Here is a 57,671-nt window from a genome sequence, read left to right as displayed (position 1 = left end):
TGACATTTGCATCAACTTGCGAGCCAATTCATGCGGGCTCAGATTGTCGATCTGCTCTCGCTCGGACGCCGGATTTGCACCGCCTTGAATATCCGACAGGGTTGTGGGTTTCCGTACTGGAGCGCTCTCAAGCCTTGCTTTCGCGTCGGCTTTCGTTTGCTCGTGGCCGGCATGCTTTGTTGGTAAGGAAGCTTCCGGCATGATTGCCCTGACGCGGCGGACGACTTCCTCGAACCGTTCGGAATAAGGCTTTCCCGACCATCTGGTACTGGTTCTCAGAATCTCATCCTGCTTCAGGGCTTCATCCCAGGCTTGCGGATCGTTGCTTTCCCAATGGACGAGGTCAGGCGTATTTTCCTTGGCTTCGGCGATCTGTTCCTGGATACTCAACTGGACTGCACGGTCAGACTCCTCCTTTTCGCGCTTCAGTTCTTCGAGCGTTTTTTCCAGTTTCTCGCCTTGCTTCCGGCTTCCTTCAAGAACCGCGCTGATTACCTTGTGCAGCTCGGGCATATCGCTCCTGATAAGCTCCAGGTGTTTTTCGATGGCATCATCCGCCACCGCAGCACTTGTACCTGTCGCGTTATCTTTTTTCTTCAAAAGCGCCCCGAGCTTCTCGGCGACCTTGCTGTTTTCCATCTGCGCGGATTTCAGTTGCTCGCGCAGCGCCGAGTTTTCCACACGCAATTCCTTGTGCTTTTCGTAAGGAATGGTTCCCTTGCCGCTCTTGTTCAGAACGACAGGCTCATCTTCACCCATGATGCTGCTTCTACCACCGGGCGCACCTGTTCCCTCCTCCTGCCTGGGCTCATCTGCTACCGCTTGTTCGCCCAGAATTTCAGCAAGACGGCCCGGTTCGTTCTCCAGCATCTCGATCTGTTCGGGCGTAAGGTTTGCAATTTGCTCATCCGTAAGCTGATCCATTTCCATTACCGTTCCTCCAACTGCTTAACCCAGTGAGCGGGCTGCCCGTACTGGGCAGGATTGATAAAACTACGGTATCGCCGTTAGCGCGTGTTCCAGTTGATTGGAACTCTCGGATAGCTGAATGTGAAAATCCGAAAATAAAAAAAGCCGCTTGAAAGCGGCTTGTCATTCAGGTGAGAAATTACGGATTCACCACCAGGTAGCGCGGCGTTACCGTTACGTCATCCACCCCACCGATATTGGGCGGGTTATAGAAACGCTTGCCGTAGAAATCCATCCCCCCCAGGTATATCCCCTTACGTACGATTGCAGCCGACCAGGGCCGATTGTTTCCGTCCAGTTGAGGATCGGCAGTGTTACTTTTGGCGTGCAGCGTATGGTTGACGAGAAGCCCGAAGCCATTAAAGCAATTTCCTGACTCGCCAGTCCATTTTCCCGGATCAGTGTTTAGTACTGCCGGTGCGGAAGCCCGCGCTGCGGTGAAAATGTTGTTACGTACCAGGTTGCCGAGCGCTGCCCCCCATACAACGTACACGCCGGACCAGGCGCAATTGCGGAAAGTGTTATTAAATACGTTGGAGGATTGACCCGGCCCTTTATTACCGAAAGCAAGGCCGGACGTAGCCCCGTCTATGATATTGCCATAGACCTTGATATTGGTTGCGTCCAGGATCAGTATGCCGAAGCCAGCGCTGAACTCGTTCGCCACCCCTCTACCAATCAGTCGCTTGAACTCGTTGCTGTACGCCACGCAGTTGTCGCAGCCGTGATCGAACAGGATCCCATTGCCGTCTATCGTGTCCGTACTTATGTCCTCGGCGTAGTTGTCGTAATAGGTATACGAGCCGTAGAACGGATTGGAGAATCCTGTTGGGCCAGCCAGCCGGTATGCTTTGTTTCTGGCAATTATGTTTTGCCCGAAGCCGGGTGATGTTGATTGGCCGAAACCGGCGAGCATAAATCCACCGCCCATTGCGGTTGGCTTATTGAGTTGGTTGTATATCAGATTGTCTGTAATTCTGATGCCTGTGTTGCGACCAAAGTCCTCGACATAGGCTTCCGCCGCCACGCCGGTGCAGTCACGAAACGTATTACCGCTGATTATCAGATCGCTAATCTTGCAAGTTGCGGGCTCGGTGCTTGCTACTCGGAATGCAATGGTCGACCGATTGGACGAGCAGCCCGTAAAAGTGTTGTTAGTGATCGTCACTCGGGTCACGTACCTGGCTGACGTGAGCGAACCTGTTGCCAGCCAGTTGATTGCTGCGCCCACGTTTGGGCCATTACCACCGATGAATTTATTGCTGTCGAATGTCAGGTCAACGTAGGCAAGGGTGTCGGCGCCGTGGATGTTGATAATCTGCAGGTTTGTGCCGCCATTTAGTGTGCACCCGCGAATAGTCGTGCCGATGAGCGGCGCTCCATACAGGTAGATACAATAACCGGTGCCAGCCGTGATTGTGATATTCTGGATCGTCGTATAGTCACGCCCGATAAATAACCATGCGGAACCGGTAAATATAAGTGATCCGGGATCAGGGGCATAGTCGCCGCGTATAATCGCCCTGCTGCTCGCAGTCGAGGTATGGTTGCCAACAATCAATTGCGACGATGAGCGATGTGTTCCGCATATATACAGCGTGTCCCCGGCAACGACGCCAGTGCCGCTCCAAACAATGGCAGACCAACCACCCCAGGCAGTCGCATAGGATTTGCCATCACGTGTAGCTGAATGGGTTGTGTCAGGTCTTACATACCAGGTAGTCATCTTAATCGCCTATAAAATGCAGGATTCGGTAATATTCAAGAGTCAAAGTGTCTGCGCTATCTGCCCGCTGCCCTGATATTTCAACATCCTGATTCTTTGAAAAATCAATGGCATAACTTGCTGGCGCGATGAGGCCAGCCGTAGCGTAACCGTTATCATAAGGTTGGATTTGCGAGGCAAGAGAATTCCGGTTTGCGAGCACGAACAATGGCGCCTCCTTGACCGACGTGGTGCGCGTGGCGCTGTAAACCGTCGTTCCACCAATCCTGATCTTGAGGACCTTGTTGTTCACGCTGCTGGTGAATGTCCATAGCGGTTCTATTTGCAAGACGCTGTTGACTCCAAGTATTCCGGGAGCAATGGTGAACGAGGCCAGCACTTCGTCGATGGCGGTCATTGTGCAAGATGCCGCGACGGCCGATCCGGAGAGTATTTCAATTGGCCGCGAAATCAGTGGATAATTTTCCGCATCCGCGGCAGCAATAAGCTGCGCCTCCGTTGCTGAGTCGAACCGCGCGATCGCGCCTTTCCCGAACCGGTGTCCTGCAACGGTTTCATCATTTAAAAACCTGATCATGTTTTCTCCTTCACTAAAATGCGGTATCGGTATGCTTTAACTGTAATTCTTCGATCTTCAGCTGAGCGTCCACCTCAAACTTCTCTTCTTCAATATCCAGGTTCCGCTCTTTAAGGTCCAGTTCACGCGACTTGTCAGCCAGCGCCTGCTGCGCCTTGACCAATTGCTCCCGCAATCCGGTCATAGCCAGTTGCTGTTGCTGCATTGCAGCCTCAAACTGTTCCCGCATGAGTTGAGTCCGCTGGTCTGCTGCGTCCCCGCCACTGACCTTTCGCAACTGATCCGCCAGTTCATGCCGGTTGGGTACATCGGACAGTTCCAGCATGGCTGGATATAACACGGCTTGGTAAGCCGGCGGAGCCGCCTGTACGATCTGGCTGAATGATCGCAATTGCTGCGCCCGAAAACTGGGCGTGGCAGGTATATCTTCCAGCACGACCTTGACCTGGGCGGTTGCGATATCGTTTTCCACTACCGGACCGGCATCGGTAACTATCTGGCGGTTGAAATACACGATCTTCTGGCCCGCGCCACGCTTGACGGCCACGGCGGTTGCGTTGCCCAGCATGTCCTGCTTGATGAGTGCCAGAAGCTGCTGCCCGACTATTCGTCGAGCGTAGCGAAAATTATCGTTGGGCTCCGCCAGAACGGTCGAGCCCTGCTCTACCAAACTGTTGATGGCGACGCCGCTGGTGGCCGTGGTGTCCGCCCCCAGCATGGCCCGGTATATGCCGCCGACTTCCTCGATTCTCCGCTTGCGTTCCTGCATCAACTGGAACACCTGCGCCGCAAGTTGGTGCTCGCGCGTTACCTTGAATCCCGCGGCGTTCCGGCGCTGGGCGTTCAGAACAGTCATCGATCGCAAGCTGCTGATATTCTGCGCAACCTCGTGGTATGAATTCTGACTGAGGTCGAGCGCATCATTGTCCACTTCGACTTTTACCGAATTCAGAACCTCATAGAGCAGAATATCCAGGTCGATAATCTGATCCTGCGGCCCGCGCATGTCGCGAATCAACCCGTAGGGCGCTCTGCTCCGGTCTTTGCGAAAACACCAGAACGGAACATAAGGGAAATCCGTATTCGGCAACGGGCTTGGCACATCCATCAATTTATGCGGCCCCAGCCAGATCGAGACGCGCGTCCTTGCGAGCAGCGATTTCTGTACCTGTACCCGTCCTTGTACTACCGCCATCTGATGATACGGATTCTCCTCGCGGTATTCGATGGCTTTACCGTCCGGCAACGCCAGCACATACCCCTCCTCGAAATGCCGGTACCACAACTCGGAAAGCCTGACCATGCCCGAATTCCGGTTCAGGTAATCCTGCTGGCCCTGACCCCAGGCTTGCTCGATCTCATAGGCTCTGGCCATGCCGGTGTCGGTTCCTTCATAGACGTCCAGGTTGTTCCATCCACACCAGCTGTTCTGGATGAGCTCGGCCTGATCCGGCAGCATCAATGACGCTTGCAGGCGGTCTACCCATTTATCACGCCTCAGGTAGCGCGCGTCGGACAAATCCGGTTCCTTCGCTGTCCAGTCCCAGTAGATCTCGTTACGGTGCACTTCCCGCACGCGATACGGATATTTCAGCGGATCGAATTCGCGGGACACTTCAACCCAGCCAATACCGGCACGAATCATGCTGGAATAGGCGTCGGACATTGCGCGGTCGGCGCGTGACTCGGTTTCCGCCTCCTTGATCCGTGCGGAAAGGCCTTCTGCGATCTCAGCCTGGCTCTCGTCGTCCGAGGTGACTTTATAGTCGGTGCGACTACGCGCTTCCAGGCCCAGCACGGCATTGATCGTCGGCTTGATCAGATTCGAGTCCTGGGGCGGAATACCTGCTTCCTTCAGTCGCTGGACTACCTCCGCGGTTGTCTGGGCGCCGTCGTAGTAATCGCAATCGGTGTCTGAGTCGAGCCGCCATTTCGGCTGCTGACGAATATCGCGGCAGATCTTGTCGTAAGCCTCGACTGCTATATCCGAGGTGATTTTCTGTTCGATCATGCGCGCCACCCCTTCATGCTGACACCGCGCGCGCTGGCACCCGGTTTCTCATCCTCCACCGATACAGCAAAATACCTGAACGCATCCGCGGCGTGGCTGTGGTAATCGTGTAATGGCCTGCCACTGAATTGTCTGGATTCAGGATCTACATCGAATCGATAACGCCTCAAGCTCTGTAATCCTTCAGCGCATTTCTGTTCGTCAAAATAGCAACGATTGAATATCGTTCTCCCGGCATTGATTCCGTCGGCAACTGACAGATTCGGCACTATCCTCACCTTTCGCCCGGCCGCGAGCATGATTTCCTCGACGCTCCGGCCGGTTGCCAGCGTTTTGGCTTTCGCATCATGGGGCAACCAATCAGTACCATATAGATATCCCTTGTTTTGCAGCACACTGATGTAATGTTGTATCGGCATCTGGTTGCTGCTGTAATAATCGATCAACCTGAGTTCGTTCCCAACCGCCTGGGCAAACCATATGCTGGTGTTATCGGCCCACCCCAGGTCAAAGAAGGTATGCACCTGCTTTGCCGCGTCGTAGGGCACGCTCCGGATGCGCCCTTCTTCCTGGGCAAGCCTGAGTTCTTTCGCATAGATCGCGCCGTCCAGCGTCAGCCTGCAATTTCCTTCCCAGACGTTCTGGTAAGCATCGGGATCACGCACTTTCAACGCGTCTTTTTCCCGAAGCAAGGTTTCGGGAAACCATGGGTTGTCATTCCAGTTGATTTTCACCACGATGGCGCCAGGCGGAGGAGTGACGACAAATCGCCGGTGTGTCTCATCCGTTTCCAGCTCCGGGTTGTAAGTAACCCATATTTCCGATCCGTCCTTACGAATAGTCGGAATAAGCGTATCCCAACTTGATTTTCCGACCGTCTGCGCCTCTTCAACCCAAACCCGATCAACGCCCTCAAACGATTTGATTTTGGTGACATTATTGCGCAGCCCGGCAAATATGAATTCGGAGCCATTGGCCCCCCGAATCATGCTGTTTTGCACCTCATAAAAAGGTCCCAGTCCGGTCGCCTCGATCTGCGCCTGCAACAGGTGATGCACAGATTCAACGATAGAGTTCTGGAACTCTCTCGCGCACAGGACGCGCAATGGAGTAGCAGCCGCCTGTATCAGTAATGCCCTGGCGACACCCCAGCTTTTTGCGCCGCCGCGGCCGCCATACAGAACCTTGTATCGCGCCGGCTCGAACAGGAAACGGAGCTTGGCCGGAAATTCGGCCCTATGCGCGGCCATGGCATGATGTCCTTGATGGCCTGTATCTCGGTCCCATATGTATTTAACCTAAATCGGTAGTTGACCGCTCATTTGATAGGAGCAGTGTTATGATTAATAACAATATTTCATATTATTTGACGCTCATCTTCCGGGTGAGGGCGCTACGAGGTGAATTGCACAGTTTTTGCGGCACATGGCTGCGTTGCAACTCCTTGGAATGGAACGACCATTCCGCGTCGTTGCGCCTTGCCATGCACCCCAAAAACCGTACACTTCACCCCGTCCAACTACCGGATTTAGGTTATATAACCTGTTTGCCGGCATCGGTTATAGAGACAAAAGCCACCTCGACGCTTTGCATCGCCTGTCTTTTTGTATCCCCCGCCTCGTGCGTTACCGGTGGTTTGTCGCCGTATTTTTTTGGCGCAAGCCTTGCGGCATACCATTTGCGCGCGTCGATGCGCAATTGGGCACGTGCGATGACCTCTCGATCTATCACTTGCTTGCCCTTTTCATCGATATAAGTATCCTTTGATCCATCGTCGGAAATTTCGATGATTTCTTCAGCATAAGCATCCACACAAAGTTCTTTCGCGCGCAGATATTGCCGCATGAGATCTTCATCGCACGCCAACCAGTTCCATAAAACCCTTTGGCTTATGCCGACTTCCACACACATGGCGCGGGCCGATTTTCCCAGTGAAATACCGGCAAAAATGGTATCCAGCAATTCCGGTGTTTTTATTGTCGGAGCTCCCTTTTTCCTTCCTGATAATGCCGCGTCTGCTTGATTCTTCGCTGCTTTCATTGAAAGCACTTCACGTTCAAATTCACTCATGATCCGGCTTTTTCAGCGCTCATCGCACCCTCTTTTTTCGTCTCTTTGTTGCAGCCTTTCATGGCTGCGAGTAATTTGACCTCACATGCCCATCTCTCCTCGATTTCAGCACGCAGCGCCCTGTTGATGGTGACTGCATCGTCTTTTACCGAAGTACGATCAATCGCATAGGTTGATTTGCATTCGGATGGGGTTTCCACCAGACACGGCACAGCAATTTGTTTTTCGATTACCTGCGTCTGAATTACCGGCTTGCCAGCGCAACCAGCCAGCAGCGTGACAAATACCGATACCAATGCAAGGTGGGCATAACGCGTCGTAAATTCCATATGGGCATACCTGAACGAACAAGGTTAAAAACCATCTGGTTTTGATGGCATGAGAAGGCGCATAGTCGACCTATGCAATGACGAGTAACGCAACCTGATGCCAATCTAGTTATTTTGGCGGCGGCTTTTTACGTACTCTATTTGCTCACGGGTTAACACCTCACATTGATATTCCAATGCTACCGGCGGAAGAGCCGTTATCTTTTTTGCACGGTTTGTGTGTTTCGCTGCAACCGACGCTGCACGTCGCATTGCAACCGCCGCGTTTTTATCTCGTATGGCTGAGGCTGCTGCCAGCGCATCCATTGCGCTGCGCACGGATTGAATATCCGTAGCGCATTTATCGTTTGCTGCCGACAGCACGGCATTACTGGAGTTGAGCCGCTGTATCTCCGATGCAGACCGCCAGTTGCTGACCGCGAATCCGCCACTAAAGGCAAGAGCGACAAAAACTGCCAGGATGATTGCTATAATCGCTGGACTGCTGATCATTTACGTTTGCCTATAAAAGCTGTTGAGAGCGGGCAATAAAAAACCCGCACGAGGCGGGTTTGCTGGAGAATACTGCGTAAGCGCAGGTCCTGTTTCATAGGGCGTTGGCGTCCATTAAGCAATGGCACGTTACACCGCACAAGAATTTCTTTAATATTATTGCCCTTGTGAGCAGGCAAAAAAAAGCCGCTTAAAAGCGGTCGATAAAAAACCCGCGCAAGGCGGGTGGATGTGAGCCTCGCTGTAGCGGGCTTTTAGTTTTAGTGATCGTGCACGGAAATCCACAATATGGAAGCGAATTATACAGCGTTACCAGCCGTTGTCAAGAGGTTTCTATATTAAGAGGTAGAGAATGGAAAACCGCTCTATTACGGTACTCGGTTTGCCATAAGAAGCGCCTGTGGAACTGTTTTCAACCGGAGTAAAATCGACTCAGCTACAATGAAAATTGATTTTTGGCGCGCGGCTGCTATAAACAAAGCTGCTGGGGCGGTCCGGTTATAATGATTCAATCGGATCCCGGCTTCGATACACACACTTTTTTGAGATATCCGTGATCAAACTTCCTGTAGTGCTCTTCATATTCGGTCTGGCATATTCCAGCCAGGCGCCAGCACAGGAATGGGAGGCTGTAACCCCGAACGCTGCAGCCAGCGCCCCTGCGGAGATGACGCAGGATAGCCCCTTTATTTATCCCCCGGTGATGAATAACCCCCTTGTGCCTTTGGGGGCGTCGCATAAACAGGATCAGCGCCTTGATCGATCTTCGCTTGGCGGGCCGGTCGTGGTGTTGCCCATGCCATCGATGGGCGGTAGTTCGGGCTACAACAACATGCATGGGTTCCAGTATCCCGGCAGCTATATGCCGCGGGACACGCCTCTTCATAAATTTAATGGTTATGTCGCTTGCGATCCGCCTGATCTGACTGGGGAAACCACGGCAGCGGGAACCACGACAGGCGCACCAGCACGGCGTTTGGTCAAGATCACGTCAACACGATCCCTGGCGGCACCCGCCTATCAGCAGCCGTGCCCGGTCTATACGGTAAACGGCGAGATACCAAAGCAACAAAACTACACCACCACAACCAGGCCTTCGGGCCGGAATGCGCCGCAAACTATGCGATAAGGAGAGCGGTGATGCGAACCGCAAGCATGAGAAAACCCAACACATGGAAGGAATTTCGCGCCTGGTGCACCACTACCTGCATGAGTCTTCTTTTCCTGTCCAGTTGCGCCAGTTTTCAGGTCAGCGTGCCGGATTCCGACCCTATAAAGCCTGAAGGTCAGACTGCGGCTTACCAAAAAAAGACCATGCACGCGTATTTTTGGGGATTGATGCTCGATCCGCAGGTTTTTGCCGCCGAATGCCACGGTCAGGGTATCAATGATGTCGTAATCTACCGTACCCTGGCGCATGATCTTGCCGGTGTTGTCACCCTGGGTCTCTGGATGCCGACGGAGGTGCGATTCCGCTGCAAAGCGCCACCCACAAGGCCGGGCACGCTCCCTGTGCCGCGAAAAAGATCACGAACACGGAACGTTTCTTGATAAGTATCAGCCAGCAGTGTCGGACTTGAAGAATCGCAGCGAAAAAGTGACCGGGTGAGGACGGATTTTGAGGATTTTGAAGGCCAATAGTTATTCTATTTGCCGAAAAAGCGACGAAATATGCACCAGCCAGATGCTTTTGCAGCCGATTTCCTTTAAGGCCGACAGGCTGCCAGACCATAAGGAAACAAGAACATGCCCAACGGACGACACGAAAACAACTCGAATGGACGAATCTTCTTCCGGCCCACCATCCTGGAAACCGGACGGCATGACTCTTTCAGGCAGACGCTCGAGGGAGAATACGTCTTCCGCATCGACCGGGGCGACAAACCGCCCTTCGATACTTACAACGAAGCGACAAAGGAATTGCAGGGCATCATCCAGGCTTGCATTCGGGATGGCAAGTCTCTGCGCGCGCACGGCAGCTTGTGGTCGCTGAGCACCGTCGCCGTGACGAATGGCCGCCTGATCGACAACACAGCGTTGCGGCTGGCGTTCGAGGTCCCGCATGCGTTGACCGATTCGGGGTATGCGGGCGATGCCGCGAAACTGCGCTTCGTCGAATGCGGCAACTCGGTTGCCGCGCTGAACGAATATCTCTTTGCCAGCGGCTTGTCGATCAAAGGTTGCGGCTCAAACAACGGCCAGACTGTCGCCGGCGCGGTCTCGACGGGAACCCATGGTGGCGCCTACAACTTTGGCGCGATGCAGGAGATGGTCGTTGGGTTGCACCTTATCACCGGACCGAACAAACATGTCTATCTGGAGCGGAAGTCATATCCTGTGATGCAACCTGACTTTGCGCAGAGCATAGGCGCCGATTTCATACAGGACGATACGCTTTTCAACGCTGCGCTGGTGAGCTTGGGCTCTTTCGGCATTATTCACGGCATCATGATCGAGACGCGTGCGCTTTTCATTCTGAATGCCGTCCGGTTCCGGCATCCGTACGACGCCACGCTCAAAGCCGCGATCGCCGCCTGCGACCCGACTCTGATTCCCCTGCCGGCGGTAGCCAACGCTGTGCCTAGAGACAAACCCTACCATTTTGAAATATTCTTCAACCCCAACGAGGGCACGCCCCCTGCCGAAGCCATCGTTCTCGTAATGTACGAATCGGCGTATGATCCGGATAATTACACACCGCCGGAATGGAATGCCGGCGAGCCCGGCCTGGGCGCCTCCGGGCTTGACATTATGGGCGCGCTGGTAGGGAAAATTCCCAGCCCGCTAAACAAGCTGGCCCTGCCATTGCTCAACAGCCAGGTAGAAGCGGAGTTTTCGCCTTATTTCAAAAAGGCGATCATCCGCGATCTCTTCCGAGGCGAGAAGACTTTGGGCAAGACCCTCGGCTGCGGTGTCGGAATGCCCGTCTCCCGGGCGATCGAGGCAATGGAAATCGCTTTCAGGATATACAAAGACGCAAACGTCGTCCTGCCGCTGATACTCTCGCACCGTTTTGTCAAAGGCACACGGGCCCTGCTCGGATTCACCCGCTTCGACACCACGGCAGTCCTGGAGATGGATGCGGTGAGCACCCCGGAAACTCGTGCATTCTACAACAAGGTCTGGGAAGCCCTTGATGCGGCAGGTATTCCCTTCACCCTGCACTGGGGGAAATATAATACATTCCTTACGCCTGATCGCGTGCGTAATTGGTATGGGGACACCGCCGTCGACCATTGGCTCGCCAGCCGCGAGACGTTGCTCGAAAGCGCAGCGGTGCGGAAGATATTCAACAACGACTTCACTGTCAACGCAGGGCTGACGAACTGAAACCGGCTGTCCCGCCGGAAACCGCGTGTATCTTCGAAAATACAGATTTTTACCTTGCGCTATTGCACAGGGGTGATGCGTATCACTCTTGGATCGTCGGCAAACTCAAGCAGCAACCGCCGCACACGATCTTGCCAGGCATTGGCAAAGGCGGCCCGCTGCGCATCGTCTGCGTTGCCATACAGAATGGCAGCCATGCGCGCGCCCTGGGCAGGATCGCCCGGCACAGGAGAAACGTCCAGGCTTACCGTAACGGCAGCTCCGGTGTCAAGCCGTTTGAAGTTGATGGCTTCACCCTCTCTACGTTCAGCAAAGCTGAGTAATCCCTTGCGTCTGAAGCGCCCCTGGATACCGTGAAAACCATTGTCCGAGGCGGCCCCGGTAAGCAAAGTCAGCACTTGTGCGGTCACGCCGGTGGTGCCTTCGCTTTCTGGCGCTGGCATATGTATGGCAATGGCGCCGCGCTCGGCAGGCTCATCCGGAAAGAGCGTAGCCAGCGCCGCTCGTCCCATCAGAAACGCGCCCGCGACGGTAGGGCAGGAATGCCCAGCCAGACGCACCGCGTCGGCGTAATGATATTCAAGCATACCGTCTTGCGCCGCACCCAACATCTCGGCGAATGGATCGCGGGTACGAACAACCGGAGCCTGTTCATAAAAATCAGGATAACTCATGCGAATCTCCTCCTTATGGGGTAAGTTGAATAGACCGGAGCCACCTAAGCATCAGCATTGGCAATGCAAGGGTGCGACTGCAATTGGGGGAAAAACACGCGCTCCTCGAAGCGTACGTGGGTTACGATAAGGTCGGCAAACCTGCGCAACCGCATGGCTGGCTCAAGTGGGCAAGGTTCGTTGGCAAGCGCCCTCAGTTCGGCGTGCTCGGCAAGAATACGTGCAACCGCTTGCGCCTCAAGCGTATCCTCCGCAATTCGAATCAATCGCTCCTCCTCATCAAAGTGCGCAGCCATCACGGTCTTCCAGTGAGCTTCAATACGGGCAATTGCCCCGACCAGTGCAACTGCGTCTTTCTCATTCGCTGCCCGCCGCGCATCACGCGCAACTACCAGCGATGTATGATGCTCGCGTGACAACACGAGCAAAGCACCAATTCGTGGCATTTAGCTAATGAAGTTGATCATAATATCTTTCGAGGAAAAAGTTCATTGCCTCATCGTTTTCAGCGCCTCCGCCCACTTATGCAGTTCATTCAGCAATGATACGCCCGAAGTTTTATGACTATCGCTCGGCAGAAAATTATCGTTGTCATCAAAATGACCGGAAGCATTCTGAACAACGACGGCTTCCAGTATCGGCATCATTTTTAATGTGGTGAAGGTAAGTTTTTCCATCTGCACCGCCCGCATGCCACCTGAGATTCCACCATAGCTGACAGTCGCCGCAGGCTTGTAATTCCACTCCTTGTACACATAATCCAGTGCATTCAAAAGAGAGGGTGGCGGCCCAAAATTATATTCCGGCGTCACAAAAACGTAGGCATCGGCTGCATTCACACTCGCAGCCCATTTTTTTGTATGTTCGTGTTGGTAGTTCTGGCGGATGGGATGCTCGGGCTCATCGTAAACCGGTAAATTGAATTCGGCGAGATCGACCAACACGGCTTCGAACTTTCCGTGCTGCACGGCGAGTTCATGAAACCACTTGGCGATGGATGGCCCGATACGGCCCGGTCGGGTGCTGCAGATAATAGTGTGAAGTTTTAGTTTCATTGGTATCCCGAGAAATGTATACATAAGCGCGCGAAGGTCCTTCTGCTTCGTGCTGATTTTATCAGCTCAGTTGTATCATAAAAACATAAACTTGACGCTATTGCTGGCAAAGCGGAATACGCGCCGGCATGCGATATTTTCAATATGCCCCCGGTACGACCAATTTTGCCAATTTACTCGAAAAAAAATTACCTAATGCGCGGATTCAGCTATAGAATCCAATCACCAGCATCTTCTCCTGCTGGCGAAGTTTACGCCGCCCTTGCAACTGATATAGCCTGCCAACTCGAGCATCAAGCAGAATCGTTTTATCTCGCAAACTCTGATGGTCAATAATACTAACCGGAGCGATATAGATGAAGAAACTTGTTCTTACAGCAGCGCTGCTGCTGAGCATGCCTACTTATGCGGGAATAAATGGTACGGAGGTCAGCCTTCAAACGCTTGCCCAAGCCACGTCGTCAAGCACTCCCGTCGTCACATCCTTCGCGAACACCAAGGTGATCGGTTCGGGTGTCGAATACCCTGATGTGGCCGATCTCTTCAACCCGGCTACAGAGGTTCAATCCGGGTTTGCGCATAATCTCGTTGACGTGGCGATCGATATCGCCAGCGATCACATCACGATGGATTTTCATAACTCGGCCCCTTTCACGAGATTTGCATCGGCTTTTGAAAACACCTATGTATTCCGCTTCGATAGCGCTGCTGCCGCAGACATCATCGGTGCGAAGATCGATAACAACGTGACAACTCTCGGTTTGCAACCATCGGACGTTCGGTTCGTTGGAAATGAGCTGTTTATCAATGTCGAGGGTCTTGCATTCAACCCGTCCACCGTCGCTCGAGTGAATCTTCTTGCGCTTCCGGTTCCTGAGCCTGCCACTTACGCGATGATGCTTGCAGGGCTTATGTTGGTTGGTTGGGCATCAGCAAGAAGCCGAAGAATTTGAGTTTGACAAGCGCCCAAACCCCAGTTGAATCGGGGTTTGGGCGGGAGGCTGAACGGCTGCTGCCGTTTCATTTCCATGGTCGCGAACCGTTGATCTCATACCAACAGCGCCCGTTGACGCAACAGTTCAGGATTCCAGACGGATGATGGGTTTGATGGTTATGCCCTTCTCGCTGTCTTCGGCTGCCTGATTGATCTGGTCCAGCGTGTAGAATTTCACCAGTTTGTCGAAAGGGAAGCGCCCCTGCATGTATAACTCGACAAGCGCGGGAATAAAAAGATCGGGGATGCTGTCGCCCTCGATAATTCCGATGATGCGCTTGCCGGTCGTCATCACGCCATTCACATCGAAACTGGCTTCGGTGCCCAGCGCTGGCGCTCCCACAATACCACAGGTGCCTCGCGTAGCCAGCGCATCAATGGCTTGGCGCAGCACTGCCGGTCGACCGCTCGACTCGAGCGTAAAATCCGCCCCACCCCCGGTAATTTCGCGTACGGCCTCGACAGGATCTGTTTCGCGGCTATTTACGGCATGGGTCGCTCCAAGTTCCATGGCCAGCGCCAGGCGCGAAGGCACTACGTCAACGGCGATAATGGTGGTGGCTCCCGCCACGCGCGCCGCCATGATGGCGCTCAGCCCCACCGCACCACCGCCAAAAGCCGCGAAACTGCTGCCGGGGCTCAATTTCAGTGAGTTCATCACCGCCCCCGCGCCGGTTTGAATGCCGCAACCGAGCGGGCCGAGCAATTCCAGCGGCGCATTACCTGGCACCTTTACTACGTTACGCTCATGCGCAAGGGAAAAAGTGCCAAATGACGATTGCCCGAAGAAATGGTCGTGAACGGGCGCGCCGCGCTCATGCGTACCGTGAGCATGCACTTCATAGGTGGAGGTGGTGCCGTCTTCCCGCGCACCGCCAAAGTTCAGCGGGTAAAAATTTTGGCAATAGGTCAGGTCGCCGCGCAGGCAGGGCTTGCAGTGGCCGCACCACATGTAGGTCAGTACGACATGATCGCCCGGCGCCACCTTTTTGACGCTGGTACCGATTTTCTCCACTACGCCCGCGCCTTCATGCCCGAGCACGACGGGCATGGGTACGTCATACAACTGGTCGCGTGCCACCATATCAGTGTGGCACATCCCGGTTGCCACTATTCTGATAAGTACCTCGTCGGGACGAGGCTCATCCAGCATCAAGGTTTCCACCTTGAAGGGGCCGCCCTTCCGTCGAATTGTCGCCGCCTTGATCTCTCTCATCCGTAATCCTGAATCCGGCAGTTGGACGGGGTGGAGTGAGCGGTTTTTAGGGCGCAGAGGAAGGCGCAACGACGCGGAATGGTCATTCCATTCCAAGGAGTTGCAACGCCGCGCTGTGCCGCAAAAACTGTTTAATCCGCCCCGTAGTGAGTGAGCTCACCTAAAAGGTGAAGCTCACAGGGTACAAAATTCTCTTCGATTATAGCGCTAGTTGATAAATGAGCGGTCAACTGCCGGATTTGGGATAATGCTTCCTTATCCGTATTACATGACTGCCTGAAGTGTGAGGGGATTGATCAGGTCCACGCCCGCAGTTACATGGAGAACTACCTGATTCTCAAAGGCTCATGGCACTCATGCATTTACCGGATGCCGGATTTCCCCGGCGCGAGGATGCCATTAGGATCCAGGGCTTTTTTGAGAATCTTGTTGACGTTGCGCTGTACGGGACCGTAAGTATCAGCCACCTTGTCCATGAACGCGGTGTTAACGCGATAAATTCCATATCCCTGCGCTGAAAACGTCGTCACCAGCTCATCAAAGCACTGATATGCCGCCTTCACCTGCTCCGGATTTGTCTTATCGTACAAGACATCGACGACATGATGCATGTCTCGCATGCCGACAATGAATTCCCCAGAATAGTCCAATCCGTGCTTGCCAAGAATCTGCTTGGTCAAAGCCATCTGTTTGAGCGTCTCGCTTCCCCGAGCCTGGGAGACCGGCGCAAACCACATGGAGCCACCACCCCCGCGCCAGTTGTACAAGGAAAATTCCTGGAGTGTCATTTCTCCCCGCATGAGCTTGGCCCGATACACAAATGCAGGGTCGGCTGCAGCTTCCTCCTCCGTCAGGATTTTTGCCTTGCCGGATTTGCCAAAAGCCTGCGTCACGATCTTCCAGTTCACCTCGATCTGTTCCGGCGTACCGTAGAGGGCGGCATAAACGTTCCATATCCCCAGATTGTGATCCTTGGTGATCTGGCGCACTGCCTCATCCGGAATCGAACCCGGTCCTTTTACATAGTCGCTTCGACGGGCCTTCACCGGCGCTTCATACAATGCGTGGGCAATGACCACGGCGTTGGGTATCACACCATTGATGCGCAGCGGGCGGATCGTTTCTACGATCTCCACGATGTCGTCCTCATTCTGGTACTGAATGACAAACGGCTTGAAAGCCGGAGGTGCCGGCATCAACCAGAAGCCGAGCTTGGTGACAATGCCGTAATTGGACTGGGTAAAGATACCGTCCAGGTAGGGGCCGTAACCCCACTTGAATACCTGCCAGGTATTGGAATTCGGCATGGAGCCCATCCCCGTACGCAGCACCTCGCCATTGGCGAGAACCACCTCCATCCCGCATGCATACATGAAATGCTCGCCATAGGGCGTATACCCGACACCACGGTCCAGCGTATTGCCGACCGGTCCCGCAATCGCGGAAGGAGCCGGAAAGGATAGCCACAAACCCAGCTTGTGTTCGGCAATGTAGTCGTAGAGCTGCTTGTAAGTCACGCCTGGCTCGACCAGCGCATAAGCCAGATCCTTATCGACTTCGAGAATACGGTTCATGCGCTTGAGATCCAGCACGACCTGGCCGCGCTCGGCTGGCGCCGCCGAACCATAGCCGAGATTCTTCCCGGTTGAAATAGTCCATACGGGCACCTTATACCGGTTGCAGATGCCTACAATCTTCTGGATCTGCTCCACCGTCGTGGCCAGCAGCGCCGCAGAAGGCGCATGCTCCGCATCCGGCACCGGCATCATGGTCTTGATGTAGGGCGTGAGTTGCGCCGCACTGGTGAGTACGGAAGCTTCGCCCAGAACAGCGCGAAACTCATTTATGGCGGCATCAAAAGTATTTTCAGATACACCGTTGGGCAGTGCAATATATTTGCTGGCCATAGCCTGTTCTCCTCGGTGCTACGCTAAATATCGATTACGAATGACGTAAACTTCGCCACATCAATCCGTTCGCCTCTGTTTCCCGCAACTGACCGATGCACGAACGCGCGACTGGAGCAGGATTCCTGAAGCGCACCCATACCCAGCGCCGCAGCCATTACCGCATACCCTACCGATTCCACCCAGCCTGCGGATCGCGGCTGCCCGGTCCCCATGACGGTTCCACGCAGGGGGGCCTGCTGCGAAACAGGTGCCCATCTTCCTGCGCTACTCCAGCCAAGCGATTCGCAGCCATTCGAGAGCGAAAGACCGGAGCAATGAAGATGAATCTCATCCGGTCCATCAAGTCGATAGGTCAGGAAACCGGGGGCAAATCCGTCTGTCGTTGCACTATCGATCTGCGCCTGCGTAGCAGGATGCTCTGCGGAGAAAAAATTCTCTGTTATGGAAAAACTGCCCTGATTCCCAATGAGCTGGGAAGCAAGAATGCCCCCCGCGCTATGCGCAGGCGATGCCGCCGCCCATACATGGCGAAGCCTGGGAATATCAGGGAAAATGCCCTGCGTGGAGGCATGGTCAGAAGAAACATGCGAACCCAGCAAGAGCAGCCTGGCGCCGGCATTCCGCACCAGTTCCGTGAAAACCGCTGCGCTGCCATCATCCATGACGGCAACCCAACGTGTGCCGCGGGATTTTTCCAGCAACCGTGCCGCTATCTCATAGTCGCTGAGCAGTCCACCTTTTAGCTTTATCACTTGCGGTGAGCCGTGTCCGTCTCTCGCACCTGCCGCCACCGCTCCACTACCCTTCGCAGAGTATTGAGCGGCCGAGCGAAAACCAGCGGCAAACGCGGCATCCACGGGGGTGTTTCCCAGCAGCAGGCCGAATCTTTCTACCTTTCTCGTGGGGGTTGCAAACGCGCCTGCAGGAATGCCCAACGCCAACAGCGTCCCGCCCGTCAGCGCACCTTTCATAAGATTACGTCTGTTAACGTCCATTGTTCAGCCTCCTTGCGCTTATCGATTACCGCCGGTCGATTCAGTTTTTCGAGATATATTCAGCCAGTTTTGCCAGCGACTCGTCGTCGATCTCGGCAGCCCGAAAAGAAGGCATCGCCCGGAATCCGCTTCTCACCACCGTGCGGATATACGCTGCAGGAAGCTCACGACCGCGAATCTGTGGCCCCACAGGACCCCCTTCATGACAATAAGCGCAAACCTTGGTGTAAACTTCGGCACCATCTTTCCACGCAAACCCTGACACGGGAACTTTCTCAGGCGCAGCCCACGCGGCATCGGCGGTGAATCCAGCAGTAACTATCATTGCGAGCATAAAACCGATAGCTGAACCTTCTGGTCTTATTTTCTTCATACCGCGCCTCCTCATAGATCCTATCGCTTGTTGAGAACAGAATTCATGCGCTTCACCTGCGGATAGCGAAAGTTTTTTATATTCACCTTATTATATAGGAGTTTACAACAGAAAAAAAAGCAAGGTTGCCGCTAACTCTTAAACGCATACCATATCTCGAAGATTGTAGCCCATGCTTTTATAATATCGATGTTGAGAGGGTGCTGTCGAATGTCTCCTTTAAAAATTGCTCAGAATTTCCAGCTGAGATTCGCGCGGACGCCGTTATCCACGATATTGCGCAATACCTGCCCGTTGTAATAAATGCCGAAGGTGGCTGCCTTGACAATATTTACATCCATGCCCGCGACCATGACTACAGCATCGCCCGCGATCGGTACGCCTGCAGTGGTAAAGGAAGACCCGCCGGGAAGGGCAAAACTCGAGATCGGCGTCATTTCGCCAAAGGCATGGCGCCAGCCGAGCGAGCCGCGCAATGTGGTGCTCACCCTGTCAGAGCTTGAGAATACCTTAGCTGCGTTGAGACCGACAGTCGTATAAGCAGCGCCCTGGTTATCCTTCTTGCTGCGCAGGGCTGCGGGCCCGCCGCGTTCCTGAAAACTATTCGCGTCGAGGTTGACATAGGCAATTCTGCCGAATGGCTCAAGCGATATAGTGGTAAACGGCAGACTGTAACCTATTTCGCCAAATACCTGGGCGGTATGTGCAGTGTAGCTTGCCTTGGCATGATCGGAGAAGCCGGCAAAGGCGATGTTTCGGTTGGATTCAAGGTCATGCCATGCATATGCCGAGCCAAGGCGTAACCCAAGGGGACCCCACTGTGTACCGCCATACACCGAGATATGATAATTATCACTGGAGCTCGTCAATAGCTGGTTGACGTTATATGAAGCATTGCTGTAGCCGCCAGCGATGCCGATGAGGTATTTATCCGCAATCAGCATATCGCCTCCAATGAAGACCCCGCCGATATTGCGGCCGATACGGCTGGCATTGCCGTCCCCGTTGCGATGACCGAAAGAGCCGAAAGCACGGCTCCAAAAGGCACGCCCCGTGGTCGGATTCCGCTGCAGCGTCTGACCCGGCATTTCCTGGGCCAGCGCGGCATCCGTGCTGAGAGCCTGTCTCACCCGATCGGAGACGGCTTCGCGCACGAAGCGGCTGTCCTCGATTATTGCAGCTTTTTCACTCGCGTGACCTTCGCCGGAGAGATTGTTGAATGCCCGTCGCACGCTCTCCTGGTCGGGCAAGCCAACAATGGCGCTATAGATCGGATTGCCGGGCCCCAGGCTCTCCGCGCCATTCCCGGCAGCACACTGATTGCGCGTGCCAGCCATAGCGCAAAACCGGAGCACATCAAGATAAACATGGGTTGGATCATAGACCAGGCCGAGATTAATGAGCGGTAAATTCTGAGTGAGCGTATCGAACCGGCCCGTCAAACCACCGTCAGCTGTCAGGATAGTATAGCGGCTGCCAGGTGCGTAATGCCCGCTTGCGTGGATAACGGAAACCGTGCCCCCTCTAATGTCCGCCAATCCCTTAACGATAATCTGATCGCTGCGGCCGCCCGGCTCAACCTCCACCTCGTAAGTGGACCCGGGGAGCTGGGTGTAATCGCCGTTGACGGTCAGCGTGCCGATCGAGTTTCCTGGCGCAATTGTACCGGCTGTAATGGTTGTTCCAGTCGTGCCGGTGCTTTGCAGACGGCCGCCCGCCAGCACATCCAGCATTCCGCCCAGCGTCCCGCTTATCGCGAGTGTGCCGTCATTGACGAACATATGTCCACCAAAACCGCTTGAGTCACCGGTCAATGCCAGCACACCGACCCCCTCTTTATTCAGCGACCCCGTACCGGAGATTATGCCGCCATAGCTGATGTTGTCGGAACGATTGAAGGTCAGCACCGCGTTATTCATCACATCGCCCGAGATACTGCCGGTTGTGCCGCCGTTGCCGATCTGCAAGGTACCGGCGGTAATTGTCGTACCCCCCACATAGGTATTGGCACCGGTCAGGATGAGCGCGCCTGATCCGGTCTTATTCAGGCTGCCGCCGCCGCTGATTACCCCGCTGACAACCAGATTCGCATCGGTCTGGAAGGTATCATTGGCTGTGTTGATCGTTATGCTGCGCCCCGTCGAAAAAGCCGCAGTGTTTACCAGCGTGGCCCCATTGAAGGTAAGCGTACCCGATGCAGCACCGAGGTTTTCGTTCGAGCTCACCAATAGCGTGCTGGAGGTCAAAACCGTGCCGCCCGTGTAGGTGTTTGCAGCCGTCAATTCCAATAGGGACGCGCCGTTTCCGGCAATATTGAGTCCGCCGGCTCCAGACAAGACACCATTGATCCGAGCATGGCCACTGCTGGTGCCACCCTCGACCTGAATCGTGCGAAGCGCGCTGCCGAGATCTATTCCATTCTGGAAATCAAGCATGGCATTGCCGGAAGTACCCAGGATGAGCCGGTTGCCGGTGGGCACAAAACCGCCGCTCCCCCACGTCAGCGGGGTACCGGCGCCACCAATATTAACAACCCGATTCGATCCGGAGGATTGGAAACCACCATCTCCGACCCATCGTACCTGCCCGGCATCCGTGCCAAGATTCCGTGTAAAATCGCCCGACGCACCGGTAAGTTCAATTGAGCCACCCGTGCCAATCACGCCGTTGAATACCAGGTTGCTGCCGAACGAGAGCGCATTCGCACTACCCAGTTGCAGAATGCCCTGGGTTACCGTGGTCGCACCCGTATAAGTATTGTTCCCCGACAACGTCATGCGACCCGTGCCGTTTCTTGTCAGGGAAAGCACGCGGGCGCCGGTATCGCCCAGGTTGCCCGATAATGTGCCGTTTGCTCCATTCAAATTCATGATGGTCGATAGGGTCAGCGTCGGGGAACCGTTCCAAGTAGCGCTCTCCCCTCCTTGCACGCTCACGGTACCACCCGTCAAAGTGTAATCGTGCGTGAAGTCCGTATTGAAAAAAAAGGTTGAACCCTTATTCAGCACCAGGTCGGAAGCTGTCGTCGAGGCACCAAGCGCACCGGAATTGTCTAGGCGTAGCGTACCGGCGGTAACTGTTGTCACGCCGCTAAAGCCTGGGTTATCGGCAGTCAGGACTAACGTGCCTGTGCCACCCTTCCTCAAGCCGCTGCTTCCGCCGAGATTTGAGTTGATCGTTGCCATTTGACTGTTGACGATAATGCTGGGGCCATCGCCGCCAAGGGTCAGTATGCTGCCATTGATGACGTAGTCGCTCGCATTATAGGTAATATTGTGCACGTCTATGGGCGTACTCAGCGTTACGGTGCCTGATGTTCCGCCGAAAATCGCATTGTCGAAGGCTGAATTCTGCCACGGCTGAGAGCCAGTGCCGTTGAGCCAGTTTGAAGAGCTCGTGTCCCAGGTCCCGGAACCGCCTGTGCCTGCCGCCGCGTCATTGGCATCCCAGGTAAGATCCTGCTCGCCATAAGCCGTTTGAACTAAAGCCGGCATTGCCAATAGTGTCGCGGCCAATCGTATATGTAGAGAAAGCGGGATCGTTTTTTTTATCATCGTTCCAGTGCTATATGAAATGGCTTTTAATCTCCCGAAAATCTGGATCGACATGATGGGATCAAAACATGAATATTAATCCGCGCGCACTATGGCTTGCTGCCAGGAGCAGGATTCGCTGCTCGGGTCATTCAACCCGCCGTCTATCCCATCATATGAGAGCTGAAGTTATGCAATTGATAATTGGTGCTTGAGATGGTGTCGTATTTTGCGAAGACGAAACTTTGGCGAGAAGTAAAGCGAGTATCTGCGCGTTCTTTGCTTTTAAATAATAGGCAGATAGTGGCGATGAATTTAACCGTAAAAAAGCGCTTTGACTACCTGTAAAATATTACAGGGTATGATCAAAGCATCTTTCTACTCTTCACCAAGGAAAATCCGCATCCGCCAAAGCTCATGCTGGTGATCAAAAACGTGACTTCTCATAAGGCATGCTTCCGGCGACGATTGAGTAAGACACCCAAAACGCCGATGGCAACCAGTGCCAACGTTGCCGGTTCAGGAACGTTAGTTATGTCCTCTCCTACAATCGACAACGGCGGTGGCATAAGCTGAGATATGCTTTTCTGAATTTGATAGGAACCCTCTATACCCTTTTCCACGTAGTACCTCATATTTCCCTCATAATTATTGGGATAATGCGTTATCCCCAGAAAATAGTTGCCGGGATCGAGTTCCAGGGAAATTTGAGAATAGAACACGTCGTCGTCACCCATGTCGTCGTTGTATGTGATCAAGCGGCCTGCAACATTAAAAAGCGACAGCATGGTATCGAAATCGGAACCGAAGGTATCCGCAAAAAAGAACCCGCCTCCCCATTCAAAACCATAGACATCTGCACCATCGTCATCGTGAATCGCACCGAATATGGTTGTCGTATCCCAGGAAATGTATGCGGCTGTACCGGGTGTCGTCCCTGCATCGTCTACTTCGTGGTAAACGCTGGCGTAGACGGGATGCGCCGCCATTAACACGCCCGCCAACACAAGTGTCTTGCAAAACTTCCCGCATAATGATATCAATCTCATCATGTCCTCATTAAAATAATATGTCATATGGATGGAAACACTTTATTCCATTGGCTTCCTCGACCACGCACCTGCATCCATCGGTTCTCTATTCCGTAAACGCGGAAACCTCGTCTATTAGGCGTATTCATCGTTTCGCCATTCAAAACCACGCAGAATTTCACTGACTGATCATTTGGTTCGAACGATAGGGATGCATCATACTTATTCCAAGGCAAAGTCCAATTGGACTAAAGTACACCTATCGATAGTCGAGATGGCGTGAAAGTTACCAGGAGACCAAGCGATCCCGACTGCAGAAGACGCTCCTGTCGATGCCATACAGCAGCATGGGAGCACCGATGAGATCGATCCCGGACGGGTTCGAGCGACGTCAGGATGTTGTGTTCTTCCTTCAGCCCTTCAACCTGAATCTGACAATCGGGGGGGTGGAGTGAGCGGTTTTTAGAGTGCGGAGCAAGGCGCAACGATGCGGAATGCAACCGCGCAGAGCAGTGCCGATGGGCCGAGCGAAATCACGAGGGTGCTTTTGTGCCTTTAGGCAATTTTATGCCTTTAGGCAATTTTATGCCTTTAGGCAAACATCCAGCATTCAAAGTGAAGGCGTTACCACCAGCGCTGTGGTCTTTCGACCTTGGCTGAGCAATTGCCGCCCCTTTCCAACCATTCACGCAAGAAAAATCCCATAACTCAGCCGTGGTTGATCAATAGGTAACCGATTTTGCCTTCGATATTTCCGATCGGACCCAGATTGCCTACATGACAATCGCCCACTATCCAGACAGGCGGGCCCTGGGGCAGCGCGCGCCCTTCGGCACCACTCAACCATTCATAAAAATGAGCCGTATTGCCCCTGACAAAAGCCTGCACGGAACGAGCCATTTTATGCCTGCGATAAGCCGTGAGGGTCGCTTCTCTGGCATGGAGAGGGGGAGGCTTGCTTGGTGCCCGTTTCATTTGAACCGCCAGAATTCAGGGGCTATGGCTATCTTCCAGGAAGACTTGGCTAATACCGGTCGAGAGGAGCAGGTCCGGAATCCGGGTGTTCGTTTCTGGTATCGTGATGCGGTTCAGATCCGGTGATGGATTTCGCTTCCTCGTGCGTCTCTTGTTTTTTGTTGGTGCGATTCTCTATCTTCTCTTCGACTCTATTCCCATGGGTTTCTTCGCTGACGGGAATACCTTCATCCGATTCATCAGGCAGTTGATCCACGGGCTCATCTGCCTTTGATTCATCATCTTTATTTTTTTCGGATTTTTCCATGAATGTCTCCTGCATTAAAATTAATTTCGCCAAAGCTGCGATATCCATGATTTTCATGAAGCGCGAGGGCAAGTTCCGTGCGATAGCGCACAGCCCCGGCTATTCAGCATTACCGCCGCAATAAAAGCTCAAGAAACCATGTAGATACAGTGGGATTCCTATGTTTGCTATCGAACAGAGTTTTGCGCGGCGCATCCCCCATTATTGTCGAGCCAGCTTTTTATTGACGTGGCAGTCATTCCGTATAAATCGAACACTAAGGAGAAGAAACCAATGAAAAATTTACTCATGTTGACAATTGCTTTGATGCTTCCCGCGTTTGCAGCCCATGCGGAAACAAACAAGAAAGGCGACCTGAATGATGCTGAAATTGCGCATATCGTAGTTACCGCCAATCAGGTTGATATCGATGCCGGCAATCTTGCCAAGAAAAAAGCATCTGACGGAGATGTCCATGCGTATGCCCATCGTATGGTCGGCGAGCACACCGACGTCAACAAGGAAGCGAAGGAACTGGCTGCCAAGCTCAATGTGACGCCCCAGGATAACCCGATCAGCAAGAGCTTGAACGAAGATGGCAAGAAGAATCTTGAAAAGTTAGAGCGCCTGAGCGGCAAGGATTTCGACAAAGCCTACATTGACGGCGAAATCGACCTCCACAAAAAAGTAATCGATGTGGCTGACAATAAGCTGGTGCCCAACGTCAAGAACGAGGAGTTGAAGGCCTTGCTGGTAAAGGTACGCCCCGCGTTTGTCTCCCACCTTGAGCATGCCCAGAAAATCCAGGCGAAATTGAAATAAAAGTATTGAAGCTGAAGATGGAAGGAGGCCAAGTTGCATCATTTTGCCTGGTCTCCCCGCGTGCAACAACCCTGGAAGTTGTGCCGGTATCGATTGATGGGCCGACCGGACCTTTCAATCAAGCAAAAATCAAGACTGCATCCTTGGACCAAATCTGGCAAGCTCATGCAAAAGCCGTCGGTGCTATACCCTGATTCACCTATTGCCAGGACAGGTCAGGCTGTAGCCGGCGCCTCCAGCTAAACTGGAGACACCGGGAACCAGCGAAAGGTCCATATCTGTCCCGATCACTCTTCCATTATAAGAAATCAATAGCCCCCTCCTGATCCATCCGATTGCCCGGAAGACCCCGCTCCCTGGCCCGATGAGCCGGACGAGCCTGCTCCCTGTCCCATGGATGACCCCCCGGAGGAAGATCCCTCTCGACTCGATCCGCCTTGGCCCGAGTTAGAGCTGCGAGGTCTCTCGCTGCCTTGGCCTGAAGCAGCACCTTGCCCTCCGGACTGCCCTGCCGAGGAACCTTTCTTGTCCACCGGCCCGCCATGCCCGGACATATCGCCATACTGTCCTGTCTGGTCTCCCGCGCCTGCGGCATGAGCCGCGCCAGTAGCACCAAAGATGACAATACCCGCAAAAACTACAGATCGGGCCATTTTTTTCAGCATAAGAATATTTTCCATAATAACTACCTCCTTTGCCAGCGGAATTGCTGAATTGAAATACTACTCAGAATGCCTTGGTGTTCCGTACGTTGACGTACAAACCAAATGCGCAGTTGTGGCAGAAACTGGAGCACGTCTGTCGGACTCATCAGAAATTTCAACTCTCCATCCAGGGTATTCGCATCCTGTTATTCCGCAATCGGATGAAATTGCGAGCAAGCCGCGTGAGCCAAAGAATGGCTTTATGCTAACCAGCAAAATCGAGCTGGCTCTGTTCGCCAGCATAACTTTGCTCTCTTCCCGCCATAAGGTGGAGCCTGTCGCTTATCAGCCCAACCAGTCATGGCGGCCTATTCAACGAACCAGCAGCGCGAGCAGGCTGCAGGCATCATCGAAAATGTGGGCTAACGAACAGAACGACCGAAAGCCCCGCGTTATCTTCCTGCCACCAAGCAATACTGATTTGTTTGAATTTGAGTAGACATTTGCTTCCGACCACCAATTATATATTTGTCATATTGGAGATAACCATGCCCACCACGCACAGTACTGCAACAAGAAAAAGCCCGACACAACGCCCCACCATGCTCGGACCCAAGCACGACGCCATTAGGTTGCTGACCGACGATCATGCCAAAGTAAAAAAAATGTTCAAGGAATTCAAGAAACTGTGCAAGAAAAATGAGAAGGAAGGAAAGGAAGAGTTGGTGCAACAAATCTGCAAGGAACTTACGGTACATGCTCAGTTGGAGGAGGAAATATTCTATCCCGCTGCCCGCGAGGCGATCGACGACGACGACCTGATGAACGAGGCAATGGTTGAGCACGCATCAGCCAAGGATTTGATCGGCCAAATTCAATCGATGGAAGCTTCCAACCCCATGTACGAGGCAACGGTCAGTGTCCTCCGCGAATATGTCAACCATCATGTGAAAGAAGAGGAAAATGAAATGTTTCTCGAGGCAAGGAAGTCGAAAATGGACCTCGAAGAAATCGGCTCGGAAATAGCCGAACGGAAAGAGGTTTTGATGGAAGCATGGCGCAAACAGATGCTTAAGGCGCCTGCGAAGCGCACCGCGCTGCCGAACACGGGGGCAAGCAAGGAACCGATCGTCCGCAAAAGTAGAAAATGACATATCGGCGTTTGCCCGGTGCCTCAAGCATAGGCGGAAATAGCATTGCGGCAGGAACGGTACCGGGACCGAGCTTTATGCACGTAAATGCAAATCCTCCGACTGCGATTTCCTTGCTTTTAGCACCTCGCGGAGTAAATTAAAAAAGGTGAGCTGAAGCTCACCTTTTTTCCTCCGGTTCTATCTACCTGGCAGCCTGTCGGACTTAAAGGAAATCGGCTGCAAAAGCGTCTGGCTGGTTCATATTTCGCCACTTTTTTGGCCAATAGAATAACTATTGGCCTTCAAAATCTCCCCTTGCCCAGTCACTTTTTCGCTGCGATTCTTCAAGCCCGACAGGCTGCTGGTCATTTATGACTTTGGCTGCCAGCCTTGGCGTGCTGCATGGAGGATCCGCCACGGCCGGAAGATGAAGAGCGGCTGCCGGAACCGCTTTTTCCGCCATGCGAGGCTTCGCCCCCTTTTCGACCGGCTTCACGCGCTTCTGCGGAATCAAACTCATGGGCGGTTCCCTTTTCGTGAGCTGCTTTACCACCCTTACTCGCGATTTCGCGCTGCTTATTTTCGTCCATCGAGGCAAAACCGCGCTTGCTATCACCACCACTGCTTTTTGATGTAGGCATTTTTATCTCCTGATATCCAAAAAATAAAGAATTCCCGTTGATACCACTCCGGCACCCAATTCTGATGCTTGAAGCGACGGCAGTGCTCTTGGGAAGCTTATCTCCACTATTAAAATTAAAAACTGAGACGTGATCACATCTTAGTGAGCGTAGCTACTCTTTTATGTACGGCGGCGAACATAAAGCCTAAAAAATTAATTCATTTGTATTTATTACGTCTGAATGGAAACAGGAACGAACGATCTTCCTGTCATGAGGGCACATGACCACGGATAGATTCTGATTCTCGAGGTTCATGTAACATGCCTTGCGGTTGGAGCGGCGGGATAACTTCCTGTTGACTACACCCCGCCTGGCCTGAAATCAGGTTCACGCCCTACGCGCGACCGCGGCCATCAATGCGCTGAATTATCAGGCGGACATTGCCAAGGTGCAGAAATGGCTGGGGTATGCGAATATTGCGACAACGCGGATTATGATCACCGCAAGACACTGAAGGCAGTCCGACGTTTAAGGTGAGTTAATAACTCATGCTACGGTAAATTCTTCCAAACGCGCCATCATTGACGCGTTCATGATTCTATAGCCTTGGTTCCAGGATTCCGCAGACAATAAAAAACCCGCCGAAGCGGGTTGATCAGGGAAAGCCAGTACTGCACCTTCCTTTTGCCAGCCGGGACACGGCAGTAGGAACCGTGTACGCTGGTCATTCCAATCGTCAGGAAACCAGCCCCATCAATCCGGTTAACATCAAGATCAGGACCAGTTCAAAAATGTTATTATTTTCGGTGCTTTCATCCTTACTGTTTTCCGGTTTCATGTTTTCAGTTTTCATTTTACCGCTCCTCGTTTGATTAATTACGAAGCTTGCACCATTGCACTACTTGTGAATAATATGTGAAGAATGTGTGAAGAATATGTGAAGACCTTATTTTTGTCAAGGAGATAAAGATCTTCTAATGGTCAACTGAATTAGCTGACGGAGTGAAGGGCATTCTCCGAATTCTGCAGATGATCCGCTAGTCTTCAGATATTTAAATCAGTTTTCCACAGCAACTGGAATCATCCTGTTCAGATGCAAAAATACCCGCAGGAATTCACTGTAATAACCAATAGATTTATTTGGACCGTGAGCACCGATTTGAATCGCTGCCCTCCCGGTCGTGGCGTCTTCCATGGGGCTGCCGATGCGGGCGTACGGCATATCATGGTGACGGCAGAGCTGACCGGTGTACCGGCGCTGCGTCTGTTGTCCGGTCAGACGTTACCGATCGCCTCGCGCTACGCAATCTGAACATCATGGGCGTGGTGCAGTTGCTGGCGCGTGACCAGGTGCGAGGTGCCCAAGTCGAGATGCATGACGTTGACATCGTGGCCGCAGACGCGCGCGGCTATGACGAGTGGCCCAAGGGTTATGGCGTGAACGCGTTTCTTGGCCCGCTGCTGTCGGTTGCCGTCATTGTACTCATGCGGTCAAATGCTCGTGCAGGATGATTGCACCGACCAACATCAACACGATGCCTCCAAGTACTTCAGCGCGCCGGCCTACGAGGGTACCCAATACGCGGCCCAGCATAGCGCCAACGGTGACCATAATCATGGTAGCCAAGCCAATGGCCGCGGCCGCTACCAGAATGTTGACATTGATGAATGCCAAGCCGATGCCAACGGCAAGAGCATCGATGCTGGTGGCAATAGCAGTGACCACAAGCAGGAAGAAGCCATGCCGCCTGGTTTTTTCTTCCTTTTCTTCCGAGGTTTTCAAACCGTTGTAAATCATGTGCAGGCCCAGGATCAGCAATAAGCCAAATGCTATCCAATGATCCCAGTCTTTAACGAACTGCGAGGCCGCTTGGCCGATCAACCAGCCGATGATCGGGGTAATGCCCTCGACCACACCAAAAATCAGGCCCATGCGCAAAGCCTCGGCAAGCCGGGGTTTATATAGGCTCGATCCTTTGCCGATGGCTGCTGCGAAAGAATCCGTTGACATGGCGAGGGCGAGCATTATTAAAGAGAAGTGATTCACAATTTTCTATTTCCAGCCAGGCATTGAGTCAATGACAAATCTATGTGCCCGACTTTGTGGCAAAGATATGTCGATGGGCTTACTAACTGACATCAGATTTATAGCTCAAGCCGGCGGGCGATGACGATTCACTTCCACTGAGATGTGAACCAGTTCTTCATGAACCCTTAGTTGCCGCTTGAAATAATCGGGTTCGACATTATCCGCAGTCACGAGCGAAAGAATGCACGCGTATTTGCTCTTGCCGACGCGCCATCATACATGCAAGTCACAGATGTTGGCTTTGATCGGGTTGGCCCCTATAACCTCTCTGATCCCGGGCACTACCGGGGCATTCATCTCGGCATCGAGAAGAACGCGCCCCGAATCACGCAACAGTCCATAGGCCCACACTGCGACCAATCCGGCCCCGACAATACCCATTACCGGATCAAGCCGGTTTGCTTCCCAGAACTTGCCACCAATCAGTGCAAAGATGGCGACACCGAGGTGACGGCGTCGGCGGCGACATGGAGATATGCGAAGCGCAGGTTAAGGTCATGATGATGGCCATGAGTTTCCTGAGCGTGATGCGCGTGGTGATGATTACGTTCCTGCCCATCCCGGAGTAGCCAGGCACAGGCAAGATTTCCGTATTCTGAGACGACCTTTGCTCGATTCAGCCACTCCGAATGAGGAGCAGTTAAAGCCTTGACCGAGAACTTTATTCACACCGGCAAACGATATATCAACCAGGCGAATACGCAAAGCGTGCCTTCCTGGACCACGTTTGACTTTGGCGCACGCTACGGCACCAAGGTAGCCGGAAAATCCGCTACCGTACGGGCTAGTGTCCTCTAATGCATTCGATAGCAACTACTGGGCAGGCGTGGCCTCTTTCAGCACTTTATCGCCAGGCACGCCGCGCACCGTACTGGTATCGGGTATCGGTCACGGTCGACTTCTGAGTTGAGGCGGGAGCACGGCATGCAAGATAATTTCCTATTGGTGGAGAACGAAGCCGGGCACATACGTGCCTCGATCCCAATCGCACTGCCACCCGTTCTCAATCAAAGCATAGCGGATATGGTCTATTCGTCACCGCACACACTCCTGGGCCTGGTCAATCGGCATGGATCTCCGCTCCACGTCATTTGGCCGCATATTCTGCAGCAAAACGTTGACGCGTTTCGGGCCATCCTCACAGTGGGTGCCATCATCCAACCGCAGCGGCTCTGAGATCTCGTTCAAACTAAACCCCAGCCGCTGAGCCGATTGCCTTTGAGTCCAACAGGCTGCTAAATGGCGGTGATCAAATCCTTGAGCACCTTGAAATTCACGGGTTTGGTGAGGTGATAATCAAAGCCGCTCTCATGCGAGAGCCGGCGGTCTTTCTCCTGGCCCCAGCCAGTCAATGCTATCAGCTTGATATCGTCGAACTGCGGTTGCTGGCGAATGCAGCGTGCCACTTCGTTACCATCCATGCCCGGCATGCCGATATCCATGAGGATTACATTGGGCCGGTAATCAGGAATAATCGCAAGTGCTGCCGGACCGCTATTAACACCCTTGACATCGAGGCCCATCGATTCAAGCAACATGACAAGCACTTCGGCCGCATCATGATTATCGTCTACCACCAATACGCGCAACTTGCGCGCCGTGGCGTCCGTTTTCGGCGGTTCAGGCGTTTTTCCATGCATGGTCATTTCCGATAACGGCAAACGTACGATAAATTCGCTGCCTTTATCCTCCCCCTCGCTTGTGGCTTCGACCGTACCACCGTGCATTTTAACGAGACGATAGACCAGGTTGAGCCCAATACCAAGCCCACCCTGCACTCCGTCACCATTTCGTCGTTCCTGAGCGAACATGTCGAACAAACGGGGCAGCATCTCCGGCAAGATTCCGATACCGTTGTCCCGCACGGATATGAGGGCGCTATCGCCTTCCTGACGGACAGTCAGCCAGATCCGCCCGCCCTCTCTGGTATATCGTGCTGCATTGTTGAGCAGATTCGTGAATACCTGCTCAAGGCGTACGGGGTCGGCGTAAACGATTAAAGGCACCTCAGGCATGGATACATCCAATTTATGTTTCTTCTCGCTGATCTGCGCCCTGCCTGCCTCGACAGCATTGCACAGCACAACAGCCAGATCCGTGGGAGCTTGCCGCAGCTCCACCTTCCCACTGGTGATGCGCGATATCTCCAGCAGATCATCCACCAGCCTGACCATATGGTTGACTTGCCGGTTGATCATCGGCAGCAGGCGCGGAACATCCGCCGCGCCGCCAGGACGCGCGATGATCTCCAGTGCGTTGGCAATCGGCGCAAGCGGATTACGCAGCTCATGCGCAAGCGTGGCCAGAAACTCATCCTTGCAGCGGTCGGCATACAGCAGGGCTGTTTCCGCATTGACCGCCTCGGTGATATCTATTGATATGCCGATGTGGCCCGCATACTCGCCGGCGGTGGTAAACCACGGCAGCGCGTAAGACTTCAGCCAGCGCCATTCCCCTTCTGCGGTCTTGATCCTGACCCGATGCTGAAAACGTGCGCGGTCGTGTAATGCCTGCTCGAACGCTGCCACGTACGCCGGCGCATCGTCCGGATGAATGACCGAGCGCCATCCGGTGGGCATCAGATCTTCCAGGGCAATGCCGAGCATGTCCAGAAATCGCTGGTTAAGATAAACCGCATTCCCCTTCGCATCCACTTGCCAGGTCAATGCCGGGGACGCTTCCGCGATAGCGCGGAATCTTGCCTCGCTCTCGCGCAGACTCTGCTCGGCCTGTTTGCGTTCGGTTATGTCAATAAGATACCCGACGCCCTCGTTATCGTTGAGTTCTTTTGCTGCAATCAATGCCCACCAGCGCGAACCGTCCTTGCGAAATAATTCCTTTTCATAAGGAGAAATGCGGCCCGTTGCCTTGAGTTCCTCCGTAGCCTTCGAAGAGACTGTCTTCCATTCTGCCGGCGTAAGGTCGTCGCACCGCAATAGACCCGCGCTCGCATCTTTGCGGCTGAAGCCACTCATCTTCAGAAAGGCACCGTTCGCTTCCGTAATCCGGTTGTCCTTATTGAAGAAAATAACACCGACCGTGTCGATCTCAAATGCAGTTAGGCAGCGCTCCTGTGCTTCGCGCATCGTCTTTTCGGTTTTTTGGCGCATTTTCACATGCTCGGTGACGTCGATTCCATGATTCATGACCCATGACCCGGGATCGGGGCATTACGGAATGCTTCTTCCAGCAGCTGTATTCGTTTTGCTTGTAACGCTCTTTGAATCGGTGACGTTCCGACTCCACGCGCGCATCTTGATTACTTCGGTTTTCTCGCTTACCGCCACAAACACGGCGCCTGCCCCATCCCTCCGGATCTGGAGGATGTTTAGCACGCATCAAGTCACGATCACGTCATTATAGCTCTGCATGAGCTTCATGCCCTCAATAATAAGGCGGCGGAAGGCAGCAAAAGCATGAAGTTAACCGCAAACTGAAGATTCCTGAACCATGTCGAGATTGGCTCGACTTCGATTCACCCCATCATGCCTAAAGATTAGCTCGCCCATTTCGCTGCCGCGCTACCAGTCCGGCATTTCTGCCTGAATCATGTATACCCGCTCCTCCGGTTCAACTTCAGCACTTTGATATTCGATACCTCGTTTGATCACCAGGCACACTCGAGAAGATGTAGCCAAACTATTTTTTCCACATCTCGTTATCGTGCAGACTAGCATGATCTTGTGCTTCGCTTGCTCGCACACCCTCGAACTTGCGGCATTATGCTCAAGAAAAAAGAAATTATGCCATGACCGTGATGATTTTCTCGGAACAGGGCGCGATATCGTTGATACGGATTAAGAAAAGAACCGGCCCCATATATACTAATGCCGTTATGTAACGAACTGATCCGGAAAAACGGTATTGTTTAGTCTTCTGAGGTGGAGTTGATGGACCTAACAGATTCTCTTGATTGAACTCAGGGATTAAACAGGGTGGACAATGCCCATGAAAATAAAACCTACCGCGTATACCATTGTCAAAGAAAATTACAGGCTTGGCGCCCACTGTTTACTGCTACCTTGTTGTTTATAGCTGGCCAGGATTTTAAAAAGGAATGACGCAATGACGGAAGATAATGATGAAAAGCGGCCACGCTCCCACATCTTGCAAACTTCCAATACCATTCTTCAGGCGAGCGAGCTTGTCGAACACGAGCTCAAGCAGGTCAAGGAAGCGTTGGAAGAGAAAAGCAGGCAACTTGACCACTCCCTGTCTATCCTGCGTGCCACCATAGAATCGACAGCCGATGGAATCCTGGTTACCGACGAGCATGATAATGTACTTCGCTTCAACGAACGATATCTGGAGATGTGGCAAATCCACCCCGCCATTATCGATACGGGGCAACACCGGCATCTTATGAAACTCTGCTGCAAGCATTTGGCGGATCCACGGCAATTCCTGGATAAGCTGGAGGAAATCTACGCAACCTGGCCGCCAGATAGTTATGATTTGCTGGAACTGACTGATGGCAGAGTGTTCGAGCGCTTTTCAAAGATACAGCATATCGAAGAGCGGAGCGTCGGCCGCATTTGGAGCTTTAGAGACATCACGGCACGCAAGCACGCTGAGGAAGCACTGCGCGAAAGCACCGAGCGCTTGCGTTTCATGGCTGAGGCAATGCCGCAAAAAATATTCACCGCCCGGGCCGACGGAACCCTGGATTATTTCAATCAGCAGTGGAAAGATTATACGGGCCTTGCCCCTGAGCAAATGGCCGGCTGGGAATGGACAAAACTCATCCATCCCGAAGATATGGATGAGAGCATCGGGCGCTGGCATCACTCTCTGAACACGGGTGAGCCTTTTCGGATGGAATGCCGTTTCCGGCGGGCCGACGGGGATTACCGCTGGCATTTGATCCAGACTCAGGCCAGACGTGATGCCAGGGGAAATATATTGATGTGGGTCGGTTCAAATACCGATATCGATCCTATAAAGCGAGCGGACGAGGAAAAAAAACAACTTCTTGAGAACGAAAGAATCGCAAGAAGCGAAGCCGAGCGCGCCAATCAGTTGAAGGATGAATTTCTCGCCACCTTGTCTCACGAGCTCAGGACCCCGCTCAACGCGATCCTTGGATGGTCACAGCTCATATTGCAGGGAACAATGGGCAAGGAAGACATTCAGCGAGGCCTGGAAACCATCGAGCGGAATGCGCGTGCGCAGAACAAGCTTATCGAAGACCTGCTCGAAATGAGCAGTATCATCTCCGGAAAGGTAAGACTTGATGTACAGCGGCTGGATTTTGCCGGTATCGCCGAAGCGGCTGTTGAATCCATTGCCCCGGCAGCCGAGGCCAAAGGGATTCGCATTCGAAAAATCATCGATCCGGCCGCAGGATGGGTTTCGGGTGACAATAACCGGCTTCAGCAGGTCATCTGGAACCTCCTTTCCAATGCGGTTAAATTTACTCCCAAGGGCGGTACCGTAGAGGTTATAGTCGAGCGCGTCGCTTCTCATCTCCATATTATCGTAAGGGATTCAGGAATGGGCATCAAACCTGAGTTCCTCGCATACGTTTTTGACCGTTTCCGCCAGGCTGACTCCACACTTACGCGCAATCACGGCGGCCTCGGCCTGGGACTTGCCATCGTGAAGCAACTCGTGGGACTTCACGGAGGAACGGTTCGGGCGGAAAGCGATGGCGAGGATAAAGGGTCGGCGTTTATCATCAGCCTGCCGCTCGCTCCCATCAGCGAAAGAAAAGACCAGCATTCCGCAGCGTCCACGCAAATTGCCTTTAAGAATGGGCATACCACGCTTCCCGGCGTAAAAGTACTGGTCATTGATGACGAACAGGATGCGCGCGAACTCATCAAGGAGGTGCTTACGCTATTTCAAGCCGACGTGATTACCGCTGCCACCGCCGCAGAGGGTCTGGAAATCCTGAAAAACCAGTGGCCCGATGTGATAGTAAGCGATATCGGCATGCCGGAAAAAGATGGATACCAATTCATCCGCGAAGTAAGAAGTCTTCCCGCAACGCACGGAGGAAAAACCCCTGCCATTGCCCTGAGCGCCTTTGCCCACTCCGAAGATCGGACGAGAGCGATAACTGCCGGTTATCAGATGCATCTCTCGAAACCCGTCGAATCGCATGAACTGGTTGCTGCCATTGAAAATCTGATCGGATGGATGCAAAAGCCAAGCGTGCAAGGAACATGACCAGCCAGTCTTATTTTGAATCGCCCCCCTCCACCTGAGAACTCACCCACCACGACATTGCTTGGCCTCACGCAAAACCCGTATGGGAAAGTAACCGGGGTTTATATCAGCCATTCCTACCATGAATCGACCATGAGCAGCCAACTATGCGCCGCTTGATTCTGCTCGGCGTGCTTGCCCTATTTTCCTGCATCGTGGCCATATTGATTATCGCCTTCGGTGTTGGCGAACTTTTATCAGGCGCGACGCCTACTGCCGTCAACACGCTATCAACCGATTTTCCGGTCGAGCCGGTACAAATACCCGTCAGTACTCATTCAAGGGAAGAGAAGAATTCCGGTGTGCACGGCTGGCTGGCGCGGGGAACCCGAGGTGACGGCGCAGTGTTGCTCGTGCATTCGATCCGGAGCAATCGCGTCGAAATGCTGAGCCGTGCCAAGTTCCTGAATGAGCAAGGGTACAGCGTTCTCCTCATCGATCTCCAGGCACATGGCGAAACACCGGGAGACCGGATCACCTTCGGCTTGCGCGAGTCGGAAGACGTGGAAGCCGCAGTAGCCTATCTGCGTAATACTTTCCCCGGCGAAGGGGTCGCAGCCATCGGGGTCTCACTAGGGGCAGCCGCAATCGTGCTCGCGAAAAATCCGTTGCGGCTTGACGCGGTGGTGCTCGAATCGCTCCATCCTACCATCAAGGAAGCTGTCGAAAACCGCTTGAGGCTCCATCTCGGGCAGATCGGCCCGATTTTTTCTCCACTCCTGCTGTCACAGCTATCGTTTCGTCTGAACGCCTCTCCCGATGAGTTGAACCCCATCAGCCGCATAGGCGATCTCAACTCACCATTACTGCTGATTTCCGGTACCGACGATCAGCATACGACAATGGCGGAAGCCGAACGCCTGTTTGATGCCGCCCGGCAGCCGAAAGAAATCTGGATCGTCCCCGGCGGAGGACACTTCAATATGCACGCCTATGCCGGTAAAGAATACGAGAATCGAATATCCGATTTTCTTCAATGGTACCTGCGCAAGCGGCATTAATTTACCTGAGACTGAGCCATATCAACGAGTCGGCTCTGTGAAATTCTGGCGTTCCTAAAACGGTGTCAGAAAAGAAACCCCGCCCGCGCCCACCGCTGTACCATCCCGAAGCCGTTGCGCAAACTGATCCCCTCGCGTTTCGCTGTCATCGCCGATAACACGTCCTATTCTGCTCTTATGGAAGCTCGATAACTGCTTCCCGAACGGAATGACAACTCGCGTATCATTTCCATACAACGTGTCATGCAGCTTCGGCAGTTCGTGCCACGGCGCGGTAGGTCTTGTGTGGTGCGCGTTGTGATAACCGAAGTTGAGGGTAAGAAGGTTCAGCCACGGGTGGCGAGTCGAGATCAGGTTGCTGAACGTATGAGATTCCTCATAGCCCCGGTCGCCTCTATGCTTCATCAGGTCGGCATCGCTGCCGAGCGCCGGAACAAGATCATAATTGTGTTGAAGCGCATCCATGAAGCGCAAAATCGTCAGGAATATAGCGTAAGCCAGCAAATAGCACGCATAAGCCAGTGGCGAATGCAGGAATACCATCAGAAGCAGGCTGAAACGGATAACGGTTATCCCGATTATCCGAGCCCGTTGGTCTTTTTTTTCCCTGAAGATAAACGGCGCGAGGATGAGCATTCCATGCATAAGAAGCTCGATGACCGGCACATACAACCATTCCAGCACCTCTACAGTACGGCGCAGAACCGGATGGCGCGCAAGGTAACCCCTGTAGTCGATTAAAATAACATCCGCGTTATCCACATGATGCCTCATGTGCGTCACACGCACATTGTCATACGTTGCATAGCAACCGCCAGTGAGCCAGTTTAGCCCGCGAGCCATCAAGGCATTGTGGTGCGGCGACTTGAACAGCGCATTGTGGCCCAAATCATGAATAAGATAAGCCGCTATCGTCATCCCGTGCGCCATGGCGAGCGTACCCAGCACCATCGGAATCGGATTCAGAGACAGAATAAGGGTAGCCCCGCCAAAATAGGAAAACTGGCAGTAAAGGAAGGCCAAAAGGTTTGGGCGCAAGCTGCCTGTAAGGCGAAAGTAGGTCTTTTCAATTCTGTTGAACATGGTTTGGCATTTCCTTAGCGATAATATGCAGCTATCCGTTTTCAACATATTTCGTTCCCATCGTCCAGTGACCTGGGATATCACCCTTTGACGGTGAGTACAGGGGTTCGAATCCCCTTGGGGACGCCAACCTCCAGTTAGGCGGATCTTTTATGATCTGGCGTGGGAGTCCACTGCCATATCACACCGTGGCAAATCGTCAGGCCTTATATATCGTAATTATACATGTAAAATTACATACAAATAAGAATTATAATTGTAGTTATGGATAATGGCTGATGCAAAAAACTGAGGAGAAATGAGCAACCCGAAAAAACAGGCAGACGCCAGGCGGCGCCAATTCATACATCTGCAGAACGATACGGATCAGTATTGGATGGATGTGCTGGGAGACACGCTTTTCCACGACCTGAACTACTACGACCTCTTCACGCGGATGTGGTTAAGGTTCAACGACGCTAATGACACGTTCCACAAATCGGAGCTGTATCAGCTCATGCCGAACGTCAGCCAGCGTACCGCGATAAAATATATTCAGATTGCCATCGATCACGGCTTGCTCATCGAGCACGTGGATCCCGATGACCTGCGCTCCAGGCGCATCACAATGTCCAGCGACCTCAAGCGTAAAATCGAGCTTTTTCTGGATTATTCGATATCGATGTTCGAGACACTACCGCTGCCGGTTCCTCGGCAGCAGCATCGTGGTAAATGATGGCTCGTATAGCGGCAGAGATGATTCCGCCCATAATTTAAATTTACCCGGGTCTCACTGGCCATTACCACCCGTGTCATATATCGCTGGCGGGTTTGTCGCGTACGGGTTATTCGGGCTGTCACTGCTGTAGGGACTGCCATATCGCCCATACGGGTTATTGATGGAATCTTCGCTGTACTCGCTTCCGTAACGGCCATACGGGTTGCTTGTCGAGTTGGGATCGTATGGATTGGCGCTGAGATTACCCAGATACTTGCCGGTTTGACGGTCCTTCAAATGTGGAGGCTCAGCTTGGGCAGCGGTAACCGCGAGCGTAAAGAAAATGGCAGAAATGATAAGTTGTTGTCTCACAATAGCGCTCCTTTTTTCGTAGGTCGGGCTCCGCCCGACATCATTTTACGATCGTCAGGCAGAGCCTGACCTACCTTGCAATTTGCATAGACCGTATTGTTGGCTACTACCCGCAACTATCACCAATTATCAGTATTTATCACACAACCACAGTATTAAAATTGCCTCCGCGCCGCTCGCGCGCTGCCAAGCCTGAGCTTTATGTGCCATAGCGTACAGAACAATTGAATAATTCCGGTTTATGTTCAACGATAGGCATCATCGCTTATTCTGAACAAGAAGGAAAATATCATGAATACGATTTCTGTCTGGCGCGCGGGGGCGCCTCAAGCCGGTTTTCCAACACTTCAGGAAGAGATTACGGCCGATGTGGTTATCGTCGGGGGCGGTATTACCGGCGTTACACTTGCCTTGAACCTGGCCGAGCAAGGCACCTCGGCCGTGCTGCTGGAAGCCCACACCGTGGGCTTTGGCAGCACGGGCAACTCAACGGGCAATCTGTATGAAACCGTCAGCAAGGGAATACATCATATCATTGACCGATGGGACAGTGATACGGCCCGCGCGGTTGCTACCGCCCGTCGCGCAGCGGTGGAACAGATCGACCAGCGGGTGCGTAAATTCGATATCCCCTGTGCTTTCCGCCGTTGCCGCCTCTACCGTTATGCCACCTCCGAGAACGCGCAGGACTCGGTGGAGAAAGAATACCAGGGATCGCTCAAGGCAGGACTATCCGTTCATCTCGAAAAAGCGCTGCCCACTCCCCTTGCCCCGCCCTCAGGGCCCGTACTGGCGCTGGATAACCAGGCGCAATTTCACCCGCAGGCTTATGTTCGTGGGCTTGCCCGCCAAGCCGAAAACCAGGGTTGCCGTATCTTCGAAAACTCGACTGTTATCGAAGTGGATAAAGACAAGCACGCCGTGCGTACAGACAAAGGCAAGGTAACAGCCAGGGAAATCGTGTTTGCCACTCACTCGCCGAAGGGCGTGCACCTGGTGCAGGCAGAGATGATCGCCAACCGCGAATATGGGCTCGCCGCACGCATTGCCAGGAATTCCTTTCCCTCCGGGATCTTCTGGGGCACCGGCATCGAACGGCTGTCGATTCGCAACGTGGATGTCGATGACGCCACATTCCTCGTCTGCGTCGGAGAGGAGCACAAGACGGGTCAGGAAAACGCGAAAATCAGCCTGGACCGGCTCGAGTCCTCCGCACACGCCCATTTTAATGTACGTGAAGTGGCGTTCAGGTGGTCCGCGCAGAATTACAGCACAGCGGATGGCTTGCCGTATATCGGTCGCGATGCGACAGGCTGCTTCATCGCTACCGGCTTCGAGACCGATGGTTTAACCTATGGAACGCTGGCTGCATCGCTGATCGCTGACCAGATTGCCGGGCGCGACAACGTTTTTGCCCCACTTGTCAAGGCGAACCGTTTCTCGCCGCTGAAGGGAGCCAAGGGCATAGCCGGAGAAACAGCGAGCGTGGTGAAATCCCTCATCAAGGACTACGTGATCAACCGGGAGACGGTGCAATTATCGCAGCTCATGCCGGGCAAAGGCGCGATCGTGGAGTTCGAGGACGAATCGCTGGCGGCATACAGAACCCCTGATGGGACATTGATTGCGGTCTCGCCGGTATGCACGCATATGAAATGCAAAGTGCACTGGAATAGCGTCGAGACAAGCTGGGATTGCCCTTGTCACGGCAGCCGCTTCGCTCCCGACGGGGCAGTGATCGAGGGTCCTGCGATAGAACCACTGGAACGCAGGTTTCTGACAGGACAGTAATCAAAATCAAAATAAAGCGTTCCGTCCTGCATTGAAGGTGTAGGCAAGATCGCCGATTGCAAGAACCGGTTCGGCGTGAAGACAGCAAGGTAAGTTGGGGTGCAGCACGAACCCCGGCATTTCAAATGTGGAACTGAACATCGGGGTTCCAGCGCTACCCCAATCCACAGGCGACAGGTCCAGCCAAACCAGCTCGCCGCGACTCTGAAAATCCTCCAGCGCACGCAGGATCATCTGTTCAAGCACCTTTCCGAACGCTCGGTCCGCCGGAAAAACCTGAACATTGTCGGGTACGCTCATGTTGCCGATAGCGGTATGGACGGCATGCTGGATGCCCATGCGGCTGAGCGTCTTTCCATTTACGCTGATAAACATCGACAGCTCATAAGCGTCGGTAATCAGTTTTCCAACCATCCACAACGGAAATCCTGTGCGGGATGCCTCCACCGCAACAGTGCCGCTGTCGGCAACATTGTTCAGCACGATCCTGATTTCCCCGTCTTCCTGCTCCGGCCCCAGAGAGAGCTCATCAATAGGATAAATCACCCCGGTGTCCCTGAGTATCCGGCCTGAATAATCTCTCAGCGGAACCTCTCCCATGGGAAAGCGTACGCCATTTCGCTGAAACTCGACAACGAGCTTCAGCCGAAGCGGTACGTCTCTCTTTTTGATATCCTTGTAAGTGACAGTCGGAAATGAACTTCCTAAAAACGACCGTGGCGACGCGCATCCCGCGAGTACAGAGGAGGCGATGACATATAGCAATATTACGTAGCGGCCGAGATTCATGAGAAATGGTCCGTATGGGTACAGGAGAGTACTGGCTATAGCAATGTCGAGGTTAACCCGTTATCCTTCATGCTGCAACTTTCTCGGCCTGTCCCTATGGAATCGCGGGTGTTTTATCTCATATAAATATCTGGATGATGAATCGGACAACGACTCCTTATTGCGCGATATTCGGATTTGACAGCACACGAATCAGGGAAGTACTTTCCATATTGGGATTCAGTGCGGAGCATGGCTTGCTTGCCGAGCGCATGCGCGCTGAAGTGATCGCTGGAAAAGCCGATGAGCTGGTCGATTCCTGCCTTGCCCCGCTGGCGCGTAGCCGGGGCTTTACGCTGATCGAGCGAAATATCGGTATCGAATCCTTCAAGAGAACCTGGATCGAACGCTTGCAGCACTACGGCCAGGACTTTGATACCGCCGAGTATTTTGGGGACCGGCTTGCGAGCGCCGCTGCTTATGCACGCGCGAAAATTCCTCTGGGCATTTTTCAGGTACAGCACTGCCTTATCCAGCAGGTACTCATAGATCGTCTATCGGTTAGATTCGCGGAAGCTGCTTCAACCGCCCGGCCTCTCGTAGACTGTGTTTTGAAGCTTTCATCCCTTGATTTATATCTTACGGCCGAGGGCTACCATTTGCCGGAAGTTGCCGAACTGCAAAAATCGTTGGACAACCTCCGCAAAGAAACATCCCGATTACACCAGGAGGCCTCGATCGATCAACTCACCGGCTTGATGAATTATGCCGGCCTCATGGAATCCCTTGAGCATCAGGTTAACGCCGCGCACGCGAACCAGCATAGGAGTCAAAAGGGTCTTTCCGGCAACATGTGCCTGATCATGATCGATCTCGATTTATTCAAGAAAATCAACGATACGCATGGGCACGTCGTTGGCGATTTTGTGCTCCGGCACGTCGCAAGCCGAATTCAGGCGGCAGTACGTGATTTCGACATGGTAGGCAGGTTTGGCGGAGAGGAATTCGTCATTCTCATGGCAAATACCGACTTGGAACTGGCAACGGTCATTGCCGAGCGCGTGCGTAAAGGGGTGATGGACACGCCTTTACATCTAAAGGAGCTGACCATCCCGGTAACCATCAGCCTTGGCGTCGCAATGCTGAGGCCGGACGAACGCAAGGAATCATTGCTTGAGCGCGCGGATGTGGCAATGTATGAGGCAAAGAGCGCCGGGCGTAATCGCGTAATAATTGCGAAAGATGCTGACGATATCAGAACCCTGCCGGAGTTATAGGCGCATCTGATTAAACCTAAATCCGGTAGTTGGACGGGGTGAAATGTACGGTTTTTGGGGTGCAGGGCAAGGCGCAACGACGCGGAATGCGACCGCGCAGGGCGGAGCAGTGCCTTCCGCAGGAAGGTGCGACCCCGAAGCGGGATGCGGGCGCCCCCTTGTGTGTGGAACGCGATCGCGGCATCCCCTGCGCTGCCCGATCCCCGCTGCACGGGGCCCCTCGGGCGACGCTTTGGGGCGCCGTTCCATTCCAAGAAGTTGCAACGCAGCCATGTGCCCCAAAAACTGTGCAATTCGCCCCGTAGCGCCCTCACCCGGAAGGTGAGCGGCAAATAATATGAAATATTGTTATTAATCATAACACTGATCTATTAAATGAGCGGTCAACTACCGGATTTAGGTTAAAGGCTCCGTTAACTGTTCAACCGGACCGTCTGCAACGTATCTGCTTTATCGCCGGCAGCGCCGGAGGCAGACAAGAGCACAGCCAGATCATCCTCTTGTGCCAACCCATGCGTAAACAACCACTCTCGAGCTTGTGCGAGGCGAGCCTGAGGCTCCGCTCCATTATCGGGCGCGTTGACAACGAGCGGCGAAATACCGCGGACCAGTGCGAGACTTCTATACAACCGCACGGAATCGGCGACCATGACAAGCGGTGCCTGCGGGCGGAAGCGGGCAACGGATAGCGCCGTCTCCATGGATTGAATGGGAGCAATGATGGCCCGGGCGCCGAGACGGGCGGCGAGCAGGCACGCCGCAAAACTCAGGGCGTTTCCCGCTTCGTTCGGGCTGGCTGTTTCCGCTGGATTCATCCGGTCTCGCGCCATGCGTCCGCCATACGCCTCCTCTGTTGCGGTAAGCACGCGCTGGAGAAACCGCACTGCCGCCACCGGGAACTCGCCGACGGCCGTCTCCGCTGAAAGCATGACGGCATCCGTCCCATCCAGCACGGCATTGGCCACATCAGTCGCCTCGGCACGCGTCGGATGCTCATGCTCCACCATCGACTCGAGCATCTGCGTAGCGGTAATAACAGGTCGACCTTGAGCATTAGCCACCGAAATAATGCGCTTCTGCACAATCGGTATTTCGGCAAGATCGGTTTCAACGCCCAGATCGCCGCGCGCCACCATTACTCCGTCGGATGCTGCCACGATCGCGTCAAGATCGTCCAACGCGCGGCGCTTCTCTATCTTGGCCATCAGCAGCGGTTTGATCCCGGGTCCAGGGGGGAGACAAGCCCTCACCCGCGCAAGATCGCCAGCCGATTGCACGAATGAGACGCCAACCCACTCGGCCTCTTGCGACACGGCAAACGCGAGATGCCTTCGGTCCTCATCGGTTGGAATCAGCATGTCTGTGGCGGATTCCGGTATATTAATGCCGGACCCGGAGCGGACAGTGCCGCCGATGCGCACTTCGCACTCGGCCCGGCTTGGGCTTGCAGTCACGCTTTTCACGCGGAGCTCGACCGATCCGTCTGCCAGGAATACTGGTTCCCCGATTCGCAATGCCTGAAGCAACTCACGGCTTCGCACCGGCAACAGACAGCAATTGTCTGCGCTGGCCCCCTTTGCCTCGTCACCCGCCACCACGAGCCTGACTATCGTTCCTTCCTCCAATTTACAAAAGCCATCCGGAAGATCGGCCAGGCGGAATTTGGGACCGGGCAAATCCATGAGCAGGGCCACTGGCTGGCCGAGCGCGTGCGCCGCCTGCCGGACCTGCCGAATACGCCGTGCATGGTCGGCATGATCCCCGTGCGATGTATTGATGCGCGCAACATCCATTCCGGCCTCGATCAACCGCTCGATCACGCCGGGCCGGTCCGTCGCCGGACCCAGTGTGCATACAATCTTGGTTCGCTGCCAGTTGGATTGCGTCATATTTGCGATACGTTTGGTTAGACTACCGGTTTTTATATTCTCGGAGGTGAATAACAAGGTGAATAACAACCCCTATCCGATGATCCGGATGAATCGATGGTACTCCTCATTTCGTTTAGGTCGACAGTCTTGACGATGGGACAAGCCCTGCTTCATGCTATCTCGGCACGGTACGATACCCTTGCGGCGTCCTTTTCGTTCCCGGCAAGTATCGATTTTTTCTCTTCTACGTAATTCTACGTAGTCATCCTACATAATTCAGCACTTTTCCGACTGGTCGATAAGCCCGAAAATGATAAAAATACCAAGACGAAATACGCGTCTACTCGAGTGCAGCTTCGAATTCCCTGGGTTGACGTGAACCGGCAATTTCCTTGTTCAAATCCCCGTAGCCGGTAGTGGTAGTAAAAGTAAAATTCGATAACGATTTTTTCCGATTGATAACCGTAAGGTACGAAGGTACATCATGCCAATCAGTGCGACAGTGTCAACGCCCCGGCAAATCACAGGGAGAAAACTCCCGCAGTGGGCATCCATTCTAATTGCAATGACGCTGGGTGTCGGCACCGGTTACATGATATTTATCCATTATTCTACCGATGACGCTGCGCAAATTGCTGGTTACATTTCTTTAATATCGGATATTTTTCTCCGTCTGGTAAAGATGTTGATTGGTCCGCTGGTTTTTTCGACACTCGTCGCGGGAATCGCACACATGGGGGATGCAAAATCGGTCGGCCGGGTATTTTTCAAGGCCTTTGGCTGGTTTTTAATCGCTTCAGTGGTATCGCTGTTATTAGGCACGCTTGTAGCAAATTTATTACAGCCGGGGCATAACCTCGGATTGACCTTGCCGGCGGTGAACGCCGCTGCCAATCTCCAGACACCGTCGTTTACGTTAAAGGATTTTGTGATCCACCTGGTACCAAAATCATTTGCCGAGGCCTTGGCGAATAATGAAATTCTTCAGATTGTCGTATTTTCGATGTTTTTTGGCGTGGCATTGGCCGCCCTGGGCGATGTGAGTAAAACCCTCACCCGGATAATGAACGAGCTGACCCACGTCATGTTGAAAATCACGGCGTATGTCATGCTGCTTGCGCCAGCCGCGGTATTTGCGGCGATAGCGGCCACCGTCGCCACCAACGGTTTGGGAATTCTGTCGAAATTTGCAGTTTTTATGGGCGGCTTCTACATTGCGCTTTTTATCCTGTGGTGTTTGCTTGCGTTAGCCGGTTTCATTTTTCTGGGACGACGCATATTCAAATTATTGGCTCTGATCAGGGAAGCGTTTTTATTGTCCTTTGCAACTGCAAGCTCCGAAGCAGCTTATCCGAAACTCCTCGATGCCCTGGATCGCTTTGGAGTGAAGCGAAAAATCTCCAGCTTCGTATTGCCGATGGGTTATTCGTTCAATCTCGATGGCTCAATGATGTATTGCACTTTCGCGATACTGTTCATTGCCCAGGCATATGACGTCGAGCTATCGCTTGGCACACAGTTAACGATGATGGCGATCCTGATGCTGACTTCCAAGGGGATGGCGGGCGTTCCGCGTGCGTCATTGGTTGTCATAGCCGCAACGCTAGGTCACTTCAACATTCCTGAAGCGGGTCTACTGTTGATTTTGGGCGTTGACGCCTTCCTGGACATGGGACGCTCGGCGACCAACGCTGCGGGTAACTCGATTGCCGCCGCCGTGGTCGCAAAATGGGAAGGCGAGTTACTATCCGAAGCGGATGCGGCCGCTAATGCGAGGGCTCTTGATGCCGAATTGGCATTGGCGCTTGACCCCACTCATAAGGACTGATTTTCATGATGACAGAGTGCTTCTTCACCTTGCATCGGCCATTGATGCGGTTTGATCCCAGGTCCAGGGGGAAACAAGACCTCACCTGCGCAAGATCGCCAGCCGATTGCACGAATGAGACGCCAACCCACTCGGCCTCTTGCGATACGGCAAATGCGAGATGCCTTCGGCCCTCATCGGTTGGAATCGGCATGTCTGCTCCATATCCAAGCCCCGCAGGGACCATCAAAAGGTAGCAGATTCTCCACTTACGGACTTATTCAAATTCCTGGGGGCCACTTCTCTGGCAATCGCGATACGGCTAACACCATCCCGACTGGCCTCGGATGTAAGGCTCTTTTCGTTGTTCCTCAACCTCCTTCAGGTAGACCTCCTGCTGTGTCTGCCGACGAGCCCAGGAGCGCTTGCAAGATGCAGTCATGGAAAAAAGGGCTCTGGAAACGGGGGTGTCGGAAGTTTATTGCTTTTGCTTCCTTCACTATGATCTTCATGTTGAACCAGAGGCTTGGTCAAATTATGGGTTTTGCTTTTTCTATCGGCAGGATCCGCATTGACGTCAATTCCTCCGACTGGCGATGGCTTATCAAGATCCCAATATTGAAGTACGCTAAAGGGTTGAATTTCCTTGTCTTCAGGTAATTGGTCGCGGTTCCAGCCCCCTCCAAGCGAACGAATAAGATCCACCGATGCTACCAGTACACCAGTCTTGATCTGTACAGACTTGACGCTTGCCGTCAGCGTGCCGATCTGTGCATAAATGAGTTCAAGGCTGGAGGCCAAAGCGCCCTTATAAAGGTCCATGGTAAGGTCTTGTGTGATACGTGCGGCTCCGACGGTAGCATCCTGCCGTTCGGCGGCCTTGGCCATCCAATAGGTCTTGGTCAGGTTATTTTCAACTTCACGAAAAGCATTCAACACTGTCGAACGATATGCATTTTCTGTCTCGCGATAGGCCGACCATGATTGCTGCAATTGAGCCCGACGATATCCACCCTGAAAAATCGGAATGGCAAAAGAGGAACCATAGGCCCAGAAACCGTTAGCCAGGCTGAGCAGATTGAGTCCGGAATTCTCAAGTCCTCCTCCAAGCCGGAAGGACACATCCGGAAAAAAAGCGGCACGTGCAATTCCAATGCCGCGGTTGGCCTGTGCCATCCGGCGCTCCATCGCGGCAATATCGGGCCGACGTTCAAGTAAAGTAGATGGAATTGTCTCCGGAAGGCTGAAATGCGTGGTAAGGAGGGTATCTACCGGCTCGATCTTAAAGCTGGCTGGAGCGAGATTAAGAAGAATTGCAATGGCCTGCTCCATCACCTTTCGGTCGCTTTGCATCAGGGACAATTCTGACTCGGTAGAGAACAGCAACGACTGAGCCCGTGCTACGTCGAGATTAGAGGCGATCTTGCCTTCAAACTGAGTCACTACAACATCCACCGTATACCTGTAAAGATGAATCGAACGTGTGTAAATCGCAATTTGCGCATCCAGTCCACGCAGTGCGAAATAATTCGATGCAATTTCCGCCTGCAGAATAAGGCGTGCGAGTCCGTAATCAGCCGCACGTTCTTCAGCACGATAGATTCTGGATTGCGCCACATTCCGAAATTTCGACCAGAAATCCGGCTCCCAGGATGCAATTCCACTCATAATATGTTGAGTATCGCTGTCAGGTTCTCCAGGAGCACGAAAGAGGGTATGGTCGGATTGCCTGTTATTACTACCACCGTACTCAAAGCCGAGTTGGGGCATATATCGAGCCCGTGCCTTCATCATTGCATCGCGCGCTTGAACGAACCGTTCAGCGGCTGCATGCAAATCCGGGTTGGCTGCAAGTCCCTGCTCCACAAGCTTGTTTAGAATTGGATCGTCATATAGTGTCCACCAGTCGGGCCGGATTGCATCATCCGACGGATTAGCCTTGACGAAATCACTCGTTCCCTCCCAGGAATCCGGAACGACATATTCAGGCGGTTTATAAGTGGGTGTCAGATCGAATGCAGGAAAGGGGAGGCCACTGCAAGCCGCCAGGCTGGCCGCCAGAAATAAAAACCCGCCAAATCTTGCGCCGAGGCGACAGAGATTTGGAATATGGGTTCCTTTTTTACGCCGCAAGTCGATCATGGTCAAATGAGTGTTCATGATGCTTGTAATCCGTTCAATGCTTGTTTTAACCCCGGATCCGGTATTTCTGAATGAGAGTCCGGTTTCGAGGATCCCGGAACCGGCTCTTTTGAGTCTGGTTTCGATGACCCCGACTCTTTTGGAACATTGATCAGATCATACCCCGGTGCAGGCGTTACAATGCTTACCTTGTCACCTTCAAGTATGGCAGCGCTGGGATTGTTTATAATCCGGTCTTCTGCTGAGACGCCCTCGGTTAATTCGACAGTAGCGTCGAGGATTCTGGTTATTTTGATCGGCTTGAAGTGAACAATGTTGTCGTCATCCACCACGGCCACTCGCGTCCCCATCTCATCAAATACCAGTGCGCTGGATGGAATGGAGAGGTGTCTATTCGGAACATCCACAGTGATATTGACTGATGCATAGGAACCCGGCCACAGATCCCGCGCTTCATTTTCAATCACAAATTGGGTGACCACCGTACGTGTACCAACATTGAAGCCACGAGCAGTGGTCAGAAACTCGGCAGTGAAATGCCGACCGGGAAATTGCGGCACCGTCAGATCGGCTTTCAGGCCATCGTGCATAGTGGCGCCGTAGGCTTCAGGCACACTGACAAACAAACGCATCCGGCTCATGTCGGCGACAGTAAAAAGATTGCGGACTTCACCTTCCGGTAAACTGATGGTGCCTTCCTTATTGATGAAGTCTCCCACATTAATGGCACGGTTAATGACCACGCCGTCATACGGTGCAATAATTGTTTTAAACCCGATCAATGCTTCAAAGTTACGGACGTTTTGCATGGCGGCATTCACCTTTGCCTGTTGGGCTTTTGCCTCGGCCACCTTTACCGAAATCGATTGCTCGGATACCGCCTGGTTTTTGCGCAATGCTATCCATCGGTCCGCGGTAAGTATGGCGAGCTCATTAAGGGCCACTTCCGACGCCAGATCCGCCTTGCTTTGCTCGTATTGGGCATCGAGCGCCGGCGCGTAGATTTCGGCAAGTACATCTCCTTTTTTGACTATCGCTCCCCAATCTTTATGCCACATCTTGACGTAACCGGATACCTGGGCATAGATCGGCGCCTGAAACCATGCCTGGATAGTACCTGGAAGCTTGATGGTTTCCTGAGCAGGCATTTGCTCGGCCTTGATGATAGCCACAGTCCGAACATCATTCTCCATCGCCTTTTCTGTTAAAGAATCCATATGTTTACGGGATTCGATGACTCGGTAGCCCAAATAGACAACACCGAGAACGATTGCCAAAATCACTATAATTTTGCTTGATTTTTTCATGTCAGGAATTCCCGAGTTGAGGAACAATTTCTTTGTCGCCAGGAACGCTTTCCTTGTCTTTAGGAGCGCTTCGTGCGTAATACATGATGGCATACACAGCCGGGACAAAGAACAGGGTGTATATCGTCGCGAACATCAAGCCGCCAATCACTGCACGGCCCAGCGGGGCATTGGTGGATCCTCCCAGCGCCATCGGAAGCATGCCCATGATCATGGCCGCCGCGGTCATGAGAACAGGTCGAATACGGGCTTTGCCAGACTCGATGGCGGCCAGCAGCGGGTCGCCATGCGCTTCGATGCGCTCCAGCGCATAGGCCACGACAAGTATGGAATTTGCCGTGGCCGTCCCCATGGCCATGATGGCCCCTGTCAGGGCCGGAACGGAAATATTCGTGTGAGTCAGGAACAGGGCCCAGGCAATGCCTGCCAAAGCGCCGGGCAGGGCTGTAATGATGATGAAGGGAACCAGCCATGATTGAAAATTGACGACAAGCAAGAGATAGATCAGCACGACAGCCGCTGCGAGACCGATAAGCAGTTCGCCATAGGTGGTAACCATATTCGCGGCCTGGCCGGCGATTTGGACATCGGAGCCGCGGGGTACTTCTTCGTCCATCTCCTCGACGATTTTCTTGACGTCATCCAGCAGGTCGCCAAGCCCCCGCCCTTCGGCAGACACATACACTTCAATCAGCGGCATGATGCCCCTGTGGGTGACCAGGCCGGGCGTGCCTACCGGCGTTTTCTTCGTCAGATTGCCCAGGAGTTGATATTGCTCATCCAGGCCGCCTTCCCCCTCCGGTTTGACAGGAATCTTGTTCAACTCATTGGTGCTTGAAACCCAGGGTTGAGGCTGATAGATGTTGATCTGGTATGACATGCCGGTCGTCAGATCCAGCCAGTATTTCTGGTCGATCTGCTGGGTTCCGTTAGTCGTTATCAGCATATTCAGGGCAATATCCGATTCGCTCCTGTCAACACCGAGTCCATATGTCCTTTGGCCTTCAACAAACAGGGTGGGCGTGCGCATGGTTTGCTGGATCACCACATCACTTGAGCCGGGGATTTCACGCAGCCTGCCTTGCAATTTGCGCGCGTATTCGTAGTTTGCGTAGATATCCATCCCGTTAACCTGAACAGTAATCGGAGAAGGGGCACCAAAATTCAAGATTTTCGCTATCAGATCGGCTGGCTGAAAGGTGAATTCGCTCCCCGGATAGCGCTCCTTCAGACCTTTATGGATAATTTTCCGAATATCCCACACGGCTGACTTCTCGTCGAACAGGGTGATCGTCAGATCGCAGTCCTGCGTTCCGATCGTGGGCGTCGGAATAAATGCCAGATTATGCGGCCCGACGGGTAAGCCGCAATTGCTGATGACGCCTTCAACCTGCCCGGGAAGCATCCGCGAGATATCCTCCGCAACGCGCGTGGTAATGCGGTTTACGGCTTCTATCCGTGTGCCGAGAGGCGCCCTCATGTGCATCTGGATGGTCCCCGACCTGACCTCCGGAAAAAAATCGCGACCGTTGAAGTAGAACAGAACAAGGGAGACGAGCGCGAAAGCCAGCATGATCGTTACGAACCGGCGACGATTTGCAATGGTCTGTTCGAGCAGCCCGCCATACCAGGCGCAGAATTGAACAAAGCGAGCCTCGAATGCCTCCTGAAAACGGGAGAAAATCCCCATATGATATTTCAACTTCTCCTTGAAACCGGCAGCCTCCCCCGCTGGCTTTTCCTCGCCAGGGTGGTCGCCTTCCTTTCCGTGTCCTTCTGCATGTCCTTCCGCATGTCCTTCTGCGTGCGGATGCTTGATAATATATTTCGCCATGGTCGGCACGAGCGTACGCGACAGGATGAAGGACGCCAGCATGGCGAATATCACCGCCAGCGCCATTGGCTTGAACAGATAGCCCGATACGCCGGAAAGCGTGAACAGTGGCAGCCAGACAATGCATATGCATAATGTGGCGAGCAGCGTCGGAATAACGATCTGGTTTGCCGCGTCGATGATTGCCTCATCGAGTTCCTTGCCCATTTCCAGGTGGGTATCGATGTTCTCGATCATCACTGTCGCATCGTCGACAAGAATCCCTACCGCCAGCGCCAATCCGCCCAGCGTCATGACATTCATCGACTCTCCCAGCACTTGCAGGAAGATGAGGGAGGTTAAAATACACAATGGAATTGAAGTTATAACGACTATCATGGGACGCCAGGAGCCGAGCATGAGCATGACGATCAAACCGACAAGCAGGCCGGCGATTGCCATCTCATGCGTCACCTCGTTGATGGATTCCCGCACGAAGACCGATGCATCCGTGATGATTCTAACGTCCACATGGGACGGCACGATCTCCTTGATGCGCGGAAGGGTTGCCCTGATGCCGTCGACCACGTCCAGGGTCGATGCCTCGCCGCTTTTCATGACGACAATAATGACGGCCTGTTTACCGTCCACGATGACGGAGTTTGTTTGCGGCGGCCCTGCCAGCTGAACATCGGCGACGTCACGCAAAAAAACGAAGGAATTTCCTTCCCTTTTAACCGGAATATCGTTGAATTCCGGAATCTCCGGCGGCATCGCGTTTGTCTGGACCATCCAGTCGGTCTGCTTGATCTTCATATCGCCCGCGGGCAGCACGATATTCTGTCGATCGAAAGCCGCATGGATATCAGTTGGCGATATATTGCGAGCCAGCATCTTGTCTTGATCGAGGGATACCAGAAGCTGCTTGGGCTTTCCACCGTAAGGATGCGGAACAATCGCCCCCGGGATCACGACAATCAGGGGCCTGAGCTGGTTATAAGCAAGGTTATAGAGGTCTGCCGGCGTCATCTCGTCCGAGGTAATCTGCAGGCTGGCTACCGCTACCTGAGAGGCTTCCAGCCGCATGATCATGGGCGGCGAAATATCCGGCGGCAGCGCCTTGACAATCGTCTGGGCTATGGCTGTGACTTCCGCTTCCGCGCCAGGGAGGTTGGTGTGGGGCTGAAGAAAAATATTCGTGATGCTGATGCCATAGTACGCCTGGCTGACGATGTCCGAGATACCTTCCACCGTCGAGGTCAAGAAGCGTTCGAAGTAAAAAGTGATACGACCCGACACATCCAGCGGCAACATGCCGGCGTAAGCCCAGACTACAGAGATCACGGGAATCTTGATAGTGGGAAAGACGTCTGTTGGCGAGTGCCGTATCGCCCTGACTCCGAATATGACGATCAGAATTGAAAGAACCACGAAGGTGTAAGGTCTGCGTAACGCAATAAGTACTATCTGGTTCATACTATGTATCCTCTTATATCTTCGGTAAAAAATTCATTTACCTACAATATTGCATGTAAGGATGAGGCAATTCTTTAGCAAACCTTTATAAAACAATACAGTTGCCTAAACCGCATAAAGAAACGAACTGTCACTAACGATCATTACAACTAAACTCTGGACGTGCAGCTTTCGGCCTTGCGCCTCCAAACGGTCTGAACAGGATTATTGCCGATCCCTTGCCAAACCCAGGAGTTGATCGCCAGGCAGAATATCGCGGGTGAATGGGGGGGAGCGGGAGTCCGACCGGCCTCGCTGTTCCATCGCATCTCGTCCCCTCGCGCCGGCATCGTCCGGGTCCGGCTTACGCCCGGCGCCATCATCCGATTCGCCTTGGTCATGTGTTGCCCGCTCGCCGCGTCGGCGCATATCTCGGCAGATTGCGATGGCCAGATGGGTTGCCCGATATCGATAAGATGAACGTTACAGTATTGGCCCCCGGTATCGAACCGTAGCTGATTAGGAAGTGTTTTGGCGATCAAGAGGAAGATGGCGCCGAAGGCTGCAGTAGCCGGATTGCTTCCCGACGCGATGGCAATTGCTGCAGCGACCGAGGATATTTTTGCGATGCGTCTCCCATTTTCGCCGACTTGAAGGGGCGGAAAGCTCCAAGGCCTGTGGGTATGCTCCAGGGCGTAGTTAAATCCAATCTCGCCGGCCTCGTCGTCTGTCTTCCCGACAGCCCGGGGGAAAACAACCTGGCACATTGTCAGGATTTGATTCACGTTCGGGCCGCAAGCGCCGAGGATCGTTGCCGATGCGGCCACAGCTCCGCAGGCGATTTGCTGGGAGCGAGTGCCCATTGCGGCCCATTGGGCCGCATTTGCCACCGCGTTCGCGATGGCCTCGCTTACGACTCGCATGTTGTTCGCATTCAGGAGGCCTATGACTCCCCCTGAGTGGTCCTTGTCGTAGTGGCTGACGAGGATGTGATCGAGGGGGTAACCGTAACCTCTGAGGATGGGATCGATAAAGTTGTGGACTGTCTCCGCATACCCGAGTAGCCCGCCATCGATCAATATCGTCCGGTGTCGCCCGGTTGCCACGTTTGCCGCAACAACGAGCGCACTTTCTCGTTGCCCGACGTCAATCATATGGATGGTGAGTTGCAGGGCCATGAGCTTCCAAGTCTCCCTTCCAAGATGAACAAGTCATTCTCATACCCGAGAGCGTTTAGCTGCTGCTTGCTATCACGTTGCCCCGGTTCCAATAGACTGGCGATTATGACGTGCGAATGATCTGTCCAGCAGCCAAACACGACAATTTCGCCGTGGCTTTTCTTAAACTGATCAGCGCAGATTCAAGAAGGAAGCCAATGTCCAAGGATGAGATAAAATTACCACACCACTTGTCAGGGAAATATTATGTATCGGTGGTCATTTTGTGAGCATTTCGACCTGAAAGTGGTCATTTTGTGAATATTCCGACCTGGAAGTGGTCATCTTGTGAATATTCCAACCTGAAAGTGATCATTTTGTGAACACTGCGACCTGAATCATTCAAGAGGCGTTGGCGGCTGTAAAGTGCGTATGAGAGGGGAAGTGCTGATCGAAGCGCAGGTTTCTGCTCTGGAGAAGAAGCAGGACGGTCCTGGAATATTCATGCTTTCGCACTGGCCAGATCAGTCTCATAACCTGATTCTTCCAGATAGTCCGGGATCAGACTGAACCGCCCCGGCTTTCATGGAGGCCGGTTGGTTTAAGTTAGACCACTACCGTGGCCTTTTCTACCTGCTGTCGATAATAATATTCCTCGGCCTCAGCCGGTGGGATATAGCCGATGGGTTCGAGCAGACGTTGATGGTTGAACCACGATACCCATTCCAGGGTAGCCAGTTCCACTGCCGCCTTTGTCTTCCAGGGCGCACGCGGTATATCAATTCGGCTTTGTACAGGCCGTTGATGGTTTCAGCCAAGGCATTATCGTAACAGTCACCCCGGCTGCCCACCAAGGGTTCAATGCCTGCTTCCGCCTGAGGGGCGAAATCCGTCCGCTATGCCCCAGAGCGGACGATGAAACAGAAAAACACGGTAACTCGGTAATGAAATATGGCCGGGAAATGAATTGTCGGTCTGCTCGTGCTAAAAAACAGCAGCCAACCTACGCGGATCTGGAAGCACTATTTGTTCAGCGCTTTCCTGGAAGAACTAAAAATAGTACAGCTCTGCCGTGGAGCAAAAGAGAGTACTTCCTCAGGAATGTCCTTCGGCCGACGATGTGGGCGCCACAGACGCGCTGCCCTGTTCATGCTGGTTCCCCTCTTCTTGCGCCGCCGCTTCGGGGCGACCCAGAAGCCGCAGAGCGGCAGCGGTGACGCGCTCGACAGTGAAGCCAAAATGTTTCATGACTTCTTCCGCCGGAGCCGAGGCCCCAAAATGGTCGATTCCGATAATGGAGCCTTCTTCTCCGGCAAACCGTTCCCATCCCAGTGTTGCGCCCGCTTCCACTGTTATGCGTTTTCGCACACCGGCAGGCAGCACTTGCTGGCGGTAGCCGCTGTCCTGCTCCGCAAACAACTCCCAGCTCGGCAGGCTGACCACGCGAGCGCGAATATCCAGCTCCTTCAATCGCGCTTGTGCCTTGACGCATAGCTCGACTTCCGAGCCGGTTCCGATCAGCAGTACCTGAGGCTCGCCACCCACAGCCTCCGAAAGGATATATCCCCCTCGCGCCACCCCGGCATCGCGCGCACGCGAGCGGTCGAGAATGGAAAGGTTCTGGCGCGATAACGCCAATAGCGTGGGCGAGCTTCTCTCTACCGCAATCACCCATGCCTCTGCGGCTTCATTCGCATCGGCCGGGCGGATAACAGTCAGACCGGGAATCGCCCTCAGGCCGGCCAGGTGGCCAATCGGTTCGTGCGTCGGCCCATCCTCGCCCACAGCAATGCTGTCGTGCGTGAAGACATAAATCACCCGTAAGCCCATGATCGCTCCCAGGCGTATCGCTGGCTTCATGTAATCGGAGAATACGAAGAACGTTGCACTGAAGGGGATTATGCCCCCATGCGCGGCCATGCCATTGACGGCTGCGCCCATCGCGTGCTCGCGAACGCCAAAGGCGATATTGCGACCCGCATAGCTCCACGTGCCGCCGACTGCACCCGCAGCGACTGGCACTGGCGTCTCCTCCGATGGCTGAAAATCGCCTTGCTCATTCAGAGCCGTGTTGGTAGAGGGGTTCAAATCGGCCGAGCCGCCGATAATATTCGGAATGCGCTGGGCGAGCGCGTTCAAGGCCTGCCCGGCAGCCACCCGTGTCGAAACGGGTTTGTCGCCGGGCTTCCATTGTGGTAATTGTGTCGTAAAGTCTGGAGAAAGCCGGCCACCCATGACCTGGTCCCATTCGGCGGCTTCTACGGGAAAGGCTGCCCGGTAAGCATCGAAGCGCTCCTGCCATTCCTGTTGCGCTTTTGCTCCGCGCCCGATAGCCTGCCGAAAGTGCGCCACGGCCTCGGGCGGAAGGAAGAAAGAATCGGTCGTTGGCCATCCTAATGCTTTTTTGGTGGCAGCTACTTCTTCCGCACCCAGGGGTGACCCATGGGCATGAAAGGAGTCCTGTTTATGGGGACTGCCATAGCCTATATGCGTCCGCACCAGCAGGAGCGAGGGGCGGTTTTTCTCGGCCTGCGCCTCTCGCAGGGCAGCAGCTACATCCTCCGTGTCGTTGCCATCCGGCACCATGCGGGTATGCCACCCATATGCCTCAAACCGCTTGCCGACATCCTCAGTGAACGTAAGATCCGTTGCGCCAGCCAGCGAGATGTGGTTTTGATCATAAAGATAAATGAGCTTGCCCAGGCGAAGGTGTCCCGCAAGCGACGCTGCCTCCGCAGCCACCCCTTCCATCAGATCGCCATCCGAGACGAGAGCATAAGTGTAGTGATCGACCAGATCATGACCAGGGCGGTTATATCGAGCCGCCAGCCATGCCTCGGCCATAGCCATGCCGATGCCGTTGCCGAAACCTTGCCCGAGCGGACCGGTCGTCACCTCGACTCCCGGCGTGTGCCCTCGCTCGGGATGGCCTGGCGTGTGACTGCCCCACTGGCGAAAACGCTTGATCTCGTCAAGCGAGAGATCATAGCCTGTAAGATGCAGCAGGCTGTATAGAAGCAGGGAACCATGTCCCGCGGACAGGACAAAGCGGTCGCGATCCGG

The 57,671-nt window shown here is 53.6% G+C and carries 51 protein-coding genes, 1 tRNA gene and 1 pseudogene (2 of these 53 cut by a window edge); 19 read left to right on the top strand and 34 right to left on the bottom strand.

The genetic code is table 11. The annotated features are described in order from the left end of the window. The 8 genes from F822_RS00540 to F822_RS00505 form a co-directional block, all read right to left on the bottom strand. On the bottom strand, positions 1-930 hold the 5' portion of the coding sequence (locus F822_RS00540; protein ID WP_025039870.1) for a hypothetical protein. Its footprint begins 39 nt before the window's first position; the window shows 930 of its 969 coding nt (coding positions 1-930); its start codon is at positions 928-930; its stop codon lies beyond the left edge, outside the window. A gap of 178 nt (positions 931-1,108) precedes the next feature. Continuing rightward, complete coding sequence (locus F822_RS00535; protein ID WP_025039871.1) at positions 1,109-2,695, bottom strand: right-handed parallel beta-helix repeat-containing protein; 1,587 nt, start codon at positions 2,693-2,695, stop codon at positions 1,109-1,111. A 1-nt stretch (position 2,696) separates the two neighbouring features. Next, positions 2,697-3,272: a hypothetical protein gene (locus F822_RS00530; protein ID WP_025039872.1), complete on the bottom strand. Its 576-nt coding sequence runs from the start codon at positions 3,270-3,272 to the stop codon at positions 2,697-2,699. 13 nt (positions 3,273-3,285) lie between these two features. Continuing rightward, positions 3,286-5,283 (bottom strand): portal protein, encoded by a 1,998-nt coding sequence (locus F822_RS00525; RefSeq protein ID WP_025039873.1) that lies wholly within the window; start codon positions 5,281-5,283, stop codon positions 3,286-3,288. Continuing rightward, positions 5,280-6,533, bottom strand: a complete 1,254-nt coding sequence (locus F822_RS00520; protein WP_025039874.1) for a PBSX family phage terminase large subunit — start codon at positions 6,531-6,533, stop codon at positions 5,280-5,282. Before F822_RS00520 ends, F822_RS00525 begins: the two co-directional genes overlap by 4 nt. 283 nt (positions 6,534-6,816) lie before the next feature. Next, a complete protein-coding gene (locus F822_RS00515) occupies positions 6,817-7,353 on the bottom strand; it encodes a terminase small subunit-like protein (protein WP_025039875.1) in 537 nt (178 codons plus the stop codon). After that, on the bottom strand, positions 7,350-7,682 hold the full coding sequence (locus F822_RS00510) for a hypothetical protein (RefSeq protein ID WP_025039876.1): 333 nt from the start codon (positions 7,680-7,682) through the stop codon (positions 7,350-7,352). Before F822_RS00510 ends, F822_RS00515 begins: the two co-directional genes overlap by 4 nt. A gap of 105 nt (positions 7,683-7,787) precedes the next feature. After that, the gene (locus F822_RS00505) at positions 7,788-8,174 is read right to left on the bottom strand and encodes a hypothetical protein (RefSeq protein WP_025039877.1); all 387 of its coding nucleotides are present in this window, start codon (positions 8,172-8,174) and stop codon (positions 7,788-7,790) included. 553 nt (positions 8,175-8,727) lie between these two features. Here F822_RS00505 and F822_RS00500 point away from each other — a divergent pair. From F822_RS00500 to F822_RS00490, 3 genes are all read left to right on the top strand, one after another. Beyond that, on the top strand, positions 8,728-9,303 hold the full coding sequence (locus tag F822_RS00500) for a hypothetical protein (protein ID WP_025039878.1): 576 nt from the start codon (positions 8,728-8,730) through the stop codon (positions 9,301-9,303). 11 nt (positions 9,304-9,314) lie between these two features. Next, positions 9,315-9,725 carry a Bor/Iss family lipoprotein gene (locus tag F822_RS00495; RefSeq protein ID WP_053111328.1) on the top strand — a complete coding sequence of 137 codons (411 nt, stop codon included), beginning with the start codon at positions 9,315-9,317 and terminating at the stop codon, positions 9,723-9,725. A gap of 195 nt (positions 9,726-9,920) precedes the next feature. Beyond that, positions 9,921-11,504, top strand: a complete 1,584-nt coding sequence (locus F822_RS00490; RefSeq protein ID WP_025039880.1) for an FAD-binding protein — start codon at positions 9,921-9,923, stop codon at positions 11,502-11,504. A 59-nt stretch (positions 11,505-11,563) separates the two neighbouring features. Here the strand turns inward: F822_RS00490 and F822_RS00485 are convergent, their stop codons facing one another. The 3 genes from F822_RS00485 to F822_RS00475 are packed head-to-tail and all read right to left on the bottom strand — an operon-like array spanning position 11,564 to position 13,233. Further along, positions 11,564-12,178 carry a hypothetical protein gene (locus F822_RS00485; protein WP_025039881.1) on the bottom strand — a complete coding sequence of 205 codons (615 nt, stop codon included), beginning with the start codon at positions 12,176-12,178 and terminating at the stop codon, positions 11,564-11,566. Positions 12,179-12,222: 44 nt separating this feature from the next. After that, a complete protein-coding gene (locus F822_RS00480; RefSeq protein WP_025039882.1) occupies positions 12,223-12,624 on the bottom strand; it encodes a hemerythrin domain-containing protein in 402 nt (133 codons plus the stop codon). A 42-nt stretch (positions 12,625-12,666) separates the two neighbouring features. Further along, positions 12,667-13,233 (bottom strand): NADPH-dependent FMN reductase, encoded by a 567-nt coding sequence (locus tag F822_RS00475; RefSeq protein ID WP_025039883.1) that lies wholly within the window; start codon positions 13,231-13,233, stop codon positions 12,667-12,669. Between the two features lie 356 nt (positions 13,234-13,589). On the opposite strand from F822_RS00475, the gene F822_RS00470 reads away from it, so the two are divergent. After that, on the top strand, positions 13,590-14,186 hold the full coding sequence (locus F822_RS00470; RefSeq protein WP_025039884.1) for a PEP-CTERM sorting domain-containing protein: 597 nt from the start codon (positions 13,590-13,592) through the stop codon (positions 14,184-14,186). 126 nt (positions 14,187-14,312) lie between these two features. Here the strand turns inward: F822_RS00470 and F822_RS00465 are convergent, their stop codons facing one another. The 8 genes from F822_RS00465 to F822_RS00430 form a co-directional block, all read right to left on the bottom strand. Continuing rightward, positions 14,313-15,443 (bottom strand): NAD(P)-dependent alcohol dehydrogenase, encoded by a 1,131-nt coding sequence (locus F822_RS00465; protein ID WP_025039885.1) that lies wholly within the window; start codon positions 15,441-15,443, stop codon positions 14,313-14,315. Between the two features lie 362 nt (positions 15,444-15,805). Further along, positions 15,806-17,350, bottom strand: coding sequence for an FAD-binding oxidoreductase (locus F822_RS00460; protein WP_025039886.1), 1,545 nt, complete (start codon positions 17,348-17,350; stop codon positions 15,806-15,808). Between the two features lie 23 nt (positions 17,351-17,373). Further along, entirely contained in the window at positions 17,374-18,348 is a 975-nt protein-coding gene (locus F822_RS00455; protein WP_156304306.1) for a hypothetical protein, read from the bottom strand. 40 nt (positions 18,349-18,388) lie between these two features. Continuing rightward, complete coding sequence (locus F822_RS00450; protein WP_025039888.1) at positions 18,389-18,721, bottom strand: c-type cytochrome; 333 nt, start codon at positions 18,719-18,721, stop codon at positions 18,389-18,391. A 230-nt stretch (positions 18,722-18,951) separates the two neighbouring features. Further along, positions 18,952-22,275, bottom strand: coding sequence for an autotransporter domain-containing protein (locus F822_RS00445; RefSeq protein ID WP_025039889.1), 3,324 nt, complete (start codon positions 22,273-22,275; stop codon positions 18,952-18,954). 422 nt (positions 22,276-22,697) lie between these two features. Then, a complete protein-coding gene (locus F822_RS00440; RefSeq protein WP_197272853.1) occupies positions 22,698-23,306 on the bottom strand; it encodes a DVUA0089 family protein in 609 nt (202 codons plus the stop codon). Positions 23,307-23,993: 687 nt separating this feature from the next. Continuing rightward, positions 23,994-24,260: a DUF2252 family protein gene (locus F822_RS00435; RefSeq protein ID WP_053111327.1), complete on the bottom strand. Its 267-nt coding sequence runs from the start codon at positions 24,258-24,260 to the stop codon at positions 23,994-23,996. 49 nt (positions 24,261-24,309) lie between these two features. Next, positions 24,310-24,615, bottom strand: coding sequence for a hypothetical protein (locus tag F822_RS00430; RefSeq protein WP_197272852.1), 306 nt, complete (start codon positions 24,613-24,615; stop codon positions 24,310-24,312). Positions 24,616-24,840: 225 nt separating this feature from the next. Between F822_RS00430 and F822_RS00425 the strand changes: the two genes are divergently transcribed. Beyond that, positions 24,841-25,368, top strand: coding sequence for a DUF4142 domain-containing protein (locus F822_RS00425; RefSeq protein ID WP_025039893.1), 528 nt, complete (start codon positions 24,841-24,843; stop codon positions 25,366-25,368). A 308-nt stretch (positions 25,369-25,676) separates the two neighbouring features. Here the strand turns inward: F822_RS00425 and F822_RS00420 are convergent, their stop codons facing one another. Further along, a complete protein-coding gene (locus tag F822_RS00420; protein WP_156304305.1) occupies positions 25,677-26,048 on the bottom strand; it encodes a hypothetical protein in 372 nt (123 codons plus the stop codon). A 34-nt stretch (positions 26,049-26,082) separates the two neighbouring features. Between F822_RS00420 and F822_RS00415 the strand changes: the two genes are divergently transcribed. Both F822_RS00415 and F822_RS00410 read left to right on the top strand, forming a co-directional pair. Then, positions 26,083-26,511, top strand: coding sequence for a hypothetical protein (locus tag F822_RS00415; protein ID WP_156304304.1), 429 nt, complete (start codon positions 26,083-26,085; stop codon positions 26,509-26,511). Between the two features lie 49 nt (positions 26,512-26,560). Next, positions 26,561-27,163: a hemerythrin domain-containing protein gene (locus F822_RS00410; RefSeq protein WP_025039896.1), complete on the top strand. Its 603-nt coding sequence runs from the start codon at positions 26,561-26,563 to the stop codon at positions 27,161-27,163. Positions 27,164-27,510: 347 nt separating this feature from the next. On the opposite strand, the gene F822_RS00405 is transcribed toward F822_RS00410, so the two are convergent. Beyond that, positions 27,511-27,786: a KGG domain-containing protein gene (locus tag F822_RS00405; RefSeq protein ID WP_025039897.1), complete on the bottom strand. Its 276-nt coding sequence runs from the start codon at positions 27,784-27,786 to the stop codon at positions 27,511-27,513. Positions 27,787-28,180: 394 nt separating this feature from the next. Here F822_RS00405 and F822_RS15905 point away from each other — a divergent pair, with 394 nt between their 5' ends. Both F822_RS15905 and F822_RS15550 read left to right on the top strand, forming a co-directional pair. Then, positions 28,181-28,282 carry a hypothetical protein gene (locus tag F822_RS15905; RefSeq protein WP_082204661.1) on the top strand — a complete coding sequence of 34 codons (102 nt, stop codon included), beginning with the start codon at positions 28,181-28,183 and terminating at the stop codon, positions 28,280-28,282. Between the two features lie 626 nt (positions 28,283-28,908). After that, positions 28,909-29,280 (top strand): hypothetical protein, encoded by a 372-nt coding sequence (locus tag F822_RS15550; protein WP_197272851.1) that lies wholly within the window; start codon positions 28,909-28,911, stop codon positions 29,278-29,280. Here the strand turns inward: F822_RS15550 and mntP are convergent. Then, positions 29,252-29,779 (bottom strand): manganese efflux pump MntP, encoded by a 528-nt coding sequence (gene mntP, locus F822_RS00390; protein ID WP_269430518.1) that lies wholly within the window; start codon positions 29,777-29,779, stop codon positions 29,252-29,254. The genes F822_RS15550 and mntP overlap by 29 nt on opposite strands. Positions 29,780-30,070: 291 nt before the next feature. Beyond that, entirely contained in the window at positions 30,071-30,238 is a 168-nt protein-coding gene (locus tag F822_RS15845; RefSeq protein WP_197272850.1) for a hypothetical protein, read from the bottom strand. A 17-nt stretch (positions 30,239-30,255) separates the two neighbouring features. Here F822_RS15845 and F822_RS15840 point away from each other — a divergent pair, with 17 nt between their 5' ends. From F822_RS15840 to F822_RS16085, 3 genes are all read left to right on the top strand, one after another. Beyond that, positions 30,256-30,426 (top strand): hypothetical protein, encoded by a 171-nt coding sequence (locus tag F822_RS15840; RefSeq protein WP_197272849.1) that lies wholly within the window; start codon positions 30,256-30,258, stop codon positions 30,424-30,426. A 79-nt stretch (positions 30,427-30,505) separates the two neighbouring features. Further along, on the top strand, positions 30,506-30,655 hold the full coding sequence (locus F822_RS15535) for a hypothetical protein (RefSeq protein ID WP_197272848.1): 150 nt from the start codon (positions 30,506-30,508) through the stop codon (positions 30,653-30,655). Between the two features lie 126 nt (positions 30,656-30,781). Then, positions 30,782-31,033, top strand: a complete 252-nt coding sequence (locus tag F822_RS16085; RefSeq protein WP_025039901.1) for a hypothetical protein — start codon at positions 30,782-30,784, stop codon at positions 31,031-31,033. A gap of 59 nt (positions 31,034-31,092) precedes the next feature. On the opposite strand, the gene F822_RS00380 is transcribed toward F822_RS16085, so the two are convergent. Beyond that, positions 31,093-33,003 carry a PAS domain-containing hybrid sensor histidine kinase/response regulator gene (locus F822_RS00380; RefSeq protein WP_025039902.1) on the bottom strand — a complete coding sequence of 637 codons (1,911 nt, stop codon included), beginning with the start codon at positions 33,001-33,003 and terminating at the stop codon, positions 31,093-31,095. Between the two features lie 919 nt (positions 33,004-33,922). Between F822_RS00380 and F822_RS00375 the strand changes: the two genes are divergently transcribed. Both F822_RS00375 and F822_RS00370 read left to right on the top strand, forming a co-directional pair. Continuing rightward, on the top strand, positions 33,923-36,028 hold the full coding sequence (locus tag F822_RS00375; protein WP_025039903.1) for a PAS domain-containing hybrid sensor histidine kinase/response regulator: 2,106 nt from the start codon (positions 33,923-33,925) through the stop codon (positions 36,026-36,028). Positions 36,029-36,174: 146 nt separating this feature from the next. Continuing rightward, entirely contained in the window at positions 36,175-37,068 is an 894-nt protein-coding gene (locus F822_RS00370; protein ID WP_025039904.1) for an alpha/beta hydrolase, read from the top strand. A gap of 54 nt (positions 37,069-37,122) precedes the next feature. Here the strand turns inward: F822_RS00370 and F822_RS00365 are convergent, their stop codons facing one another. Beyond that, the gene (locus tag F822_RS00365; protein WP_025039905.1) at positions 37,123-38,151 is read right to left on the bottom strand and encodes a fatty acid desaturase family protein; all 1,029 of its coding nucleotides are present in this window, start codon (positions 38,149-38,151) and stop codon (positions 37,123-37,125) included. 53 nt (positions 38,152-38,204) lie between these two features. Here F822_RS00365 and F822_RS00360 point away from each other — a divergent pair. Both F822_RS00360 and F822_RS00355 read left to right on the top strand, forming a co-directional pair. Continuing rightward, positions 38,205-38,280, top strand: a tRNA-Gln gene (locus F822_RS00360). Between the two features lie 169 nt (positions 38,281-38,449). Next, a complete protein-coding gene (locus tag F822_RS00355) occupies positions 38,450-38,866 on the top strand; it encodes a hypothetical protein (protein ID WP_025039906.1) in 417 nt (138 codons plus the stop codon). A 54-nt stretch (positions 38,867-38,920) separates the two neighbouring features. Here F822_RS00355 and F822_RS00350 read toward each other — a convergent pair whose 3' ends face one another. Then, positions 38,921-39,220 carry a hypothetical protein gene (locus F822_RS00350; protein ID WP_025039907.1) on the bottom strand — a complete coding sequence of 100 codons (300 nt, stop codon included), beginning with the start codon at positions 39,218-39,220 and terminating at the stop codon, positions 38,921-38,923. 291 nt (positions 39,221-39,511) lie between these two features. Between F822_RS00350 and F822_RS00345 the strand changes: the two genes are divergently transcribed. Continuing rightward, positions 39,512-41,011, top strand: a complete 1,500-nt coding sequence (locus F822_RS00345; RefSeq protein ID WP_025039908.1) for an FAD-dependent oxidoreductase — start codon at positions 39,512-39,514, stop codon at positions 41,009-41,011. A 6-nt stretch (positions 41,012-41,017) separates the two neighbouring features. On the opposite strand, the gene F822_RS00340 is transcribed toward F822_RS00345, so the two are convergent. Beyond that, a complete protein-coding gene (locus tag F822_RS00340; protein WP_025039909.1) occupies positions 41,018-41,800 on the bottom strand; it encodes a hypothetical protein in 783 nt (260 codons plus the stop codon). Positions 41,801-41,934: 134 nt separating this feature from the next. Here F822_RS00340 and F822_RS00335 point away from each other — a divergent pair, with 134 nt between their 5' ends. After that, the gene (locus F822_RS00335) at positions 41,935-43,056 is read left to right on the top strand and encodes a GGDEF domain-containing protein (RefSeq protein ID WP_025039910.1); all 1,122 of its coding nucleotides are present in this window, start codon (positions 41,935-41,937) and stop codon (positions 43,054-43,056) included. Between the two features lie 413 nt (positions 43,057-43,469). On the opposite strand, the gene pyk is transcribed toward F822_RS00335, so the two are convergent. Then, positions 43,470-44,945, bottom strand: a complete 1,476-nt coding sequence (gene pyk, locus F822_RS00330; protein WP_036574852.1) for a pyruvate kinase — start codon at positions 44,943-44,945, stop codon at positions 43,470-43,472. 466 nt (positions 44,946-45,411) lie between these two features. On the opposite strand from pyk, the gene F822_RS00325 reads away from it, so the two are divergent. Beyond that, positions 45,412-46,755 carry a dicarboxylate/amino acid:cation symporter gene (locus tag F822_RS00325; RefSeq protein WP_025039912.1) on the top strand — a complete coding sequence of 448 codons (1,344 nt, stop codon included), beginning with the start codon at positions 45,412-45,414 and terminating at the stop codon, positions 46,753-46,755. 417 nt (positions 46,756-47,172) lie between these two features. Here F822_RS00325 and F822_RS00320 read toward each other — a convergent pair whose 3' ends face one another. From F822_RS00320 to tkt, 6 genes and pseudogenes are all read right to left on the bottom strand, one after another. Next, positions 47,173-48,894, bottom strand: a complete 1,722-nt coding sequence (locus F822_RS00320; protein WP_025039913.1) for an efflux transporter outer membrane subunit — start codon at positions 48,892-48,894, stop codon at positions 47,173-47,175. Beyond that, positions 48,891-50,183 (bottom strand): efflux RND transporter periplasmic adaptor subunit, encoded by a 1,293-nt coding sequence (locus tag F822_RS00315; protein WP_036574686.1) that lies wholly within the window; start codon positions 50,181-50,183, stop codon positions 48,891-48,893. Before F822_RS00315 ends, F822_RS00320 begins: the two co-directional genes overlap by 4 nt. Position 50,184: 1 nt before the next feature. Then, the gene (locus F822_RS00310) at positions 50,185-53,472 is read right to left on the bottom strand and encodes an efflux RND transporter permease subunit (protein WP_025039915.1); all 3,288 of its coding nucleotides are present in this window, start codon (positions 53,470-53,472) and stop codon (positions 50,185-50,187) included. A gap of 149 nt (positions 53,473-53,621) precedes the next feature. Beyond that, the gene (locus tag F822_RS00305) at positions 53,622-54,629 is read right to left on the bottom strand and encodes a ComEC/Rec2 family competence protein (RefSeq protein WP_025039916.1); all 1,008 of its coding nucleotides are present in this window, start codon (positions 54,627-54,629) and stop codon (positions 53,622-53,624) included. A gap of 585 nt (positions 54,630-55,214) precedes the next feature. After that, positions 55,215-55,483, bottom strand: a pseudogene (locus tag F822_RS15040) (integrase core domain-containing protein); the annotation flags it as partial. A 220-nt stretch (positions 55,484-55,703) separates the two neighbouring features. Further along, positions 55,704-57,671, bottom strand: partial view of a transketolase gene (gene tkt / locus F822_RS00295; protein WP_051536562.1) — the 3' portion only. It continues 207 nt past the right edge of the window; 1,968 of the gene's 2,175 nt are visible here — the last part of the coding sequence; its start codon lies beyond the right edge, outside the window; it ends in the stop codon at positions 55,704-55,706.

The organism is Nitrosospira briensis C-128, from assembly GCF_000619905.2.
In the GTDB taxonomy this organism is placed as follows: Bacteria; Pseudomonadota; Gammaproteobacteria; order Burkholderiales; family Nitrosomonadaceae; genus Nitrosospira; species Nitrosospira briensis.
Note: the sequence above shows the minus strand (reverse complement) of the source record. Positions and strands in the feature narration are given on the sequence as shown.

Coding starts and splice junctions, on each gene's coding strand:
- F822_RS00535 (WP_025039871.1), bottom strand. CDS start 2,695: ATGACTACCTGGTATGTAAGACCTGACACAACCCATTCAGCTACACGT.
- F822_RS00530 (WP_025039872.1), bottom strand. CDS start 3,272: ATGATCAGGTTTTTAAATGATGAAACCGTTGCAGGACACCGGTTCGGG.
- F822_RS00525 (WP_025039873.1), bottom strand. CDS start 5,283: ATGATCGAACAGAAAATCACCTCGGATATAGCAGTCGAGGCTTACGAC.
- F822_RS00520 (WP_025039874.1), bottom strand. CDS start 6,533: ATGGCCGCGCATAGGGCCGAATTTCCGGCCAAGCTCCGTTTCCTGTTC.
- F822_RS00515 (WP_025039875.1), bottom strand. CDS start 7,353: ATGAGTGAATTTGAACGTGAAGTGCTTTCAATGAAAGCAGCGAAGAAT.
- F822_RS00510 (WP_025039876.1), bottom strand. CDS start 7,682: ATGGAATTTACGACGCGTTATGCCCACCTTGCATTGGTATCGGTATTT.
- F822_RS00505 (WP_025039877.1), bottom strand. CDS start 8,174: ATGATCAGCAGTCCAGCGATTATAGCAATCATCCTGGCAGTTTTTGTC.
- F822_RS00495 (WP_053111328.1), top strand. CDS start 9,315: ATGCGAACCGCAAGCATGAGAAAACCCAACACATGGAAGGAATTTCGC.
- F822_RS00490 (WP_025039880.1), top strand. CDS start 9,921: ATGCCCAACGGACGACACGAAAACAACTCGAATGGACGAATCTTCTTC.
- F822_RS00485 (WP_025039881.1), bottom strand. CDS start 12,178: ATGAGTTATCCTGATTTTTATGAACAGGCTCCGGTTGTTCGTACCCGC.
- F822_RS00480 (WP_025039882.1), bottom strand. CDS start 12,624: ATGCCACGAATTGGTGCTTTGCTCGTGTTGTCACGCGAGCATCATACA.
- F822_RS00475 (WP_025039883.1), bottom strand. CDS start 13,233: ATGAAACTAAAACTTCACACTATTATCTGCAGCACCCGACCGGGCCGT.
- F822_RS00470 (WP_025039884.1), top strand. CDS start 13,590: ATGAAGAAACTTGTTCTTACAGCAGCGCTGCTGCTGAGCATGCCTACT.
- F822_RS00465 (WP_025039885.1), bottom strand. CDS start 15,443: ATGAGAGAGATCAAGGCGGCGACAATTCGACGGAAGGGCGGCCCCTTC.
- F822_RS00460 (WP_025039886.1), bottom strand. CDS start 17,350: ATGGCCAGCAAATATATTGCACTGCCCAACGGTGTATCTGAAAATACT.
- F822_RS00455 (WP_156304306.1), bottom strand. CDS start 18,348: ATGGACGTTAACAGACGTAATCTTATGAAAGGTGCGCTGACGGGCGGG.
- F822_RS00450 (WP_025039888.1), bottom strand. CDS start 18,721: ATGAAGAAAATAAGACCAGAAGGTTCAGCTATCGGTTTTATGCTCGCA.
- F822_RS00445 (WP_025039889.1), bottom strand. CDS start 22,275: ATGATAAAAAAAACGATCCCGCTTTCTCTACATATACGATTGGCCGCG.
- F822_RS00440 (WP_197272853.1), bottom strand. CDS start 23,306: ATGATGAGATTGATATCATTATGCGGGAAGTTTTGCAAGACACTTGTG.
- F822_RS00435 (WP_053111327.1), bottom strand. CDS start 24,260: ATGAAACGGGCACCAAGCAAGCCTCCCCCTCTCCATGCCAGAGAAGCG.
- F822_RS00430 (WP_197272852.1), bottom strand. CDS start 24,615: ATGGATATCGCAGCTTTGGCGAAATTAATTTTAATGCAGGAGACATTC.
- F822_RS00425 (WP_025039893.1), top strand. CDS start 24,841: ATGAAAAATTTACTCATGTTGACAATTGCTTTGATGCTTCCCGCGTTT.
- F822_RS00420 (WP_156304305.1), bottom strand. CDS start 26,048: ATGGAAAATATTCTTATGCTGAAAAAAATGGCCCGATCTGTAGTTTTT.
- F822_RS00410 (WP_025039896.1), top strand. CDS start 26,561: ATGCCCACCACGCACAGTACTGCAACAAGAAAAAGCCCGACACAACGC.
- F822_RS00405 (WP_025039897.1), bottom strand. CDS start 27,786: ATGCCTACATCAAAAAGCAGTGGTGGTGATAGCAAGCGCGGTTTTGCC.
- mntP (WP_269430518.1), bottom strand. CDS start 29,779: ATGTCAACGGATTCTTTCGCAGCAGCCATCGGCAAAGGATCGAGCCTA.
- F822_RS15845 (WP_197272850.1), bottom strand. CDS start 30,238: ATGGGTATTGTCGGGGCCGGATTGGTCGCAGTGTGGGCCTATGGACTG.
- F822_RS16085 (WP_025039901.1), top strand. CDS start 30,782: ATGCAAGATAATTTCCTATTGGTGGAGAACGAAGCCGGGCACATACGT.
- F822_RS00380 (WP_025039902.1), bottom strand. CDS start 33,003: ATGAATCATGGAATCGACGTCACCGAGCATGTGAAAATGCGCCAAAAA.
- F822_RS00375 (WP_025039903.1), top strand. CDS start 33,923: ATGACGGAAGATAATGATGAAAAGCGGCCACGCTCCCACATCTTGCAA.
- F822_RS00370 (WP_025039904.1), top strand. CDS start 36,175: ATGCGCCGCTTGATTCTGCTCGGCGTGCTTGCCCTATTTTCCTGCATC.
- F822_RS00365 (WP_025039905.1), bottom strand. CDS start 38,151: ATGTTCAACAGAATTGAAAAGACCTACTTTCGCCTTACAGGCAGCTTG.
- F822_RS00355 (WP_025039906.1), top strand. CDS start 38,450: ATGAGCAACCCGAAAAAACAGGCAGACGCCAGGCGGCGCCAATTCATA.
- F822_RS00345 (WP_025039908.1), top strand. CDS start 39,512: ATGAATACGATTTCTGTCTGGCGCGCGGGGGCGCCTCAAGCCGGTTTT.
- F822_RS00340 (WP_025039909.1), bottom strand. CDS start 41,800: ATGAATCTCGGCCGCTACGTAATATTGCTATATGTCATCGCCTCCTCT.
- F822_RS00335 (WP_025039910.1), top strand. CDS start 41,935: ATGATGAATCGGACAACGACTCCTTATTGCGCGATATTCGGATTTGAC.
- pyk (WP_036574852.1), bottom strand. CDS start 44,945: ATGACGCAATCCAACTGGCAGCGAACCAAGATTGTATGCACACTGGGT.
- F822_RS00325 (WP_025039912.1), top strand. CDS start 45,412: ATGCCAATCAGTGCGACAGTGTCAACGCCCCGGCAAATCACAGGGAGA.
- F822_RS00320 (WP_025039913.1), bottom strand. CDS start 48,894: ATGAACACTCATTTGACCATGATCGACTTGCGGCGTAAAAAAGGAACC.
- F822_RS00315 (WP_036574686.1), bottom strand. CDS start 50,183: ATGAAAAAATCAAGCAAAATTATAGTGATTTTGGCAATCGTTCTCGGT.
- F822_RS00310 (WP_025039915.1), bottom strand. CDS start 53,472: ATGAACCAGATAGTACTTATTGCGTTACGCAGACCTTACACCTTCGTG.
- F822_RS00305 (WP_025039916.1), bottom strand. CDS start 54,629: ATGGCCCTGCAACTCACCATCCATATGATTGACGTCGGGCAACGAGAA.